The following is a 57,671-nucleotide window of genomic DNA, read 5'->3' on the forward strand; positions in this document are numbered from 1 at the left end:
CGGACAAGAACCCGCTGTTCCTGGACGAGACGCTGTCCCGCGCCGAGTTCCAGCGGATCACCTCCGACCTGCTCGAGCGCTGCCGCAAGCCGTTCAGCAACGCGATCCGCGACGCCGGGATCAAGGTGGGCGACATCAACCACGTCGTGCTGGTGGGCGGTGCGACGCGGATGCCCGCGGTGACCGACCTGGTCCGCGAGCTCACCGACGGCAAGGAGCCGAACAAGGGCGTGAACCCGGACGAGGTCGTCGCGGTCGGCGCGTGCCTGCAGGCCGGTGTGCTGCGCGGTGAGGTCAAGGACGTCCTGCTGCTCGACGTCACCCCGCTGTCCCTGGGCATCGAGACCAAGGGCGGCATCATGACCAAGCTGATCGAGCGCAACACCACGATCCCGACCAAGCGCTCCGAGACCTTCACCACCGCCGAGGACAACCAGCCGTCGGTGCAGATCCAGGTCTTCCAGGGCGAGCGCGAGATCGCCGCGCACAACAAGAAGCTCGGCTCGTTCGAGCTGACCGGGCTGCCCCCGGCGCCGCGCGGCATGCCGCAGATCGAGGTCACCTTCGACATCGACGCCAACGGCATCGTGCACGTCTCCGCCAAGGACCTCGGCACCGGGCGCGAGCAGTCCATCAAGATCAGCGGCGGTTCGGCGTTGCCGAAGGACGACATCGACCGGATGGTCAAGGACGCCGAGGCCCACGCGGAGGAGGACAAGAAGCGCCGCGAGGAGGCCGAGACCCGCAACCAGGCCGAGACCATGGTTTACCAGACCGAGAAGGTGCTCACCGACAACGCGGACAAGATCCCGGCCGACACCCGCACCCAGGTGCAGGAGGCGATCAAGGACGTCAACGAGGCGCTCAAGGGCGACGACGTGGAACGCATCCGAACGGCGGTCGACCACCTGGCGACCGCGTCGCAGGCCATCGGCCAAGCGATGTACAGCAGGGAGGCGCCGCCGGAAGCCGGTGCGGAGGGGGCGGGTTCCGCGGAGGACGACGTCGTGGACGCCGAGATCGTGGACGAGGACGACCAGAAGAAGGAGTGACCAGCGCGTTCGCACTTCCGGGCACAATTCTCGGAATATTCCGCGAGGAATTCGTGAGAATACTTCGCGGCGGCCGAACGGGGTACCAGCGAGTGGTGCTCCCGTCGTTCCCGGGAATCAACTTGGTCTACTGTGGACACGCTGGTCTGTTCCGGTGATTGCCCGCGAGTGGTCTGCCCCAGCGGTGCTGCCTGGCTAACCTCGAAGGTCCTCGAAAGATCCGTGCGTGCGGCATTGCGAGGTCTGGGGTGGAATGCAGCTACTGGGAATTCGGCGCGATCGTCCGGCACGAGAAGGCACGCCACGACGCCGGGGCGGCCACGGCTCCCGGCAGGTTCGACATCCCGGCGTTCCTCACCTCCCGCGACAGCGGGCTGGACCAGCCAGCGGACCCGAATGCGGTGCTGGAAGCCGCCGAGGACAGCGTGCGCGCCAAGGGCTGGATCGACCACGGCCGCCTGAACGACGAGTGGTACGAGATCGTCTCCGCCCTGGTCCACGGCCACTCCCTGACGTACCTGTACCTGACCGAGCCGGGTCAGCCGGAAACCCGCGCCATGGCGGCGGTCAGCAACCTGGCCTTCCGCATCATCATGCGGGGCGAGGAGGTGTGGATCGACGAAGTGGCGGCGAGCGCCGCGGAGCGCTCGGTGGTGGAGTGTCTCCCGGACGCCAACCCGGCCAACGGCCGAGGTGTCCTGGTGCCGGCGGAAGTCCTGGCAGCAGCAGCCCTGGAAGCGGAGAACCACAAGGCCGACCAAGGCGACTGGATAGCCTACGAACTGGGCCAGGCAGGCATTAGCCGAGATGACGCGCTCGAGGTGGGCGGACTCGTGAACCTGGCCGACCGCGTGATCGGCCAGTTCAACGTGGTGAGCAGGGGTGCCCACGGGCGGAACCGCGTCGCCCCCTGGGCGGTGACCGTGCATCACAATTCCACGGGAAGGGTCGCGCAAATCCCACAACCGCCGGACGGCGTAGAAGTTCTGGTGACTCCGGGGGAGGCGGACCTGATCGCAGATTCGTTGCGCTCCTACCACGATGAGTCCCGCGCGTGAGCAAAACGAGAATTTTACACCCGAACGCGGCAGATCTATCTGCTGCTATCGGAGGAATTGTGTTGCAGCTGGGTAAAAATATGCGTCAGCTCGCAGCATGACTTGGTATGACGATACCAGTTGTCGTCGGAGCCCATTCTTGGGGGGCGATCAGGTGTGAACGACCGGATGCCGCCGCAACCTCGAGCAGCAATGCTCGCTGCCGGAACGGCGCTGACCCCGTTCCACCCGCTCACAGGTGCGGCGTTGATCATGACCGGGCCGCAAACCTTCCACATCCAGCCGGATCAGTTGCCGAAGGTCCTTACCGGACTGGACGAGGTTCACGCCAAGTACCAATTCGCGCGAGACGAGGCGTTGCGGCTCTCGGGCGTGGCAGCCCCGTTCAAGGACGATGCCACGATCGACGTGATCAAGAGGATTTGCGCCAGGGCCCAGGGCGGCGAGGGCAACCTGTTCGAGTTCGCGCAAAGCCTGATGGACTGGGTCGATGCGTTCAAGGACGCGGTGCGGCGTGCCATCGAGGACTACCAGCGCATCGACGAAGAAAGCAGCATGGCGTGAACCCCCACGGTGAGCCTGGAGGTTTGCAGCCATCAACAACGCCGCCGCAGGTGCAGCCCTCCGGTGCCCGCTCTCGCGGCCCGCTTCTAGCGCTGGTCCTGATCATCGGAGCTGGCGCGCTCGGGGTGGCCACGTGGTTCGTCGTAGCTGCGTTGGGGGGCTCGGAGCGGACCATACCGGGACAACCGGCGCCGGTGGCGAATGATCCGTTCCGCATCGAGCGGCCGAAGAACCTCAGGGCCATCAGTGATCCTTGCCAGCTGTTGAGTCCGCAGCAGCGGGACCAGCTGGCTTCATTGCCTGCAGGGGTGCCCGAGCCGACGCCATGGGGACAGCAGGCGTGCCGCTGGAGGAACCAGCAGCTCACGGTCAGCATTTCTCCGGACACCGTGCAGGGGCAAGGGTTGAGGTACACGGCGAAGGTGGTTGCCGATGGTGAGCCAACGGCAGCGGTCGCCGGGTACCCAGCGCTGCACTACGGAATCAGCAGTGGTTCATGTGGCACCTTCGTTGGCACTTCGGACACCGAGCTCGTGCTGGTCAGCTTCCAAGCGGGCTCCGAGGGGCGGAACAACCCGGAGTACGCGAACCCGTGCGTGGTGTCCGACAAGATCGCGGAAATGGTGCTGGCGAACCTGCCTCCTGCGTGAGCAGGAGCAATCGCGGGAAACAGGAAACGGGGTTGCGATGGGGGCGTTCGACTGGGTTTTCGGCAAGCGCGAGGTAACTGGGCAGGCGCAGATGGCGTTCGACCACCCGAAGGTCTATGCCGAGGTCGAGGGCGGGCCGGGGGTCGAACCACTGTCGGCTGCGGCGAGCGAGTGGAAGGAGAAGGTGAAGAGCGCCTTCGACGACGCCAATTCGGCGCTGGAACGAGTTTTGAAGGACTCCGAGGTCTTGATGCAGGGAGGTGCGGCAGACCAGGCGCGAGACGCAGTCACCCCGCTGGCGCAAGCCACCCAGGAAGCGATCGAGATCGCTGCGCGAGGGGGTGATGCGCTCGATCTCCAGGCGCAGGCATCAGCGGATTTCAAGCACGCTTTTCCGGAGCCGTACCCGTTGCCGGCGAGCAACATTGGTTGGGCTGACTACGTCAACCCCGCTGCGTTCGCGGTGAAATCCGGAATTCGGGCCTCCCACGAGGATCGGCACGACGAGGTCGAGGCTCGCGCTCGACAGCTGTACGAGGACTACGTCCGGAGCAGCAATGAACGCATCGACGGGATGAAGCCCTTCCCGCCGCCGCCGACGTTCACCGCGGACGTGGCTCCGGCGGAGACGACTCCGGTGGGCAAGGTGGAGCCGCTGAGCAGCAAGACCGGTACTGGGGATGCCCAGGCCGTGCCCGAGGTGCCGCGTCCTGTGACACCGCCGCCTTCGGTCGAGCCCACCCCGCCGCCTCCGGTGGCGCCGACACCTCCGGGCGAGCAGGCTCCGGACGCTGAGGTGGCTCCGGAGTCCCCGGCTGAGTCTGACTCGGCGTGGGTGGCTCCTGCCGCGAGTGGCACTCCCGCCGTTGGCGGGACCGCGCCAGCTCCGACGCCCGGTGGTGCAGGTGGTGGGGTCGTCGGCGGCGTGGTCATGCCGCCGGGTGGTCGGTCCGGGGCGACGCCTCCGGGCGTGCCGGGGACTGGGCGCGGCGGTGGTCCCGGCACGGGTCGCAGCAGCCCGGGTACCCCCGGCGGTGGCGGGCGCACCGGCAGCGGGTTAGGCGCGCCAGGGCAGGGGTCGAGCTCCCCGCCCAGCCCGCCTGGGCGCGGGTCGACGTCCGGTCCCGGTGCGGCGGGGGCTCCCGCGGCCGGTGGGCGGCAGAAGGAGGAGGACAAGGAGCACGGTCGCAAGTTCGTCAAGGGCGGTCGGGACGCTTGGGAGGACTTGGAGATCCCCAAGGTCGCGCCGCCGGTGTTCGGGGACTGGGAGGCCGAGGCGCTGCGGGGCAAGCCGCCGCGACCACCGGAGGAGAGGTAGTCCGCGCCGTGCTGGCCCCGGGGTGATCACCGGTCAGTTAGCCTCTGGCGGTGCTCTTCCTCGTGATCGCCGCTGCGCTGCTCCTCGTCTTCGCGATCAGCTTCCTCCGCGACCGCCGCCGGGTGCGCAACGGTGTCTACCTGTTCTTCTGCTTGATGTTCGTGATCGCCGGGCTGCTGTTCGAGCTGGCCAGGGTGTCGGAGACCGCGGCTGTGCTGATCCTCGCGGCGATGGTGTTCCTGGTGCCGGTCTTCGTGCTGGTGCTGGCCGGGTTCCTGATCGCCAACGGGATCACCATGCTGCGCCGCGAGGGCAGGCGGGTGGCCAACCTGCTGTCGCTGGGCGCTGGGCTCGGGATCATCGGGATGATCGCGCTGACCTTCGTGGCCGCCTTCCACCCGTGGGAGCCGCTCGTGATGTTCGTGCGGTCCACCACCAGCGTGCTGTTCTACGTGTCGTTCGTGTTCGTGTGCTTCCTGCTCTACTCCTTCGTGTACGGCAGGTTCCCGCACCGGACCAACGTCGACTTCATCGTGGTGCTCGGTTCCGGCCTGATCGGTTCCCGGGTGCCGCCGCTGCTGGCCAGCCGCCTGGACCGGGGGCGCGCGGTGTTCGAGGCCCAGCGCGCGAAGGGGCGGCAGCCGCTGCTGGTGACCTCGGGTGGGCAGGGGCCGGGCGAGGACCTGCCCGAGGCGCGCGCCATGGCCGACTACTTGATCGAGAAGGGCGTGCCCGCTGAGCAGGTCCTGGTGGAGGACCAGTCGCGCACCACCGAGCAGAACCTGCGGTTCAGCAAGGCGGTCATGGCGCAGGTCAAGCCGGACCCCCGCTGCGTGGTGGTGACCAACAACTTCCACGTGATGCGCGCCGCGCGCATCGCCCGCGCGGAGAAGGTCAACGGCCAGGTGATCGGCTCGCCGACCGCTCGCTACTACTGGCCGAGCGCGACGATCCGCGAGTTCGTGGCGATCTTCCTGTCCCACAAGGTGATCAACGGTGGCATCTGCGTGCTGCTGTTCCTCGGTGGTCTCTCGGGCTGATCCGCGGGCCAGGAGCCGCGGGCGGTTAAGATCGCCGGGTCCGTTCGCGGGGGGCGTGCGGAGCTGCCGCCCCCGCGCTGTTCTTCCTTCGTGGAATAGGGGAGTTTTGAGCACGCGGTTGATCCCGGCCATGGTGGCGATCGTCCTAGGCGGACTGCTGGCGTTCGCCCTGTTCGTCCCGTACGTCGCGCGGCAGTACCGCAGACGCGGCGAACTCGGCATGGGCAACGCCGCGTTAGCCCTGGGCGGGCTCGTCTACAGCCTCGCGCTGGTCGCCTACGTGCTGCTGCCGATGCCCCAGCTGGGGCCGGACTTCTGCGCGGTCCACGGCACCAGTGGTCCACAGTGGACTCCGTTCGCCTTCCTCGCCGACATGGAGAAGGAGGCGATCGGCACCGGGATCGCGGCCACGCTGCGCAACCCGGCGCTGACCCAGGTGCTGATGAACGTCGCGCTGTTCGTGCCGCTGGGCATGTTCGTGCGGTACATGTTCCGGCGCGGTGTGCTGGCCACCACCGCGATCGGCGTGGGCGTCTCGCTGCTGATCGAGGTGACGCAGGGCACCGGCATCTGGTTCCTCTACCCGTGCGCGTACCGGCTGTTCGACGTCGACGACCTGATCGCCAACGGGCTGGGCGGGTTGCTGGGCGCGCTCGCCGCGCCGGTGCTGCGCGCCGTGCCAGGCCAGCGCCTCGTCGTCGACCCCGGTGAGCCGCGGCCGGTCACCAAGTCGCGGCGGCTGCTGGCGATGATCTGCGACCTGATGGCGCACCAGCTCTCGGGCGCGCTGTTCGTCACCGTCGGCAACTTGCTGCTCCTCCTGGTGCACGGCCAGTTGGTCATGGGCACCGTCGCGCCTGCCGAGCTGGCCGGCTACGCCGAGGTCAACGCGCTGGCACCGTTGTTGCCGTGGTTCCTGCTGGCGGTCGTCGTGCCGGTGGTGGGCAAGGCCCCCAGCCTCGGGCAGCGCATCGTCCGGTTGCAGGCGGTGGGGCGGGACGGGCGCCCGGCTGGGCCTGGGATGCGCGTGCTCCGCAGCCTGCTCGGTGTCGGTGGCTACGTGCTGCTGTCGCAGCTGGGCACGTTGCCCGAGCTCAGCGCGCTGTCGCTGCTCGCGTCCGTGCTGGGGCTGGCCTCGCTCATCGCCCTGTTCGCCACGGCCGGGCGCCGCGGGCTGTCCTACGCGATGACCGGGCTGCGGTTGACCGACTCCCGCGCCGTCGAGCGGACCGCGGTCCTCAGCTGAGGTCGCGGGGCTGGGCGGGCAGCGTCGCCGACACCTCGAAACCGCCGTCGGGCAGCTGGCCGGAGCTGATCTCACCACCGGCCAGCTGCACCCGCTCGGCCAGCCCGATCAGGCCCTGCCCGCCGCTGGGCAGGCTGCGCTGGAAGCCCGCGGCCGGGCGGCCGTTGCGGATCGAGACCGCGAGCTGCTTCGGCCCGTAGTCCAGCGCGACGGTGGCCCGCGCGCCCCCGGCGTGCTTGTGGACGTTGGTCAAAGCCTCCTGCACGACCCGGTAGGCGGCGCGCTCCACCTGGTCGGACAGGTCGCGGCGGTCGCCGGTGAGGGCCAGCTCGACGTCGAGCCCGGCCTCGCGGGAGGCCGACACGAGCGCTTCGAGGTCCTTGAGCTTCGGCTGCGGCGGTTCCGGCGTCTCGTCGCCGGGGTTGGCGCGCAGCACACCGATCATCTGCCGCAGCTCGTCCAGCGCGCCGCGGCCCACCTGCTGGATGGTCGCCGCCGCGCTGGCCGCCTTCTCCGGGTCGGCCTTCGCCACCATCTCCAGCGCCCCGGCGTGCACCACGACCAGGCTCACCTGGTGCGCAACGGAATCGTGCATCTCGCGGGCGATGCGGGCCCGCTCCTCGCTGCGCGTGCGCTCGGCGATCAGGGCCCGCTCGCGCTCGGCGCGCTCGGCCCGCTCCACCCAGTGCACCAGCCTCGCGCGGCGACCGGCCATGTAGCGGCCGACGACGACGGGGAAGAGCAGGATGAGCGCCCGGATCACGACCCCGGTGACGAGCACGTCCAGATCCGGGCGGAACTCGCCGATCGACCAGCCGACCTCCACCAGGACGGCCAGCGTCGCCACGCTCCAGACGTGCCAGCCCCGCCGCCCGTAAGCGCCCAGCGCGTACAGCGCGGGGAACAGCGCGAACGACATCGAGACCAGCACATGCGCGACAGTGACGGCGAGGAGCACGACAACCGGGTACCGGCGCATGCCGAACAGCGCGAGCGCGGCGAGGAGCGCCCCGGCCAGCAGCGGCAGCGCGTCCCCGAAGTCCGGGTTGTTCTGCACGATGCTCAGCGCGGAGAGCCCGAAGGTGACCGCGCTGACCACGGCCAGCAGCACCCACCGGGGCACGCCCGCGAGCCAGGACGGCCGCGTCCCGACGAAGGGGGCTTCGTCCGGTTCGGGGGTGCTCGGCGAGGACGTGCTCAGCTTCTCGGTTGCCACGCCGCGAGCCTATGGCAACGGGTGTCGCACCGGATTGACCCCGGGTTGTACGCCTGGGGTATGACGGGCTCGGGCGTGCGTGATCTCCCGTGCGCCTGGCGGATGATCGTCGAATCGGACCGCAGTGCGACGCCCGCGCAGCGCCGCCCGCCATACCGTCGCGGCATGGTTCACACGAGCGAAAGCCCGCCCACCGAACGGATTCCCGCAGCGCCCGCCCGCACCCGCCTCCACGGCGTCGACATCGCCAGGGGATTGGCGGTGCTGGGCATGTTCGTCGCGCACGCCGGTCCGGCGGTGCTCAGCATGAACGCCGGGGGTGCCGCGGAGGTCCTGGCGACGCTCTCCGACGGGCACGCCTCGATCCTGTTCGCCACCCTGGCCGGGGTGTCGCTGGCGCTGCTGACCGGGGGCAGCCGCCCGCACGAGGGCATGGCGCTGCGCCGGGACCGGGTGCGGATCGCGGTGCGCGCGGCCCTGCTCTTCGTGCTCGGCATGGCGCTGACCCAACTGGGCACCCCGATGATGGTGATCCTCTCCTTCTACGCGCTCTACTTCCTGCTGACCCTGCCGTTCCTGCGCCTGCGGCCCGCGGTGCTGCTGGTCCTCGCCGCGGTGTGGGCGGTCGCCGGGCCGGTCGCCTCCTTCCTGATCCGCGGCGCGATCAGCAGCGGGGACACCGCCGGTGGCGCGCTGGCGTTCAGCGACCTCACCTCGTGGGACGCGGCCGTCGCCGGTTTCCAGCGGCTGCTGCTCGACGGCGCCTACCCGGTGCTGACCTGGATGCCGTTCGTCCTGACCGGGCTGGCCGTCGGCCGGTTGGACCTGCGGGCCACCGCGGTGCGGGTGAAGCTGCTGGTCAGCGGTGTCGTGCTGGCCGTGCTCGGCACGGTCGGCTCGTGGCTGGCCCTGCACGTCTTCGGTGGTGTCCGGGCACTGGAGCCGGTGCTGGCCAACCTGGAGCCGATCGCCGCGGAGATCGGCAAGGAACCGCTCGAACTGCTGCAGATGTTCGGCTTCGGCGTCGTGCCCACGACCACCCCGGCGATGCTGCTGATCAACGGCCCGCACAGCGGGACGCCGTTCGAGGTCGTCGCTTCGACCGGCGCGGCCCTCGCGGTGCTGGCGCTGTGCCTGTTCGCCGGGGACTTCCTGCGCACGCTGCTGGCCCCGCTGGCGGCGGTCGGCGCACTGGCCCTGACCGTGTACTCGGTGCAGGGCCTGCTGCTGGAGCCGGTGGTGACCGGGCTCGGCGAGCAGCCGTGGCTGCCGCTGCTCGTCCTGGCGCTGGGCTCGCTGGTGCTCTGCGGGCTGTGGCGGCCGCTGCTCGGCCGCGGGCCGCTGGAGCGGGTTCTGCACTGGACCTCGACCAAGGCGGCCGACGTGGTCGCCCGCTGACCTGCGGTGGGGCGGGCCGGTGGGCGTCGGCGAGGTCGACGCCCACCGGCGGTGGTTGGATCGGCGCGTGGACTTGCTTCGCCATCTCCGGTTGTTCGTGGCGGTCGCCGAGGAGGGGCACTTCGGGCACGCGGCCGACCGCCTCGGCATGACCCAGCCGCCGGTCTCGCAGGGCGTGCAGCGGTTGGAGACCAAGCTCGGGGTCACCCTGCTCACCCGGGGTTCGCGGGGGGTGCGGCTGACCACCGCCGGGGCCGAGCTGCTGCCCCGGGCGCGGGCGCTGCTGGACGGCGCCGAGCAGTTCGAGGAGGAAGCGCGGCGGCAGCGGGAGAACCGCGGCGCGGTGCGCATCGGCGTCATCCCGGCGCTCAGCGACCGGCAGGTCGCGGCCAGCACGGCCGCGGTGCGCGCGGCAGCACCGGACCCGGCGGCCCGCACCGTGATCACCACGACGGCCTCGACCACCGACCTGGTCGAATCGGTCGCCGCCGGTCGGCTCGACTGCGCGGCGGTGCACCACCCGGCGCTGATCGGCGCGCTGACGTCCGGCCCGGTCCTGAAGATCCCGCGCTGGCTGCTGGTCCCGGCTGAGCACGCGGCCGACCGCAAGCCGTCGCTGCGTGCCCTGCGCGGCCTGGCCTGCGCGACAGCTCCGCGCAACCACGGCACGGCCGCGTTCGACCTGCTCGTGGACACCCTGCGGGCCAAGGGCCTGGACCCGGACTTCGTGCCCGCGCCCGGCGACCGCGACGCCATCACCGCGGTCGCCGCGGGGCGGGCGTTCGCCCTGACCACCGATCCGGACCTGGACGGACCGGGCGTGGTCCGCGCACCGGCCGGGGACGACCTCGCGCTGCGGGTGCGGCTGGTCTGGCAGGAGTCGGCGGCCGACGACGTGGTCGCCGCGTTCGAGGCGTCCCTGCGGGGTGCCCGGTGAGCCCGGTGGAGCGGCGCATCCGCGAGGTGCTGGCCGACGCCGGTGCGGAGGGTTGGGTGCACGCGACGCAGTTCGGCGGCGGGCGGGAGATCTGCGTCGGCGCGGACGAGCTGGTGGTCCCCGCCTCGGTCTACAAGCTGCCGCTGCTGGTGGCGCTGTGCCGGGCGTTCGACGCCGGTCGGATCGACCCGCGCGCCGCGGTGCGGATCGACCCGACGTCCTGCACCCCCGGGCCGAGCGGCTTCTCCACGTTCCTCGACCCGGTGACGGTGTCCTGGCGCGACCTGGCCGCCTCGATGATGGCGGTGTCCGACAACGCCGCCGCCGACGTCATCCTCGGTGCCGTGGGCCTGGACGCCGTCGCCGAGGTGCTCGAGGACCTGGGGCTCTCGCGCACCCGGGTCGTCGGGGGCGTCGTCGACCAGCACGCCTCGCTGGTCCGCGACCTGGGTGCCACCACCGCGGCTGAAGCCTTCGAGCTGCTCAGCAACAACGACGCCGCGCGCACCGTCAGCGAGTACGACCCGGCCTACGCGAGCGCCACCACGCCGCGCGACATGACCCGGCTGCTCGAGCTGATCTGGTCCGACGCCGTCGCCTCGCCGCAGCAGTGCGCGCTCATCCGGCGGTTGATGGGCCACCAGGTCTGGATGCACCGGGTGCGGTCCGGGTTCCCGTTCCAGGGCGTGCGGGTGGCGGGCAAGACCGGCACCGTCGGCGCGGTGCGCAACGAGGTGTCGGTGGTGCAGTTCGAGGGCGAGGAGCCGGTCGCGGTGGCGGTGTTCACCCTCGCCGCGCGAGCCGACTCGGCGCTGCCGCGCGTGGACTCGGCGATCGGGGAGTGCGCCTGGCTCGCCGTCAACGACCTGCGCTCCGGGCGGCTGTGAGGAAAACTTTCTCCGCTCGGAACCGGACATGTGGGACCGGCCGGGCGCTGCGGTCATATCGAACCGCTATCGCCGTGCCGTCGGCTGCGGATTGGCGCGATCGCACGAGTGCTGCTTGATTGGTCCCGACCGGACCTCCGGTCGTGGGATTGGAACGGAGAAGTACTTGCGGCACAACGACATCCGACTTGGGCGACGCGCTGTCCTGGGGGCGCTGCTGGCTGTTCCGGCGCTGGTGGCGTGCGGCACCAGCCAGGGGGCTCCGCCGCCCGCCCCCGCCTCGCCCGGCCCCGACCTGGCCGAGCTGGAGCGCCGCCACGACGCCCGCCTGGGCCTGTACGCGATCAACGTCCGCACCGGCCGGACGCTGGTGAACCGCCCCGACGAGCGGTTCGCGCTGTGCTCCACCTTCAAGACCTACGCGGTCGCGGCCCTGCTGCGCGACCACGGTGCCTCCAGCGACTACTTCGACAAGATCATCCGCTACACGCGGGACGACCTGGTGAGCTACTCCCCGGTGACCGAGCAGCACGTGGACACCGGCATGACGGTCCGCGCCCTGTGCGAGGCGACCATGACGGTCAGCGACAACACCGCGGCAAACCTGCTGCTGCGCGAACGCGGCGGCCCGGCGTCGATCGCACCGTTCGCCCGCTCCATCGGCGACCCGACCACCCGGCTGGACCGGTGGGAAGCCGAGCTGGGCACCGCGATCCCGGGTGACGAGCGGGACACCTCCACCCCGGCCGGACTCGCCACGGGCTACCGGGCGCTGGTGGTCGGTGACGCGCTCGCGGCACCGGAGCGGGAGCAGCTGACCGCCTGGCTCGTCGCCAACACGACCGGTGACAAGGCCCTGCGCGCCGGGCTGCCGCCGACCTGGCGCACCGGGGAGAAAACCGGCTCGGGCGAGTACGGCACCCGCAACGACGTCGGTGCCACCTGGACCGAGGACGGCACCCCGATCGTCATCGCGGCCCTGAGCAGCAGGCCGCGGCAGGACGACGAGGGCCGCGACGAGCTGATCGCTGACGCGGCCCGGGTGGTCGCCGCGCACCTGCGCTGAGCCAGCTGTGGACGGAGTGCTCGCCGTGGTGCTGCCACGGCGAGCCCTGCCCGCGCATCGATCGAACGGTTGATCCTGTGGTGCGGCTTCCGGTGCGCGGCAACCGATCCTCGGAGCGATGTGCGCGCCCGCGCCCGCGGGAACAGTGGGACCTGGAGACGGTGACCGCAGGGAAGGAAGCACATCGGCGATGAAGAAGCTCTACTGGGCGGCGTTGGTCTACATGGTCCTCGGGCTGGCGGCCGGGATGTACTACCGCGAGCTGACCAAGGTCCAGGAGTTCACCGGCGACACCCAGCTGGCGGGGCTGCACACCCACCTGCTCGCGCTGGGCATGCTGTTCTTCCTGGTGGTGCTGGCGCTGGACAAGGCGTTCGGGCTGTCCGGGAACCGGCTGTTCACGTTGTTCTTCTGGTTCTACAACGCGGGCCTGGCGCTGACCGCTGCGATGATGGCGGTCCACGGGACGATGACGGTGTTCGGCGTGGCGAGCTCGGCGGCGATCTCGGGCATCGCCGGACTCGGCCACATCCTGGTGACGCTCGGCCTGGTGCACCTGTTCCTCGGGTTGCGCAAGGTGCTGCCGGGGCGGCGCGACGTGGCGGCGGGCTAGTCCCGCTTGGCGCGGCTGGGTGCGACGCGCGGTGGTTCGTTGGGCTGCTTCGGGTAGACCGGCGGCCACGGCGCGTCCTGCAGCCCGGCTGCCATGTCCCGCGCCGACTGCTCCAGCAGCGGTTCGATCGACTGCGGCTGCCGGTCGGCCCACGGGTCGCCGCGCTCGGCGAGCCGACCCGGGACCGTGGCGATGGTCAGCGAGTCGGGTTCGACGGTGGCCACCTCGTCCCACGAGATCGGCGCGGACACCTGGGCGCCCACCCGCGGGCGCACGCACCACGCGCCGAAGACGGTTTTGTGCGGGGCGTTCTGGTTGTAGTCGACGAACACCCGCGCCCCCCGCTCCTCCTTCCACCACTTGGCGGTGACCAGGTCGGGGTGGCGGCGCTCCAGCTCGCGGGCCAGCGCCACGGCGGCGGCCCGCACCTCGTAGCTGTTCCACCGCGGCAGCAGCAGGGCGTAGATGTGCAGGCCCCGCGAGCCGGAGGTCTTCACCTGCGCCTCGATGCCGTGCTCGCCGAGCAGCTCCCCGGTCAGCTGGGCGGCCTCGACGACCTGCGCGAACGTCACGCCGGGGGAGGGGTCGAGGTCGATGCGCAGCTCGTCGGCGACCTCCGGGGTGTCGGCGTGGTAGGGCCAGACGTGGAAGCCCAGGCAACCGAGGTTGACCGCCCAGGCGATGTGCGCCAGGTCGGCGGCCACCAGCGCGTCGCTGGTGGTCCCGTTGGGCGTGGACACCAGGGTGGTCCGCAGCCAGGGTGGCGCGGACCCGGGCACCCGCTTCTGGAAGAACGACTTCCCACCGGCCCCGTCCGGGTACCGATCCAGCAGCAGCGGCCGCCCCTGCAGGGTGCTCAGCAGCGGCTCGGCCACGGCCTGGTAGTACCGGATCAGGTCGAGCTTGGTCTCCCCGCGCTCGGGGAAGAACACCTTGTCCGGGTGCGAGACCTTGACCTCGGTCCCACCGAACTCCAGCACCACCGATTCACCCACGACCGACCTCCACCGCAGTTCCCGGGCCAGCCTAGAACCCCAGCAGCCTCCACGCAGCGAGTTCGGCGGCGCGCTCTGCGGGCGGTCAGGCCGTTGTTTCGTGCACGTGGTGCCAGCGGAGGCCGGTGGGGGTGCGGCGGAGGACCGCAGTGGTGCGGCGGGTCGTGGTGGCGCCGTCTTGGCGGTGGGTCTCGCGGAAGCGGACGACGGTGAGGTCGGTGGTCTCGGCGACCGTCGTGACCTCGTCCACCTCGATCGCCAGGCCAGGTGCCGAGCCGCCCGCCCCGGACAGCGCCTCGAAGAGCTGGTCCGCGCCCAGCACCGCGCCGTCGGTGGTGATCAGCGTGAAGTCGTCCGCGTGCGCGGCGCGGAGCTCGGCCAGGACCGCGGGGTCGCAGCGCTGGCCGAGCCAGTTCGCCAGCAGCCGGTGCAGCCGCTGGACCTCGGTGCGGACCTCGGTCACCAGCCGCGCTCGCGCCACTCGGCGAGGTGCGGGCGCTGCTCGCCCAGGGTCGAGTCGTCACCGTGGCCCGGGTAGAACCAGGTGTCGTCCGGGAGCTCGGCGAAGACGCGGTTCTCCACGTCGTCGACCAGCGACCGGAAGTCCTCCGGGGAGGTCGTCCTGCCCACCCCGCCCGGGAACAGCGAGTCGCCGGTGAACAGGTGCGGGTGGCCCGCCGGGTCGCGGTAGAGCAGGGCGATCGAGCCGGGCGTGTGGCCGCGCAGGTGGATCACCGACAGCTGCGAGTCCCCTACGTCGATGGTGTCGCCGTGCTCGACCAGGCGGTCCGGCGGCACCGGCAGCGCCTGGGCGTCGGCCGGGTGCGCCACCGTGAAGCACCCGGTCTGGCCCGCCACCGCACCCAGCGCCTGCCAGTGGTCGGCGTGCTGGTGGGTGGTGACGATGGTGCGCAGCCGGGGGCGCTGGTCGTCGTGGCCGAGTAGGTCGGCCAGCCGCTCGGAGTCGTTGGCGGCGTCGACCAGCAGCGCGTCCCCGGTGGTGCGGCACACCAGCAGGTACGCGTTGTTGTCCATCGGGCCGACCGAGATCTTGGTGATGGTCAGCGCGGGCAGTTCCCGGCGGGCCGGGTTCCCGCCGGGCTCGACGTGTCCCGTGTACTCAGCTTCGTACTCCACGCACCGAGCTTAGGGCCTGCCCCTCCGCAGTGGATCAGCGCGGCGGTCAGGCCGCGGTGTGCTTGGCGGTGTGCTTGCCCGGGACCACCAGCCCGTAGATCACCAGCACCGACAGCGCGATCACCAGCAGCGACCACAGCGGGAACGCGGCCAGGAAGGCCAGGTGCCCGATCGCGCACAGCGCGGCCAGCACGATGCCGGTGGTGCGGGCCCACGTCATCTCGTACAGGCAGCCCACCCCGGTGGCCACCTGCAGCACGCCCAGCACCAGCCAGATCACGCCCCACGCGGTGAAGTTGAAGACCAGCAGCTGGCCCTCGCCGACGATGAAGTAGTCGGTGCGGAACAGCGCGGCCAACCCGTCGATGACGTTGAAGATCCCGACCAGCAGGATCAGCGACCCGGCGAAGGCCAACCACCCCGACATCGAGGTGCCCTCCGGCGCGGAGGTCATCGCCCACTGCTTCGACTGCTCGGGTGCCTGCGCCTGCTGCTCGGCCTGCTGGGTCTCGGCCCGCTGCTGCTCGGAACCGGGACCGGTCTGCGGAGTGGACATCGTGAGCGCCCCCCTCTTGCGAACTCGCCGACTTCCGCTGCAAGCGTCGCGCGATCGGGCGAATCACGCAGCCCGGACGGGCGACATTCCGCATGCCGGAAGTTCGGCCGCTGGTCAGAGCCAGTCGGGGAGGTCGGGTGCGGTGCCGTGGAGGTCCCGGGCGTCCGTGCGGCCGAGGAGCCAGCCGAGCATCGGGCCCGGTTCGCCGCGGACGCGGCTCGGTGGGGCCGTCGTGCCGCGGAGGTCCCAGGTGCGCAGGTGGTCGCCGAAGTCGACCTCCACCGCCAGCGCCGGGACGTCCGGGCGGCCGCCGAACTGCTGGGCGACGTCCTCCAGCAGCTGCTCGGCCTCGCGCGCCGGGATGTCGGCGAAGTCCACGTCGTGGTCCAGGTCGACCAGGTGCACCCACACCTCCAGCAGGCGCAGCCGCAGCATGTGGTGGGCGGGCATCGGGTCCCCGACCGCGTCGGCGATCTCGGCGGCCCACGCGTTCTCCGGCAGCTCCCGCGCGGCGTGCGCGAAGCGGTCGCAGGAGGCGGTCAGGTCCTCCAGCAGCAGCCGATGGCTGTGCTGGGCACCCTCGGCGATGGCCTCGTCCCGGTCGTCACCGCTGGCGTACATCGCGTGCTCGATCCCGGTGCGCGCCCAGATCAGCAGGTTTGCGAACCCGTCGGCGTTGCGCGCCAGGTGCGAGATGACGTGCGCGCGGCTCCAGCCGGGCAGCAGGCTGGGTTGCCGCACGGAGACCTCGTCCAGGTCGTCGACCGTGCGCAGCAGGCGCTCGGTGGCGCGGTTCACCGCGGCCAGCTGGGTGGTGACCTCGAGCGCGAGCGGCGCGCCGGTGCCGAGGACGATGTCGACCATGGTCCACCTCGCGGGGAACGGGAGGGGTGGGCGGGTGCACGCGTGAAACACCGAGCCTAATTGCGCAGGCCACAAGGGCGACAGTGCCCATTACGGGGGAATTTGCGTATCGTCGGGGGTATCGGTGCCCCACCGCTTCGGATGTCACACGGTCGGGTGTGACGCGGGGGTTGCGCCGGGTGCGGGGCGCAGGCGATCCGGGACTGTCGGTGGCCCCGAATAGCATGGACGACGCGACGTCGCGACCTGCCGATGACCGGGTCCTCACGCCCGGCCCGCAGCGGCGCGCGTCGGCCTCAACGCCAGAACTTCCGAAGGGATCACTGTGGCTGACCGCCTCGTCGTCCGCGGCGCCCGTGAGCACAACCTGCGCGGGATCGACCTCGATCTGCCCCGGGACAGCCTGATCGTGTTCACCGGGCTGTCCGGCTCCGGCAAGTCGAGCCTGGCCTTCGACACCATCTTCGCCGAGGGGCAGCGCCGCTACGTCGAGTCGCTGTCCGCCTACGCCCGGCAGTTCCTCGGCCAGATGGACAAGCCCGACGTGGACTTCATCGAAGGCCTGTCCCCGGCGGTGTCGATCGACCAGAAGTCCACCAGCCGCAACCCGCGGTCCACGGTGGGCACCATCACCGAGGTCTACGACTACCTGCGCCTGCTGTACGCGCGGGCCGGCAAACCGCACTGCCCGACCTGCGGGGAGGCGATCAGCAAGCAGACCCCGCAGCAGATCGTCGACCAGGTGCTGGAGATGCCCGAGCGGGCCAAGTTCCAGGTGCTGGCGCCGGTGGTGCGCGGCCGCAAGGGCGAGTACGTCGACCTGTTCGAGCAGCTGCAGTCGCAGGGCTACGCGCGCGTCCGCGTCGACGGCGTGGTGCACCCGCTGGACGCGCCGCCGAAGTTGAAGAAGCAGGAGAAGCACGACATCGCGGTGGTCGTCGACCGGCTCACCGTGAAGTCCAGCGCCAAGCAGCGGCTGACCGACTCGGTGGAGACCGCGCTGCGGCTGGCCGACGGGCTGGTGCTGGTCGAGTTCATCGACCTCGACGAGGACGACCCGCAGCGGGAGCGCAAGTTCTCCGAGAACCTGGCCTGCCCGAACGGCCACCCGCTGGGCGTCGACGAGCTCGAACCGCGCTCCTTCTCGTTCAACTCGCCCTACGGCGCGTGCCCGGAGTGCGCCGGGCTCGGCATCCGCAAGGAGGTCGACCCCGAGCTGGTGGTGCCCGACGAGGACCTCTCGCTGGCCGAGGGCGCGATCGCCCCGTGGGCCGGTGGGCACACCGCCGAGTACTTCACCCGGCTGCTCACCTCGCTGTCGGAGTCCATCGGGTTCCGGATGGACACCCCGTGGCGGCAGCTGACCACCAAGGTCAAGAAGGCCGTGCTACACGGCAGCAACGACCAGGTGCACGTCCGGTACAAGAACCGCTACGGGCGCACCCGCTCCTACTACGCCAACTACGAGGGCGTCATCCCGTTCCTGGAGCGGCGGCTGGAGCAGACCGAGTCCGACTACGCCCGCGAGAAGTACGAGGGCTACATGCGGGACGTGCCGTGCCCGGCCTGCGACGGCACCCGCCTCAAGCCCGAGATCCTGGCCGTGACGATGGCCAACGAGGAGATCGGCGAGCTGTCCATCGCCGAGGTCAGCGCGCTGAGCGTGCGGGAGTGCTCGACGTTCCTCAACGGGCTGGTGCTCGGGCCGCGCGAGCAGATGATCGCCGGTGCGGTGCTCAAGGAGGTGCAGGCGCGGCTGGGCTTCCTGCTCGACGTGGGCTTGGACTACCTGTCCCTGGACCGCGCGGCCGGGACGCTCTCCGGCGGGGAGGCGCAGCGCATCCGGCTGGCCACCCAGATCGGCTCGGGCCTGGTCGGCGTGCTCTACGTGCTGGACGAGCCGTCCATCGGCCTGCACCAGCGGGACAACCACCGGCTGCTGGAGACGCTGAGCCGGCTGCGGGACCTGGGCAACACGCTGATCGTCGTGGAGCACGACGAGGACACCGTGCGCAGCGCGGACTGGGTCGTCGACATCGGCCCGGGTGCCGGTGAGCACGGCGGTGCGGTGGTGCACAGCGGCACCTACAAGAAGCTGCTGGACAACAAGAAGTCGCTGACCGGTGACTACCTGTCCCGCCGCAAGCAGATCCCGGTGCCGGAGCTGCGCCGCCCCCGCGACCGCAAGCGGCAGCTGACCGTGGTCGGCGCCCGCGAGCACAACCTGCGCAAGATCGACGTGTCGTTCCCGCTGGGCTGCCTGGTCGCGGTCACCGGGGTGTCCGGTTCCGGCAAGTCCACGCTGGTCAACGACATCCTCGCGTCGGTGCTGGCAAACAAGCTCAACGGCGCCCGCCAGGTGCCCGGCAGGCACACCCGGGTCCGGGGCCTGGAGCACGTGGACAAGCTGGTGCAGGTCGACCAGTCGCCGATCGGCCGCACCCCGCGGTCGAACCCGGCCACCTACACCGGTGTGTTCGACCACATCCGCAAGCTGTTCGCGGCGACCACCGAGGCGAAGGTGCGCGGCTACCAGCCGGGCCGGTTCTCCTTCAACATCAAGGGCGGTCGGTGCGAGGCGTGCGCGGGCGACGGCACGCTGAAGATCGAGATGAACTTCCTGCCCGACGTGTACGTGCCGTGCGAGGTGTGCAAGGGCGCCCGGTACAACCGGGAGACCCTGGAGGTGCACTACAAGGGCAAGACGATCTCCGAGGTCCTGGACATGCCGATCGAGGAGGCCGCGGCGTTCTTCGAGCCGATCAACGCCATCCACCGGCACCTCAGGACGCTGGTGGACGTCGGGTTGGGCTACGTGCGGCTGGGCCAGCCGGCGCCGACGCTGTCCGGCGGTGAGGCGCAGCGCGTGAAGCTGGCCAGCGAGCTGCAGAAGCGCTCCACCGGCAAGACGGTCTACATCCTCGACGAGCCGACCACCGGGCTGCACTTCGAGGACATCCGCAAGCTGCTCGGTGTGATCAACGGCCTGGTGGACAAGGGCAACACGGTGATCGTGATCGAGCACAACCTGGACGTGATCAAGACCGCGGACTGGGTGCTGGACATGGGGCCGGAGGGCGGCTCCGGCGGCGGCACCCTGGTCGCCGAGGGCACCCCGGAGGACCTGGCGGCCCTCGACGACAGCCACACCGGCCGGTTCCTGGCCCCAGTGCTGGCCGAGGGCTGAGCTGCGGAGGACGGGGCCCGCACCGGGTGGTGCGGGCCCCGTTTTGTAACCTTTCCGCCACGGCACCGGCCCCTGGGTCCGTGATCGGACACACTGTGCCGACCGAACGAAGCGGTGAGCTGTCGGCGGGCGCGTCCACCTGATGCGCGCAGGACGCCGACGCTCCGCGCACATCCTGCGGAAAGGTTCCACGTGGAAGCGCTCAACGACGCGATCGTCGCGCTGAACGACACGTTCTGGCTCTACCTCCTCATCCCGGTCCTGGCCGTGCTGAGCCTGTACTTCACGGTCCGCTCCGGTGCGGTGCAGATCCGGATGATCCCGGAGATGGTCCGCGCGATGGTCGGCAAGGCGGAGACCGCGGAGGACGGCAAGAAGGCGATCTCGTCGTTCCAGGCGTTCGCGATCTCCGCCGCCGCCCGGATCGGCACCGGCAACATCGCCGGTGTGGCCACCGCGATCGCGCTGGGCGGGCCCGGTGCGGTGTTCTGGATGTGGATGATGGGCCTGGTCGTCGGCGCGGCCAGCTTCGTCGAGTCCACCCTCGCCCAGCTGTACAAGGTGCGGGACAAGGCCGGTTTCCGCGGTGGTCCGGCCTACTACATGCTGCACGGCCTGCGCGCCCGCTGGATGGGCGTGATCTTCGCGGTGGTCATCACGGTCACCTTCGGCTTCGTGTTCAACGCGGTGCAGAGCAACACCATCGTCGGCGCGGTCATGACCTCGGTCGAGGCGACCGGTGTGACCGGCTTCGGCTGGCTGGAGCCGGTGCTCGGCCTGGCCCTGGTGGCGCTGACCGCGGCGGTCATCTTCGGCGGGGTGCGGCGCATCGCGCACGTCGCGCAGCTGCTGGTGCCGTTCATGGCCGCGCTGTACATGGTCCTGGGCCTGGTCATCGTGGTGCTCAACATCGACGCGCTGCCCGGCGTGCTCGCCCAGATCTTCAGCAACGCCTTCGGCATCGAGGAGATCACCGCCGGTGGTCTGGGTGCGGCGATCGTGCAGGGTGTGCGGCGCGGCATGTTCTCCAACGAGGCCGGCCTGGGTTCGGCCCCGAACGCTGGCGCCACCGCCTCGGTGAGCCACCCGGTCAAGCAGGGTTTGGTGCAGACCCTCGGCGTCTACGTCGACACCCTGCTGGTGTGCTCCACCACGGCGTTCATCGTGCTGCTCTCCAACCCGACCTACGGCGAGAACCGCGGCCCGACGATGACCCAGGAGGCGCTGCAGTTCAACCTGGGCAACTGGTCGCTGCACCTGCTGACGCTGATCATCCTGCTGGTCGCGTTCACCTCGGTGCTGGGCAACTACTTCTACGGCGAGTCCAACGTCGGCTTCCTCACCCAGAACCGCGCGGTGCTGACCGGCTACCGGTGGATCGCGCTGGTGGTGACCTTCCTGGGCGCGATCGGCTCCTCGGATCTGGTGTGGAACCTGGCCGACACCACGATGGGCGTGATGGCGCTGGTGAACCTGGCGGCGATCGCGCCGCTGAGCGCGGTCGCCTTCAAGCTCCTCAAGGACTACAACGAGCAGCGCAAGCAGGGCCTGGACCCGGTCTTCACCCGGGACCGCCTGCCGGAGCTGACCGGCGTGGAGTGCTGGGACCCGAAGACCCCGGACGTGGCGAAGACCACGGCGAGCTGAGCCCCACCGCTGCGGACGGGACGCCCACGACGGGCGACCGTCCGCAGCGGCGTTTTCCGGGCTAGGGCGGGCACTGGCCGATCTGCTCCCGGGGATCCCCGCAGTACATCAGGACCTGGGTGTTGCTTGCGCGGGCCGGGTCGTCCGGCGCGGTCCCGACCACCCGCAGCACCGAGATCGCCTTGCGGTGCGGGACCTGCTGGAGCTGCCCGGTCGGGGACCGGAAGTCCAGCGGACCGCTGATCGCGCCGACGCCACCCGGGTTCTGGCTGAGCTGGACGATGCCGTACCAGATGGCCTGGCCGTTGAGCTGCGTCCCGTCCGGGGCCTGGCCCGCGAGGGTCCGGTTCACCGCCTGCCGGACCAGGCCGACCGCGTCGTAGGCGAGCATCCCGCGCCCCGTCACGCCATCGGCCTCGCCCGCCACCCGGTGCCCGGTGAAGTCGACGTAGTCGAGGGCGAAGCCGACCGGCAGGTCGTTGTCGAACAGGTACTTCGTCGTGTCGTCCCCGGCCATGATGCGGGGCATGCTGCCGGGGGTGGTGCACGTCTCCTGCACCGTGGTGCGGAAGGAGCCGAACTTGTCCGCCCGCCCGGCGAAGAACACCAGCGAGTCGGGGGAGCAGCGCACAGTCTCGGCGGAGACGGTGTCGGACAGCTGCACCGCGATGCCCGGTTGGGCCTCGATGTCGGCCGCCAGGTTCCGGCTGTAGAGGTCGGCTTCCGGCGCGTAGACGGTGGCCTGGTCGACGCCCAGGTTCCGGATGTGCTGGGCGATGATCTCGGCCTGCCAGCTGTTCGTCGGCCCCACCTGGTAGTAGAGCCTGCTCAGGCTGGGAAGCTCGTCGGCCGACGGCACCGTGGCCACCATGCTCAGCCCGTTGCCGCCGAGCGTCCGGATCGCCTCCTTGGTCCCCTCCCAGCTGCCGCCGAGCCCCACCACCGACACCACGGGCGGGTTCTGGGCCAGCGCGCGCTCGTCGGTGGGGTCCTCCGGCACCGACTGGGCGGCGAAGTCGACGATGTGCTGGGCCACCTCGGGGGCGTGCCCCATCCGGGCCCCGCCGTTGGCGATCACGATCCGGATCGCGGCCTGGTTGTTGCGGCGGGAGAACTCCTGGGCCTTCGCCAGCCCCTCCAGCTCCGCCGCGACGCCGTCCAGCGTGGTGGAGTCGGCGTCCACCCCGGTGAGGGTGCTGAAGTAGACGATTGTGAGGTGCGGGAGCCCGGTCTTCGCCGCGGCTTCCGCGTTCTGCGCGTTGATCGCCTCCTGCGCCTGGTCGAGCCGGGCGCGCAGACCCGCGTCGGAGACACCGCTGGAGAAGCGGTAGTCGGCGTCGGCGATCCCGACGCACTCGCCGTCGGCCAGCCACAGGTCGCTGTTGGTCCACGGCCACAGGCTGCGCCCGCAGTGCTGCTCCCACTGCTGGTAGTAGGCGGCGCTGCCGCCGAGCAGCAGCAGCACGGCGAGCGCGATGGGGACGCGGCGCAGCAGCTTGGAGTGCTTGAGCGGCAGGCTCGTCTGGCCCAGGAACACACCGGGTTCGTCGTCGGTGACGGGCGGGTCGTCGGCCACCCGCACCGTCACGTACCAGGCGGTGTTCGAGCGCTTGCGGCGGGCTTCCTGCAGCGTTTCGTGCCAGGTCTCCAGCGTGACCGGTGCGCTGGGCGCCTCGTTGTCGGACAGCGGTTCGGAGCCGCTGCCGATCACCAGCAGCGGGTCCGGGACGCCGGTCTCGTTGCGCACGTCGTTGATCAGCCGCACCAGCATCTTGCCGACGCTCTCGTCGCGCAGGTTGCGCAGCAGCAGCACCGGGTAGCAGTCCTTGGGCACCCACTTCCAGCGCCACAGCCGCCGGTTGTAGGAGTCCGCGAGGTCGGCGAGGAACGCGTGCACCAGCAGCTTGCGCACCTGCTCGGCGTTCTCCCAGCGCGACGGGGTGGTGATCAGGCGCTGGGCGAAGCTCGGGAAGTCGGCCGACTCCCGCGGCGACAGGTAGCGCTGCCGCATGAACCACCGGGCGACGCGCCCCTTGCGCACCCACCAGCCGTAGTAGACCGGGAAGAACACCAGCGACAGCAGGTACAGGTACCAGGGCAGGTTCTGTGCGGCCAGCTCCCAGCCCTGGGCCTCCAGCTGCTCCTCCTGCTGGGTGCGCTGCGGCCGCCGACTGCTGAGGTACTCGCGCAGCAGGTGGCGGGTGTCCGAGTGCGGTGCCCGGGAGAGGTTGGTCGGCTGCATGTTCTTCTTGAGCAGCCAGCTCAGCAACGCGTAGCGGCGGAAGCGCAGGCGGCCGATCCGCGGCCACGAGTCGGCGTCGCGCAGCCCCAGCGCCGCGCGGTCCAGCAGCCTGCGGATCTGTACCGACCCGCCCCGCTGGGACTCGGCCGGGGCGCCGCCGACGTCCAGGACGACGTGCGGCACCACCGAGCCGAGGTGGTCGGACAGCTGGTCCACCAGCCGACCGGGGTCGTCCTCGCGCAGCAGGTGCACCACCGGCTGGTCCGGGATCTTCTCCACCCGGCTGCGCCGGACCCACCGCCGACCGAGGCGGGAGGGAAGCCGGGCGACCGGAATCCCTTGGCCCGTGGCCGCTTCCGTCATGCACACCCCCGGGTTCGGATGATCACCAGCGACCGTACAGCCGAGCTGTGACGTGGTGCACCGCTTTCGCCGGATCTGCTGGTCAGCGCGGTCGGCCGGGCACCCCGGGGCGGGTCTGCCAGGGGTGCGGGCCGCCGAGCGGGCGGTACTCGACGCCGCAGGCGTCCAGCCGGGGGAGGTGGTGGTCGACCAGCCTGCGCTGGAAGTCGGCGAGGTCGTGCTGCTGGCTCCAGGACACCTCGGCGAAGGCCGACAGGCGCGGGAAGACCGCGTAGTCCACCCGGCGCGGGGTGTCCAGGTGCTCGGTCCACACCTGCGCCTGGATGCCGAGCACGTCCGGTCGCGGCTGGTAGCCGTAGACCTTCTCCAACGTGGTCAGGAAGCCCACCGGGACCGGTTCGGCGGGGTGGTCGGCCTGGCGGTGGTCGAGGTAGAAGTGGCTCTCCGGGCACAGGACGACGTCGTGGCCGCGGTCGACGGCGCGCTGCGCCGCCTGCTCGTCGCGCCACGCCGCGATGATGGTCCCCGCGGGCAGCGGGTCCACGGTCTCCATCACCTCGTCCCAGCCGGAGGCGCGGCGGCCGCGCGCGTGGACGTGCTCGATGAGCTCGCGCAGGAAGGTGCCGTGCTCCGGGGTGATGCCGGGGACCTCGTCGCCGCCGATGCAGATCACCGGGGACGGGAACACCTCCATCACGTGGTCGAGGACCGCGCGGTAGAAGTCGGTGGTCGCCGGGTCGGTGTTGAGCAGGTCGGGGTTCACCCCCCAGGACTCCCAGACGTCGGGGCGCTGCCCGCCGCCCAGCTCCGGGTAGGCGGCGATGGCGGCCTGGCTGTGGCCGGGCACGTCGACCTCCGGCACCACCGTGATGTGGTGGCGGGCCGCGTGGGCGACGATCTCGCGCAGGTCGTCGGTGGTGTAGAAGCCGCCGTGCGGCCTTGAGTCGAACTCCGGCTCCGGGCCGCGGCCGACCATGGACCGCTTCCGCCAGGCGCCGACCCGGGTGAGCTCGGGGTAGCGCGGCACCTCGATCCGCCAGCCCTGGTCGTCGGTCAGGTGCAGGTGCAGCACGTTGAGCTTGTGCATCGCCAGCAGCTCGATGAACCGCAGCACCTCCCGCTTGGGCAGGAAGTGGCGCGCCACGTCGAGGTGGCAGCCGCGCCAGGCGAACCGCGGCCGGTCCTCGACCTCGCCGCACGGCAGCACGAACCGCCCGTAGTGGATCAGCGCGGCCCGGTAGGCCGACGGGTCCAGCAGCTGCCGCAGAGTTTGCGCGGCGTGGTGCGCACCGGCCGCGTCGTGCGCGACGACCGCGACGCCGTCCGGGCGGACCTGCGCGCGGTAGCCGCCCGGCACGGATTCGGTCGCGTCGACGCGGAACTCGATGGTCGGCCGCTCGGCGTCGGCCAGCCGCAGCCCGGTGGCCGCCCCGACGTGGTGGCGGAACCAGTCGGCGGTGGTGGGTTCCCCACCGACCGTGGTGTTCTGGTCCAGCTCCAGCACCCCGGCCGCGGGCCGGACCAGCACCGGGCGCGGCAGCAGCGAGTCCCAGGTCATCCCTTCACCGCCCCGGCCAGCCCGGACACCAGCTTGCGCTGCACCACCACGAAGAAGATGAGCACTGGAATCGTCATGAGCGTGGAACCCGCCATGATGGCGCCCCAATCGTTGCCCTCGGGTTTGAAGAACACCAGGATCGCCATGGGCAGCGTCTGGTTCTCGGTGGCCGAGATGATGAACGTCTTGGCGAACAGGAAGTCGTTCCAGGCGTGGATGAACGACAGCACGCTGATGGCCACCAGGCCCGGTGCCACCAGCGGGAACAGCACCTGCCAGACGAACCGGGCGCGGCTGGCGCCGTCCAGGGTGGCCGCCTCCTCCAGCTCGTCGGGGACCGCGGCCACGAACCCGCGCAGCATCCAGATGGTCAGCGGCAGGCTGAACGCCAGGTGCACCAGCACCAGCGACCCCAGGTGGTTGAGACCGAACGCCGGGGCCACCCCGCCGACCTCGCGCATCAGGAAGAACAGCGGGATGGTCAGCGCCTCCACCGGCACCATCTGCGCCACCAGGATGATCAGCAGCAGCACGGTGCGGCCGCGGAACCGGAAGCGGGTCAGCGCGACCGCCGCCAGGAACGACATGACCAGCGACAGCACCACCACCACCCCGGCCACCAGCAGGCTGTTCAGGAAGTATCCGCCGAGACCGTCCACTGTGAACACCCGGCGGAAGCTGTCCAGGCTGGGCGCGGCGGTCCACGGTCGCGGATCGGTGGACAGCAGCTCCCGCTCCGGCTTGAACGCCGAGAGCACCATCCAGTACAGCGGGAACGCCACCACGGCGGCGATCAGCACCGCCACCGCGTTGGCGATCCGGCGCGGCAACCGCTTCGACGCACTCATACGATCGCCCCGTCCTTCCGCTGCGCTCGCAGGTAGGCCAACGTGATCAGCATCAGCAGCACGGTCATCACCACGCCGATGGCCGAGCCGAGCCCGTAGTTGGACCCGGCGAAGGCCTCCTGGTAGGCGTAGACGTTGAGCACCATGTTCTGCCCGGCCACCCCGCCGCCGTTGGTCATCACGTAGATCTGGGTGAAGATCTTGAAGTCCCAGATGATCGACTGGATGGTGGCGACCACCAGCACCGGCTTGAGCATCGGCAGCAGCACGCTGCGCGCGGTCCGCCAGGCCGACGCCCCGTCCAGGGCCGCGGCCTCCACCACCTCGCCGGGGATCCCGGTGAGCCCGGCGTAGGTGGTGACCAGCACGAACGGGAACGAGCACCAGATCACCTCAGCGGCCACCAGGCCGAAGGCGACGAACTTGTCGTAGGTCCAGGAGAACCCGGCCGCGCCGTCCACGCCGATCCCGGTGAGCACCTCGTTGACCAGGCCGAAGTCCTGGTCGAACAGGAACAGCCAGACCGTGGACCCGGCCATCGCCGGGGTGGCCCAGGCGCCGATCGCGGCCAGGAACAGCAGCAGCCGCGGCACCCGGCCGATGCTGGTGGCCAGCACCGCCAGCGCGATGCCGACCGCCAGGCTGCCCACCACGCACACCGCGGCGAACAGGCAGGTCTGCACCAGGATCGTCCAGAACTGCGGATCGCTGAGCAGCGACAGGTAGTTGCCCGCGCCGAGGAACTCCAGCGGCGCGCCACCGGAGGCCTGCGCCTGGCCGTACTCGTAGAGGGAAATCTGCACCAGCTGGTAGAGCGGGTAGCCCATCATCACGACGAGCAGCAGCCCGGCTGGTGCCAGGTAGAGCAGTGCGCCCATCAGCGGCCTTCGAAGACGTCGTTCATCCGCGCGGCCGCGTCGTCGGTGGCCCGCTCGACGGGGGTGCCGTTGACGACCTGCTGCACCATGGTGGGCAGCACGCCCTGCGCGTCGATCTTCGACCAGCCCGCGGTGGTCGGCACGAACCGGGTCCCGGCCTGCAGGGTCTGCACGAACGGCGCCACGGCCGGGTCGTTGGCGGCGAGCTCCTGCTGGACGTCGGTGAAGGTCGGCAGGTTGCCCATCGCCTCGTACATCTTGCGCTGGTACTCCTTGCTCGCCAGCAGCTGCACGAACTCCTTGGCCAGGGTGGCGTGCTTGGAGGACTTGAGCACGCCGAGCATGTTGCCGCCGGCGAAGGCCGGGGCGACCGAACCGGCGGTCGGGCCGGGCAGCGGGACCACGGCGTACTTGCCCGCGGCCTCACCGGCGTCCACCGCGGCGCGGTTGAAGTCGCCGCCGATGGTCATCGCCGCCTTGCCGGAGGCGAAGGCCTGCACGGCCTGGCTGCCGGTCATGTCCGCGCACTGCTCGCGCGGGCACGCGCCACTGCTGATCAGCGAGGCGTAGGTGGCCACGCCCTCCCGGGCAGCCGGGTCGTTCACGGTGGACACCCACTGGTCGCCGTCCTGGCGGGCCAGGTCGCCGCCCGCCGCCCAGATGAACGGCATCAGCGCGTAGTGGTACTTGCCGCCGACGGAGATGCCGTAGAGGTCGGGCCGGGCTTCGCGGATCCGCTTCGCGGTGTCGACCAGCTCGGCGGTGGTGCGGGGCGGCTGCAGACCCAGGTCGGTGAAGACGTCGGTGCGGTAGTACAGCGCGCGGATGCCGGTGTACCAGGGCATCCCGTAGACCTTGTCGTCGACCTTCGCGGTCTCCAGCACCGATTCGTCGATGTCCGCGGCCTCCGGGCCGAGCTGCCCGGTCAGGTCGGCCAAGCCGCCCGCGGCGACGTACCCGGCCAGGTCGGTGTTGCCGTACTCGGCGACGTCGGGGGCGCTGGCCGGGTCGTTGAACGCGCCGGTGAACCGTTCCGAGCGGGTGTCCACGGGGATGTACTGCACGTCCACCTCGACGCCCTGGTGCTCGGCTTCGAAGCGGGCCACGGCTTCGTCCACAGTGGCCTGCTTGGGGCCGCGGCTCGCCTCGTCGAACAGCCAGACCCGCAGGGTCCCGGTGCGTTCGTCCTCGGCGGGCGCGTCCTGCTGGACCTGCGGTGGCCCGCAGGCGGCGAGCAACGCGCCGATGGCGGTGATGGTGATGGCTTTCCAGGCGCGCATGGCAGTCTCCGTTGCACTGTCTGCAATTCCCGTTTTGCGCTGAGCAATCGGATGCTATGGATCACGCCCGGGAATGGCAAGGTCTGAACCAATCTTGGTCTGGTCCGGATCGAGCCGTCCGCGGTCGGCGATCGCCGGTCACCTGACCCCTGAGTGGTGAACAACGGCAAAAGTGGTGAATTCCCAGGGAATCCGGCCCGGCGATCCCTGCGAGGATGAACAACCCGCCGCCGATCCGCGATTCGTCCGAGGGGGCGCGCATGATCGCCGGGCTGCTCACCACCGTCCTCACCGCTGCGCTGGTGCAACCGCCACCGCCCGCCGTGCCGGACCTGGCCGCGACGTGGGAAGCGCCGCTGCACACCGAAGGGCGCCACATCGTCGACGCCAACGGGGTCCGCTTCAAGCTGGAGTCCGGGAACTGGCACGGCGCCAGCGGCACCTACGACGGCAGCGGGGACATCACCGACCCCGCCAACCACCACGCCGGGGAGAACAGCAGCGGCATCCCACTGGGCCTGGACCGGGCTCCCATGGCGGAGGTCGTGGACAGCTTCGCCGAACTCGGGCTCAACAGCATCCGGCTGCCCTTCGCCAACGACATGATCCGCGACGAGTCGATCGTGCCGGACCAGGCGGTGGCCGCGAACCCGCAGCTGCGCGGGAAGACCCGCCTGCAGGTCTACGACGCCGCGGTGTCCGCGCTCACCGACCGCGGGTTCGCCGTCATCCTGAACAACCACACCAACACCACCCGCTGGTGCTGCGGGATCGACGGCAACGAGCGCTGGAACAGCAGCCAGAGCGACCAGCAGTGGGAGGAGGACTGGCTGTTCATGGCCCGCCGCTACCGGGACAACCCGCGGGTGGTCGGCGCCGACCTCTACAACGAGGTCCGGCGCGACGTCCTCGACGACCCGAACTGGGGGTTGGGCGACGAGCACGACTGGTTCGCCGCCTCGCAGCGCGCCGGGAACCGGATCCTCACCGAGGCCAACCCGGACCTGCTGATCATTATCGAGGGCATCAACTGGGTCGGCCTCCCGATCGACGGCTTCCCGCACGGCCGACCGACCCTGGAACCGGTCCGCACCCTGTCGCACGAGCTGGCCGAGCCCGACAAGCTGGTGTACTCGGCGCACTTCTACGGCTACACCGGCCCGAACCACTCCGGCGCGACCGGGGTGGGGGAGACCAGCGATCCGCGCTACCAGGACCTCTCCCGCGAGCAGCTGCACGAGGTCCTGCGGCGGCAGGCCTTCTTCGTGACCGAGGAGGGCAAGCCTTACACCGCCCCGCTGTGGATCAGCGAGTTCGGCGTGGGCGGCCGGGACGAGCAGGACCCGCGGGCGCGGGCCTGGTTCGAGGACTTCGTGGACTTCCTCGTCGCCAACGACACCGACTTCGCCTACTGGCCGCTGGTCGGCTGGCACGAGGACCGCGCCGGGAACGGTTGGGCGCTGGCCCACTGGGACAGCGCCGGCAACCGCATGTTCCTCGACGACGGCGACGACTGGCGCGCCGACGCCTGGCACCGCCTGGTGGGCGGGCCGCCGCAGCCGATCAGCCGTGGAAGGTGATGGCCGCGACCGACGGGCACTCGTAGACGTCCTCGGTGGGAGTGAGCGCACCCGAGCCCGAGTCGCGGGTAAGCCGGGTGATGGTGCCGGAGCGCTGGTTGGCCACGTACAGCGAGGTCTGCTCCGGGTCGAGGGCGAAGTGCCGGGGCCAGTCGCCGGTCGGGGCGGTGCCCCGGAACTTCAGGCCCTCGCCGGTGATGGCGAAGGTGGCGATGTTGTTGTCCCCGCGGTTGGAGGCGTAGGCGAACTTGGCGTCGCGGGTGACCGCGATCTCCGCCGGGAAGTTCTCGCCGCTCGCGTCGGGTTCCCGGGTGCCGATGACCTGGCCGGGGGTGAACTGCCCGGCCTCCAGGTCCCAGTCCAGCACGGTGATCTCGGACTTCAGCTCGGCCAGCAGGTAGGCGCGCTCGTAGTTGAACGCCAGGTGGCGCGGACCGGTCCCGGTGGGCAGCTCCAGGTGCTGGTGTTGGGTGAGCTTGCCGGTGGCGGTGTCGAAGGCGTAGACGAACACCGCGTCGGCGCCCAGGTCCACCGCGACCACCCACTGCTTGCTCGGGTCGACCAGGACCTGGTGGGCGTGCGGCTGGGCGCCGGGGTGCTGGACGAGGTCGGTGCGCTCGCCGATGCTGCCGTCGGCGTTGCGGCGGTGCACCGCGACCGTGCCGTCGGTGTAGTGGGCGGTGAAGATGAACTCGCCGCTCGGGTGCACCGAGATGTGCGTCGGACCGGCGCCGCCGCTGGGCTGGTTGCCCAGCACCACCGGCTGGTGCTGGGAGAGGTCCACCGCGGTGATGGTGCCGTTCGGCACGACCTCGTTGGTGACGTAGAGGTACTTGTGGTCCGGCGACCAGGCGAAGAACGACGCGTCAGGCACCCCGTCGACCACCCCGGAGGGTTCGAGCACCCCCGAGTCGTTGCGGGTGGCGACCTCCAGGCCGCGACCGGCCGGGCTCGCCGAGGTGTAGCTGCCGATCAGCGTCATCAGCCCGGCCGCGTGGTGCGGCGCCGGGCCGGGCTGGGGCGCTGCGGACGAGGTGGTCGCGCACGCGGTGCTGGTGGCGACCACCCCGGCCGCGCCGGCGAGGCCGAGCGCGCCCGCGGCGGTGAGGAACCGGCGACGCGGCATTGCGTTGTCCCGCACGATGTTCTCCCTGCTCACTCGATGATCGCGGGACAGTCTGCCGCATCCCCGGTCATTGGACTAGACCAAAAAGCCTTAAACCTTCCTCAAAGCCGGGCTTCCCACATTTCCCGCTACGGCAGCGCGGCGGCGCGCTTCGCGGGCTTGGCCGGTGGCGCCACGCCGACGCCGGGGCTGCCCCCGCAGGGGCCGGACATGCTCCAGTCCGGGTCGACGTCGCCGCACGCCCCCGCGGACTTCTGCGCCCGCACCATGTCGGCCACGTCGGCGAGCAGCCGCTTGGCGTCGTAGACGACCCCGTTGCGGATCGTCCACTGCACGCCGCCGACGCGGGTGATGTCACCGGTCTCCGGGTCCAGCCGCGGGGTTCCGGTGCCGTAGAGGGTCTTCAGGTCCTGCAGCGGGTTCTGCCCGGTGATCGCCAGGTCGGCGATGAAGCCCTCCCTGACCGCGCCGTACTCCGGTGCCGCGCCGGTGGGTTCGGCGATGGTGCGCGCGGTCGCCGAGCTCATCGCCTCCACCGCCTCGACCGCTGACAACCCCGCCTCGCGCAGCATCTCCAGCTCGTTGATGTTGGCGAAGCCGTACAGGTTGTAGATGTAGCCCGGATCGGTGCCGCCCACGATCCGCCCACCCATCGCCTTGTAGTCGTGGACGAGCTGGAAGTACTGCGCGTAGAAGCGCTTCCAGCTCGCCTCGTCCTCGCTGTTCCAGTCGTAGTAGAACGAGCCGTGCGCCTCCGGGCTGGGTTCCCAGAAGTTCCACAGCGTCGGCAGCACGAACCGCGGGTGCCACTCCAGGCCGCGCGCCCGCAGCAGGTCGCGCCCGGCGAGGTAGACACCGAAGGTGGGGCCGAACGCCACGCCGTTGTCCAGCTGCCGCGACAGGTAGGAGCGCCACTGCGGGGACCCGGGTGGGAACGTGTGGTCGATGACCTTCGAGACCGCGCGCCAGCGCGAGGCCTCGTTGGAGTAGTCGTAGTCGGGCGGTTTCGGGTGCTCGCGGCCCTCCTTGAGCAGCGCCTCGAAGTGGCCGTAGAAGTGCGTGACGGTGCCCAACCCGAGCTGGCCGGTCTCCAACGCGTTGAGCTGCGGGTAGATCGGCGGCGAGTGGTGCATGGTGGTGCCCAGCCCGGCCTGCTGGGCGGCCCGGATCGCGGCCTCGACCTCGGGGCGGCCGTAGGGGCCCTCGCCGAAGAACTTGATGCCGTCCACGCCGTTGCGGGCCGCCCACGCCACCCACCGGCGGGCCTTGCCCGGCGAGTCCACCGGGCCGTCCTCCCAGCCGCTGCCCGGGGTCTGGTAGTTGACGATGCGCGGGGCCACGATCTCGTTGCGCTCGCTGCGCTCCTGGTCGGCGACCGCGTCGGCGTTCCGGGCCAGCGACACCCCGCGCACGGTGGTGACCCCGTGACCCAGCCACAGCTTGTAGGCGTAGGTCCGCGGCGTGCTGCCGGTCCCGGAGTGCGCGTGCTCGTCCACCAGGCCCGGCAGCATCCACATGCCGGTCGCGTCGATCTCGTGCTCGGCGTCGTGCGGCGGCCGACCGGCGGGCAGCGCCCGGGACGGCTCACCCGCGGGGATGATCTGGTCGATGCGGTTGCCTCGGACCACCACGTCGACCGGGCCGCGCACCTCGCCGCCCTCGCCGACGACCAGGTTGACGCCGCGGACCACCAGCTTACGGAACGGCCCCGCGCCCTCGTCCGGTCCGCGCGGTGGGGTCGGCGCATCCGCCGGGACCACCGCGCTGGCCAACCCCGGTGCCAACCCCACCAAACCCGCGGCGGCACCAGCCGACAGCAGCAACGACCGTCTGCTCACGTCCATTCGGGCACTCCTCGCCTCGGCGTCGGAACCCGGCGAACACTACGGGCGATTCCGCCGCCGCAGCAAGGGTTTCCAGGCTAGGGGAGCAGCGCGGACAGTAGTGCCGCCATCCCGAAGCCGACCACCGACAGGATCGTCTCCAGCACCGTCCAGGACTTCAGCATGTCCTTGACCGGGATGCCGAAGTAGCGGCTGATGATCCAGAACCCGCCGTCGTTGACGTGCGAGGCGATGATCGAGCCCGCCGCGATCGCCACCGCGATCAGCGCCAGCTGCGCCTGCGAGTGGTCCCCGGCGTGCAGCAGCGGTGCGACGATGCCGCCGGTGGTCACGATCGCCACCGTCGCCGAGCCCTGCGCGATGCGCAGCCCGGAGCTGATCACGTAGGCCGACACCAGCAGCGGCAGCCCGGTGGCCTGCAGCGACCCGGCCAGCGCCTCGCCGACACCGGTCTCGGCCAGCACCTTGCCGAAGAACCCGCCCGCGCCGACGACCAGCAGGATCATGCCCAGCGGGCGCAGCGAGCGGCCAGTCAGCTCGGAAAGCTCCTTGCCGGTCATCCCGCGCCGGGTGCCCAGCAGCCAGAACGCCAGCAGCACCGCGATGGTCAGGGCCACCGTCGGGTTGCCGAGGAAGGTCAGCACCGGCAGCAGCCCGCTGCCCTTCGGCAGCGTGATGCTGCCGAAGGTGGCGCCGAGGATCAGCACCATCGGCAGGCCGGTGACCAGCGCGACGGTGGCCAGCCGCGGCGCGGGGCGGCCCTCCGCCTCGTTCTCGTGCGCCAGTTCGTCGGAGGTGGCCAGCATGTCCGCCGGCACCGGCAGCTCGATGCGCTTGCCGATCCACAGCGGGAACAGCAGGCCGCTGACCGCGAACGCCGGGAGCCCGCAGGCCAGGCCCATCAGGATGATCCAGCCCAGGTCCACGCCGAGCAGCCCGGCGGCGACCACCGGACCGGGGTGCGGCGGCAGGAACGCGTGCGTCATGGACAGCCCGGCCACCAGCGGCAGGCAGTACAGCAGGATCGATTTGCCGCCCTGCCGCGCCACCGCGTACACCAGCGGGGCCAGCACGAAGATGCCGATGTCGAAGAACACCGGGATGCCGAAGACCAGCCCGGACAGGCCCATCGCCAGCGGCGCCCGCCGCTCGCCGAAGGCCCGCAGCAGCGTGCGGGTCAGCAGCTGGGCGCCGCCGGAGGCCTCCAGCACCGAGCCGAGGATGGTGCCCAGCCCGACGATGGCGGTGATGTGCCCGAGGATCCCGGCGAAGCCGCTCTCCAGCAGCGATTCGCTGCTCTTCTGCGCGGTGCCGACGATGTCCTCGACGGACAGCCCGGCGGCCAGCGCGATCAGCAGCCCGGAGACGATCAGCGCGATGAACGGTTCCACCCGGAACCGGATGATCATGAGCAGCAGCACTGCGATCCCGGCCGCGCACAGCACGAGCAGGCCGGAGGTCTCGTGCTGGAGCCAGTGGAGGAACGTGCCCACGTCGGGACTCCTATGTGACTGTGTCAACTCATCAACTGGGACGGGGTGGGCGGGGTCACCGCGGCTTGCGCAGCGCCCGGCCCGGCAGGGCGTCGGTGCGGTGGCCGTCCTCGACCACCGGCACCCCGTTGACCAGCACGTGCGGGATTCCTGCGGCCTGCTGGCGGGGTTCGTCGAAGGTGGCGGTGTCCGCGACGGTCCCCGGGTCGAACAGCACCAGGTCGGCGGCGAACCCGGGGCGGATCCGGCCGCGGTCGGCCAGCCCGAGCCGGTCGGCGGCGCGGGAGGTCATGTGCTGCACGCACTCCTCCAGCCCCAGCACCCCGAGCTCGCGCACGTAGTGGCCCAGGTAGCGGGGGAAGGTGCCCCACGCGCGCGGGTGCGGGCGCGCGCCGACCAGCAGGCCGTCGCTGCCCGCGGTGTGCACCCGGTGGCGCATGATGGCCCGCACGTTGTCCTCGTGGCCGACGTGCATCAGGCAGGAACTGCCCAGCTCCTCGGACACCAGGACGTCGAAGTAGTGCTCGGCGGGCGGTTTCCCGGCGGCGCGGGCGGAGTCGGCGACGCTGCGGCCCACCAGGTGGCCGTTGGACCCGCGCCGGACGCCGTTTATTTCGATGGTGTCCCACTCGACCGGCACCCCGTGGCAGCCGTCCGAGCCCTCCTCCTCCAGCGCGACGCGGATCCGCTCGCGCTGCTCGGGGTCGCGCAGCCGCGCCAGGGTGGCCTCGACCCCGCCGACCATCGCCCAGCTGGGCAGCAGCGCGTGCAGCGAGGTGCTGCCCGGCAGGTAGGGGTAGGTGTCCAGGGTGATGTCGCAGCCCTCGTCCAACGCGCTGTCCAACATGGACAGCAGGTCGGCCGCCCGGCCGCGGTTCACGCTGAAGTTCATGGTGGCGTGCGCCAGGTGCAACGGGCACCCGGAGCGCTTGCTGACCTCGATCATCTCCGCGTACGCGGCCAGCGCGCCCGCGCCGTAGCTGCGGTGGTGCGGGCTGTAGTACCCGCCGCGCGCCGCGACCACCTCGCACAGCGCGGCGAGCTCCCCGGTGTCGGCGTACATGCCGGGCGTGTAGGTCAGGCCGGAGGACATGCCGAACGCGCCCTCGTCCAGCGACCGCGCCAGCACCTCGCGCATCCGGTCGAGCTCGGCCCCGGTAGCCGCGCGGTCGTCGTAGCCCACGCACATCAGCCGGAGGGTCCCCTGCGGCACCAGGTAGGCCGCGTTGCAGGCGATCCCGGCATCGAGGCGGTCGAGGTACTCGGCGACGCTGCGCCAGTTCCAGTCGAAGCCGGGCGGATCGTCGTTCCACCCGGCGATCTGGGTGCGCAGCGTCGCCAGCGTGGCGTCGTCGACCGGCGCGTAGGACAACCCGTCCTGGCCGATGACCTCCAGCGTGACGCCCTGCGACACCTTCGCGGTGTGGTCGGGGTTGGCCAGCAGCTGCAGGTCGGAGTGGGCGTGCATGTCGATGAAGCCGGGGGAGAGCACCAGCCCGTCGGCGTCGATCGCGCGGGTGCCGCGCAACTGGCCGGGTTCGGTGATCTCGGCGATCACACCGCGTTCGACGCCGACGTCGGCGAGGTAGCTCGGGCCGCCGTCGCCGTCGACGACCCGAGCTCCGCGGACCACGATGTCCATTGTGGAGCCCTCCGGTGGGGTGCTGCGGTCAGAAGAAGGTGCGGACCAGGTCGACCACCTCGTCGCCGTCCACCACCGGGATCAGCGACCACTTGTCGAAGACCGTGCACGGGTGCGACAGGCCGAACCCGACCCAGTCGCCGACCTGCGGGTCGGCGCCGGACAACTCGAGGAAGGTGTGCTGGTCGGCCAGCCCCCGGACCCGGCAGGAACCCGCGGGCAGCTCGCGGACCACGCCGTCGGCGCCGCGGACCACCTGCGGTTCCGGCAGGTCCTGGTCGAAGGAGGCGTCGCGGCGGCCCATGGTCAGCAGCGCCAAGCCCGGCTCCGGCCGGGACATGACCTGCGCCCACGCCCGCATCGCGGGCTGGAACGGCCGCTCCGCCCCGGCCAGCCGGTGCTCCCGGCTGAACGGCGAGCGGACCCGGTAGAAGCCGTCGTCGTGCAGCAGGTAGCCGCCGCTGCGGATCACCGGCACCACCGGCAGCCCGGTGGGCCACGGTCCGATCAGCGCCTCGGCGACCTGGTCGAAGTAGGCGCTGCCGCCCGAGGTGACGATCACCTCGTCCAGGCCGGAGAAGTGCCCGGCCCCGGCCAGCTCGGCCACCAGCTCGCGCACCCCCACCAGGTAACCGTCCACAGCGGACAGCGAGGCGTCGCTGACGTCGTGCGCGACCTCGCCCTCGTAGCCCGCGACGCCGACCAGGCGCAGCACCGGGTTCTCCAGCACGGCGTCGGCGATCTCGCGGGCCTCGGCCTTGGTGCGCGCACCGGTGCGGGCACCGGGGGCGCCCAGCTCGACCAGCACGTCGACCGGGCGGGACGCGCCGTGCGCGGCCAGCGCCTCGGCCATCAGGTGCACGCCGCGCAGCGAGTCGACGTAGCAGCAGAACTGGAACTGCGGGTCGCGGTCGAGCTCGTCGGCCAGCCAGGCCAGGCCGTTGCGGTCGACCAGCTCGTTGGCGAACAGGATCCGCTCGACGCCGAAGGCCCGGTACACGCGCAGCTGGCTGGTGCTGGCGGCGGTGATGCCCCACGCCCCGTGCGCCAGCTGCTGCTCGAACAGCTGCGGCGCCATGGTCGTCTTGCCGTGCGGGGCGAGCTGCACCCCGTGCTCGGCGCACCAGTCGGCCATGGTCCGCAGGTTGTGCTCCAGGGCGGTGCGGTCGAGCGTCAGGAGTGGTCCGACGAAACCGCCTTCGAAGACCGTGGGGCGAGTGGCCAGGAACTCGCCCACCGTGGTGCCGAACGCCGCTGAGGGCATGCCCTTGAAGCGCCAGTCGATGCGCTCGTCGTGCAGGGCGCGGACCGCCTCGATGTTGATACCCCGTGCTGACACCAAGGTCTCCTATTGCGTAGAATGCAACGCTGATTGCGCAAAATGATGGATAGGTGTGTACCATCGCGCCGCGCAGCGCGTCAACGGAGTGGAGTGGTCGGTGAGCCAGAGCTTGGAACGCGGACTGACCGTGCTGACGTCGCTGGCCGCCGGCCCGCAGACCCTCGACCAGCTCGCCCAGCGCCTCGGCGTGCACAAGTCCACCGCGATGCGCCTGCTGCGCACCCTCGAAGCCGGGCGCTTCGTCCGCCGCGAGGACGTGCACCACTACCGCCTCGGCAGCGCCCTGTTCGACCTGGCGCACCAGGCCCTGGAGGACCTCGACGTCCGCGACGTCGCCCGTCCGCACCTGCTGGAGCTGGGCGGCATCAGCGGGCACACCGTGCACCTGGCGACGCTGGAGGACGACCACGTCATCTACATCGACAAGGTCGACAGCAAGCACCCGGTGCGGATGTACTCCCGCATCGGCCGCCGCGCCCCGGTGCACTGCACCGCGGTCGGCAAGGCGCTGGTCGCGGACTGGGCGTCGGCGCAGCGCGCGCAGTTCGCCGAGCAGCTGGACTACCCGAAGCTCACCGCGAACACCATCGACTCCCCGGCCCGCTTCCTGGCCGAGCTCGACCGGGTCCGCGCGCAGGGCTACGCGGTCGACCGCAGCGAGCACGAGGACTTCATCCACTGCGTCGGCGCGCCGATCCGCAACCACCGCGGCGAGACCATCGCGGCCGTCTCGCTGTCGGCGCCGAAGGTGCTGCTGGACTTCGACGGGCTGCTGGGGCTCGTCGACGACGTGCTGCGCGCAGCCGGCGGGGTCTCCGCCGAGCTGGGTTGGCAGCCAACCGAGAAGAGGAAGGAACCCTGATGGCCAGGACCGTCGTCAGCACCGACAACGCCCCCAAGCCGCCGGCGAGCATCCCGCTGTCGCAAGGCGTGCGCAAGGGCAACATCCTGCAGGTCTCCGGGCAGACCGCGGTCGACCCGGCCACCGGGAAGGTGGTCGAGGGCGGTGTCGCCGAGCAGACCGAGCAGTGCCTGCGCAACGTCATCGCGATCCTGGAGGCCGAGGGCGGTTCCCTCGAGGACGTCCTGATGCTGCGCGTGTACCTCACCGACACCTCGCAGTTCGCCGAGATGAACGAGACCTACGCGCGCGTGGTCGGCGAGCCCTTCCCGGCCCGCACCACGGTCTACGTGGGCCTCCCGGCCGGTCTCCTCGTCGAGATCGACGCCCTCGCCGTCCTCGGCTGAGCGGGTCGGAGGGCACCTCGCGCGAGGTGCCCTCCGCTCACGCCCGGCGCCGCCCGGCGAACAGCAGCAGGACCGGGCCGACGAGGGTGATCGCACCGGCGACCACGAACACCCCGCCCCAGCCCCAGGACGAGTCGGCCAGGTAGCCGGTGACCAGCGGCGCGAAGATCGACGCCGAGGTGGCGAACATCTGCACCGCCCCCGACACCGCGCCGTAGCGGGCGGCGGGCACCGCCTCGCCCACGATGATCCAGTACTGCGCCCCCGTCAGGTACAGCAGGAACACCACCGCGGTCATCACCGCGACCGCGGCGACCGTGCTGGTCACCATGGACACCAGCGCGAACAGCACGGCGGTGGCGGCCAGGCAGGTGATCACCAGCCAGCGGCGCGGCGCCTCGGGGTCGCCGATCCGGCGCACCAGCCAGTCGGTGAGCGCGCCTCCGGCGATCAGCCCGACGCAGCCGCCGACCCACGGGATCGCCCCGGAGACCGCCAGCCCGTCCAGGTCGATGCCGCGCTCCTGCACCAGGTAGCTCGGGAACCAGGACACGAAGGTCCACAGGATCCAGGCGTAGCCGAAGTAGGCGATCGCGGTCGCCCACACCGCGGGCCTGGCCACGCAGCTCCAGAACCCGGGCGCGTCCTGCTGCGCCGCCTCGGTCGCCTCGGCCTGGTCCTGCCGGATGACCCGGACCTCGGCGTCGTTGACCCGCGGGTGCTGCTCCGGGGTGTCGCGCACGACCCAGAACCAGCCAACCGCGGCCAGCAACCCCAGCCCGCCGAAGATCAGGAACGGCAGCCGCCAGTTGCCCTGGGTGGCGTGCATGATGGCGACCACCACCGGGGTGGCGACCGCGCCGCCCAGCGGGGTGGCGGCGTTGGCGATGCCCAGCGCGGTGCCCAGCTCCCGCTTCGGGAACCAGTTGTGCATCAGCTTCGCGGTGACCGTCGCCTGCGGGCCCTCCCCGGCGCCGAACAGGAACCGGATCACCAGCAGGCTGACGAACCCGATCCCGGCGGCGGTCAGCGCGGTGAACGCCGACCAGGCCAGCACCGCCCAGCCCATCACGTTGCGCGGGCCGAACCGGTCGGCCAGCCAGCCGCCGATGAACCCGAACGGCGAGTAGGCCAGGGCGAAGATGCTGGCCAGCCAGCCGAACGCGGCGTTGGAGAAGCCGAACTCGGCGATGATCAGCGGCCCGGCGATGCCGAACGCGGCGCGGTCGGCGTAGTTCAGGCCCAGCACCGCGAAGTCGGCGGCGAGCACCCCGAACCGGCGCCGGGTGGCGGTGGCGGTCCGCGTGGTCGTCATGCCGGGACACCTCCGGTGCGCAGGGCCCGCTCGACGACGTCGACCGCGGTGTGGACCTGGTCGAGCGGGACGGATTCGTCGGCGGTGTGCGCGTCGGTGATCGAACCGGGCCCGAACACCACGGCGGGCACCCCGTCCAGGGCGATCTTGCTGGCGTCGGTGCCGTAGCCGACGCCGAGCGGGTCGGCGTCCAGCCCGGACGCCCGCAGGCTCGCGGTCACGCTCCGCACGAACGGGTCGGCCGGGTCGGTCTCCAGCGAGTAGTCGACGATGTGCGGCTCGTGCACCCGGACCGGCCAGCGCGCCTCCAGCTCGTCGCGCAGCTGCGCCCACACCTCGTGCGGGTCCTCGCCGCCGACGGTGCGCCGGTCGATGGTCACCACGCAGCTGTCCGGCAGCACGTTCGGCCCCTGCCCGCCCTCGACCATGGTCACCGCCAGCGACGGCGGGCCGACCAGCGGGCGGGCCAGCGCCGCCAGCCGCGGCGCGTGCTCCTGCTGGAGGTGGCACACCACCTCGGCGGCGACCTCGATGGCGTTGGTCCGGCCCCACGGCTGCGAGCTGTGCCCGGCGTCGCCGCGCGCCTCGATGCGGCAGCGCATGCAGCCCTTGTGCGCCACGACCACCCGCAGCTCCGTCGGTTCGCCGACGATCGCCCCGGCCGGGGTGGGCAGGTCGCTGCCGCGCAGCGCCGTCACCCCGCGGTACAGGTGCTCCTCGTCGACGACCCCGGCGAGCACCACGGTCCGGGGGCGCGGGCCGCGCTCGGCCAGGCGGGCCATCGCGGTCAGGAACACCGCCAGCGACGCCTTCGCGTCGCACGACCCGCGCCCGTGCAGCCGCCCGCCGCGGACCTCCGGTTCGAACGGGGCGACGGTCATGCCGTCGGTCTCCACGGTGTCCAGGTGGGATTCCAGCAGCAGCGGGCGCTCGTCGTCACCGGGCAACTCGACGAGGACGTTGCGGCGCCCGTCGAGCACCTCCTCGGTGCGGGCCGCCATGCCGTGCGCGGTCGCCCACTCGGCGATGTGCTCGGCCAGCGCGGTCTCGGCGGGTTCGGCGCGGTCGCGCGGGTTGATGCTGGGGATGCGAACCAAGTTCGCGATGAGTTCGACCGGATCGACCATGCGCCCACCTCTGCTCCGTTGCTGAGATCAGCGCGGAAGCTATGCCACCGGTCGAACGGCGGTCAACATCTCCCGGCGGCGCAAGGGTTTTCGATATCAACCGTCCACATTGCATTGCGCGTGGCGCAATCCGGGGCGGGTGTCGTTGCGCGGGATGCCACGGGAGTCGGTCGGGCGCGGAGCGTGCTCGGGGAGGTCGCCGCGCCGTCGCGGGCGCGCGCAGCCGCGGGCGCGCGCGGCTGCGCGCGGAACGGTCAGTAGACCGGGCCGGTGTACTTCTCGCCGGGCCCCTGGCCGGGGGCGTCCGGGATGGCCGAGGCCTCGCGGAAGGCGCGCTGCAGCGTCTGCAGCCCGTCGCGGATCGGGCCCGCGTGCGCGCCGAGGTACTCCACCGACGCCGTCACCAGCCCGGCCAGGGCGGTGATCAGGCGGCGCGCCTCGTCCAGGTCGCGACCGGCGGCGGCGTCCGGGTCCTCGGCGGCCAGGCCGAGCTTCTCCGCGGCGGCGGACATCAGCATGACCGCCGCGCGGCTGATCACCTCGACGCTGGGAACATCGGCGAGGTCGCGGACGTTGTCCAAGTCGTCCGCGTCGTGTGCTGGCTCACCAGTCGGATCGGCACTGGTCAGGGGTGTTGGGTGCGGTTCGGTCACGCCTGCTACCCTGACACGCACGACCAGCCCCTGCGCAGGCGGGGGCGGCAAAGTGGAGTCCCGCTCCCACCCGAGTAGCCGCGACAGGCTTCCGGGTCCGGTCCTACCGGCGGTGCAGAGCTGTCGGTGGTGCGAACGGTACCTCGGGTACCGGTTCGATCGGTTGGAGTCAGGATCCCGCGGTCCGCACAGGCGGAGTGGCGGGATCCTCGCATTCCGGGGTGAGCTCTACGCGCCGCGGTGCAGAAGAACAGCCATCGAACCGAGGAGGGCCCATCAGCTCCGAGACGCGCATCAACGACCGCATCCGGGTTCCGGAGGTCCGACTTGTCGGGCCGAACGGGGAGCAGGTCGGGATCGTCCGCATCGAGGACGCGCTCCGGCTGGCCCAGGAAGCGGATCTGGACCTTGTCGAGGTCGCCCCGCAGGCGCGCCCGCCGGTCTGCAAGCTCATGGACTACGGCAAGTTCAAGTACGAGAGCGCGCAGAAGGCTCGCGAGTCGCGTCGCAACCAGCAGCAGACCGTCATCAAGGAGCAGAAGCTCCGGCCGAAGATCGACCCGCACGACTACGAGACGAAGAAGGGCCACGTGTCCCGCTTCCTCAACCAGGGTCACAAGGTCAAGGTGACGATCATGTTCCGCGGTCGTGAGCAATCGCGTCCCGAGCTGGGTTTCCGCCTGCTGCAGCGACTGGCCGATGACGTCTCCGACCTCGGGTTCATCGAAGCGAACCCGAAGCAGGACGGTCGGAACATGATCATGGTTCTTGCGCCGCACAAGACGAACAAGACCAAGTCCAAGGCGAACGCGTCGTAACGGCGCACGTCAGGGCTCGTGATTGTGACGCCGGGCCGGGACGCCAACCGCGCCCCAGCCCGGCATCAGTACGAAACGAGGACGAGAACATGCCGAAGAACAAGACCCACAAGGGCACCTCGAAGCGCTTCAGGGTGACCGGTTCGGGCAAGCTGCGGCGCGAGCAGGCCGGTCGCCGGCACATCCTGGAGAAGAAGTCCAGCCGCGTGACCCGCCGCCTCGAGGGCACCGAAGAGGTGGCCAAGGCCGACGTCAAGCGCATCAACAAGCTGCTGGGTCGCTGAGGACCGCACCGCCGCCCGCACCAGGGCAGCAGCAGGTCAGCAAGACATCCAGCCACCCGCACGGGCGGTCATCCCGCCCCCGATGAGATAACAGGACGGACCCCGTGGCACGCGTCAAGCGGGCAGTCAACGCCCAGAAGAAGCGCCGCACCATTCTCGAGTCGGCCCGCGGCTACCGCGGTCAGCGCTCCCGGCTGTACCGCAAGGCCAAGGAGCAGATGCTCCACTCGATGACCTACTCCTACCGCGACCGGCGCGCCCGCAAGGGTGACTTCCGGAAGCTGTGGATCACCCGCATCAACGCCGCGACCCGGCAGCACGGCCTGAGCTACAACAAGTTCGTGCAGGGCCTGAAGGCCGCCGAGGTCGAGGTCGACCGCAAGATCCTGGCCGAGCTCGCGGTCAACGACCCGGCGGCGTTCGAGGCGCTGGTCGAGGTCGCCCGCAAGAACCTGCCGGAGGGTGCGGCCTGATCGCCGACGGCACCTCTGCTGCACCGCGACCCGGGACGGCCCTCCTCACGGAGCGGTCGTCCCGGGTCGCGGTCGCTCGCAAGCTCACCCGCCGCGCCGGTCGGGAGAAGGCCGGGGCCTTCCTCGCCGAAGGCGCCCAGGCGGTGGGTGAGGCGTTGATCGCGCACGCCGCCGGGTCGCTGCGGGTGCGGGAGCTGTTCGCCACCGAGCACGCCCGCCACGAGGAGCAGCTGGACCGCGCCCGCGCCGCCGGGGTGCCGGTGCACCTGGTCACCGAGAAGGCCGCGGCGTCGCTGTCGGAGACGGTCACCCCGCAGGGCCTGGTGGCGGTGTGTGACCTGCCCGCAGTCGAGCTGGACGCCGCGCTCGCCGAGCGCCCAGCGCTGGTCGCGGTGCTGGTCGGGGTGGCCGACCCGGGCAACGCGGGCACCGTGGTGCGGGTCGCCGACGCGGCCGGTGCCGGGGCGGTGCTGTTCGCCGGGGACACCGTCGACGCCTACAACGGCAAGGCCGTGCGCGCCTCCACCGGCAGCCTCTTCCACCTCCCGGTGGCCCGCGACCGGGACGTGCGCGCGGTGCTGGCCGCCTGCCGCGCGGCTGGCCTGCGGCTGGTCGGCGCCGACGGCCACGCCACCGACGACCTCGACACCGCCGACCGCGCCGGGGAGCTGGACGGGCCCACCGCGTGGGTGTTCGGCAGCGAGGCCCACGGATTGCCCGATGAGGTGAAATCGCAGCTGGACACGACGCTGCGCGTCCCGCTGCACGGCCGGGCGGAGAGCCTCAACCTGGCCACCGCCGCAGCCGTCTGCCTCTACGCCTCGGCCCGCGCCCAGCACCGCCCCTGACGCGCGGAGGAGCGGATCTCCGCGAAATCCGGTTGGGGCCGTCGCATAGACTCTGGGGGCTAGCTTGCGGGTCGGAGTCCGCATGCCGACGAGCAGGTTCGTCAGCCCGGGAGGCTCGGGCGCTGATGCCTGTCGGATCAACGGGAGTCACACGCACACGATGTCTGGAGCCAACGACCAGTACGACCCGAAGGAGGTCGCCGCGCTGTCGCCGGAGACGCTGGACCGCGCGGTGGTCGAGGCCAGCAAGGCCTTCGCGGCGGCCGCCGACCTCGACGAACTGGCCGCCGCCAAGCCCGCGCACCTCGGGGACCGCTCACCGCTGCTGACCGCGCGCCGCGAGATCGGCGCCCTGCCGCCCAAGGCGCGGTCGGACGCGGGCAAGCGCGTCAACCAGGCCCGCGAGGCGATCCAGAGCGCGTTCGACGACCGCCGCGCCGTCCTCGAGGCCGAGCGCGACCAGCGGGTCCTGCGCGAGGAGACCGTCGACGTCACGCTGCCCTGGGACCGCGTCCCGGCCGGTGCGCGGCACCCGAACACCCAGCTCGCGGAGGAGATCGAGGACACCTTCCTGGCCATGGGCTGGGAGGTGGCCGAGGGCCACGAGATGGAAACCGAGTGGTTCAACTTCGACGCGCTGAACTTCGGCAAGGACCACCCGGCGCGCACCATGCAGGACACCTTCTACGTGGCCCCGGAGAACTCCGGCCTGGTGCTGCGCACGCACACCTCGCCGTCGCAGATCCGGGCGCTGCTGGGCCGCGAGCTGCCGGTGTACGTGGTGTGCCCCGGGCGCACCTTCCGCACCGACGAGCTCGACGCCACCCACACCCCGGTGTTCTCGCAGGTCGAGGGCCTGGCGGTGGACAAGGGCCTGACCATGGCGCACCTGAAGGGCACCCTGGACGCCTTCGCCCGGTCGATGTTCGGGCCGGAGTCCACGACCCGGCTGCGCCCGTCGTACTTCCCGTTCACCGAGCCGTCCGCCGAGATGGACATCTGGTTCCCGGAGAAGAAGGGCGGGGCCGGCTGGGTCGAGTGGGGCGGCTGCGGCATGGTCAACCCGAACGTGCTGCGCGCCTGCGGCGTGGACCCCGAGGTCTACACCGGCTTCGCCTTCGGCATGGGCCTGGAGCGCACCCTGATGTTCCGCAACGGCATCCCGGACATGCGCGACATGGTCGAGGGCGACGTCCGCTTCACCCAGCCGTTCGGCATCTGAAGGTCTGCCGATGGTCGATCTGAGTAGCGCGACACCCACCGACATGACCCACCTGAACGAGAGAAAGGCCTGACCAAGTGCGGATTCCGGTTTCCTGGTTGGCCGAGCACCTTGAGCTGCCCGAGGAGACGACCGCGGAGACGCTGGCCGAAGCGTTCGTCCGGATCGGGTTGGAGGTCGAGGAGGTCACCCACCTGACCCAGGTGCGGGGGCCGCTCGTGGTCGGCCGCGTCGCCGAGGTCGAGGAGCTCACCGAGTTCAAGAAGCCCATCCGGTACTGCCAGGTCGAGGTGGGCGCGGACGAGGCTGGCGAGCAGCGGGTGCAGGGCATCATCTGCGGTGCCCGCAACTTCCAGGAGGGCGACCTCGTGGTGGTCGCGCTGCCCGGCACGGTGCTGCCCGGCGACTTCGAGATCACCGCGCGCAAGACCTACGGCAAGCTCAGCGAGGGCATGATCTGCTCGACCGCCGAGCTGGGCATCGGCGAGGACGCCGACGGCATCCTGGTGCTGCCACCCGGTTCGGCCGACCCGGGTGACGACGCGGTCGAGCTGGTCGGGCTCAACGACTCGATCATCGAGCTGGCCATCACCCCGGACCGCGGCTACTGCTTCTCGGTGCGCGGCCTGGCCCGCGAGCTGTCCAACGCGCTGGACGTGCCGTTCGGCGACCCGGGCACCCGCCCGGTCCCGGAGGATGACCGGCCCTCGCGCGGGGTGCAGCTGAGCGACCCGACCGCGTGCTCCCGGTTCGTGCTGCGCCGCGTGACCGGGGTGGACCCGACCGCGCCGAGCCCGTGGTGGCTCCGCCGCCGCCTGGCGCTGGCCGGGATGCGCTCGATCTCGCTGGCCGTGGACGTCACCAACTACGTGATGCTCGAGCTCGGCCAGCCGCTGCACGCGTTCGACGCCACCAAGGTGACCGGTGACCTGGTGGTGCGCCGCGCCGAGGCGGGCGAGAAGCTGACCACGCTGGACGGCGTGAGCCGCGAGCTGGACCCGGACGACATCGTCATCTGCGACGAGACCGGTCCGGTGTCGCTGGCCGGAGTGATGGGCGGCGAGTCCACCGAGATCGGGCACAACACCCACGACGTGCTGCTGGAGGGCGCGAACTGGGACCCGGCGAGCATCGCCCGGGCCATCCGCCGCCACAAGCTGCCCAGCGAGGCGGGCAAGCGCTTCGAGCGGCAGGTGGACCCGGCGGTCGCGCCGGTGGCCGTGGAGCTGGCCGCGCAGCTGCTGGTCCGCTACGGCGACGGCACCATCGCGCCGGGCCGCACCGATGTGGGCGAGCCCAAGCCGCCCGCCCCGGTGACCATGCCGCTGGCGCTGCCGGACAAGATCGCCGGGGTGTCCTACGAGCGCGGGGTGACCGCACGCCGGCTGAGCCAGATCGGCTGCCGCATCGAGGTCAGCACCTCCGACGAGGGCGTTGGTCTGGTCACCGCGACGCCGCCGAGCTGGCGCCCTGACCTGACGCAGCCCTACGACCTGGTCGAGGAGGTGCTGCGGCTGGAGGGCTACCACACCATCCCGTCGGTGCTGCCCGCCGCGCCGCCCGGCCGCGGGTTGACCGGCGAGCAGCGCCGCCAGCGGGCGGTGTCCCGCGCGCTGGCCGGTGAGGGCTACGTCGAGGTGCTGCCGTTCCCGTTCGTCGGCACGGCGGTGCTCGACGCGTTCGGCTTGCCCGAGGACGACGAGCGGCGCCGCACGATGTCGGTGCTCAACGCGCTGGAGAGCGACCGGTCGCTGCTGACCACCACGCTGCTGACCGGCCTGGCCGAGGTCATGCAGCGCAACGTCTCCCGCGGCCAGCGCGACCTGGCGCTGTTCCACATCGGACAGGTCGTGCAGCCCGCCGCGGAGCAGCCGCCGGTGCCGGAGGTCGGTGTCGCGCAGCGCCCGACCGACGAGCAGATCGCCGCGCTGGAGGCGGCGCTGCCCGCGCAGCCGACGCACGTCGCGGTGATGCTGGGTGGCCAGCGGGAGCAGGCCGGCTGGTGGGGCAAGGGCCGCGCGGCGAGCTGGGCGGACGCCATCCAGGCCGCCCGCGTCGTCGCCGCCGCGGCTGGCGTGGAACTGGAGGTCAGCGCCGGTGAGCTGGCGCCGTGGCACCCGGGTCGCTGCGCGCAGCTGAAGGTCGGCGAGACCGTGGTGGGCCACGCGGGTGAGCTGCACCCGAAGGTTGTCGAGGCCCTCGGCCTGCCCAAGCGCACCTGCGCGATGGAGCTGGACCTGGACGCCCTGCCGCTGGTGGACCACCGCCCGGCCCCGCGGATCTCGCCGTACCCGCCGGTCCTGATGGACATCGCCCTGGTGGTGGACTCCGGGGTCGCGTCGGCGGACCTGGTCGACGCGGTCCGCCAGGGCGGCGGCGAGCTGCTGGAGGACGTCCGGCTGTTCGACGTCTACGCGGGCGAGCAGCTCGGCGAGGGCAAGAAGTCGCTGGCCCTGGCCCTGCGCTTCCGGGCCCCGGACCGCACCCTCAAGCAGGAGGAGGCCACCGAGGCCCGCGACGCGGCGGTCAAGTCCGCCGCGGACCGGCTCGGCGCCACCCTCCGCGCCTGACGATCGACCCAGCGGCCCCGTCTCCACACCGGGACGGGGCCGCTGGCTTTTCGCGGCGGACAATGGGCCCGCGCAGTCGGCGGCCGAGCTTCGGGGGAGCGGCGTGGTAAAGCTGGACCGGTTGATCAACGTGCTCGGCGGGTTCGGGGCCCGGTTGGTCAGCGCGCCGCGGAGCAGGTCCGCCGACCTGCGCTCGGTGGCGCTGCACGATCCGGACGACCCCGAGGCCACCGGTGACGTGCTGCTCGCCGTCGGCGTCGACACCGACGACGCGGGGCTGGTCGAGCGGACCTCCGCCGAGGTGGTGGTGTTCCGGGCCAGCTCGGTGGGGGAGCAGGTGGTCGCCGCTGCCCGGGGGCGCGGGTTGGCCGTCGTGCTGGTCGATCCCGCCGTGTCGTGGGGGCAGCTGGCCGGGGTCGTCTACGGGTTGGTGCTCGAGGGGCGGGAGACCGAAGCCGGGCGGGGGCCGACCGACCTGTTCGCGTTGGCCGACGCGCTCGCCGATTCGGTCGGCGGGCCCGTCACCATCGAGGACCACCGGTCCGGGGTGCTCGCCTACTCGCGGCGGCAGCTCACCGCCGACCGCGCGCGGCTGGCCACGATCCTGGGGCGGCAGGTCCCGGAGGAGATCCGCCGGACCCTCACCGAGCGGGGCGTGTTCCGGCACCTGGAGACCTCGGACGAGCCGATGTACGTGGCGCCGCTGGAACCGCAGGACTCGCACGGGCGCGTCGTGGTGGCGATCCGCGCGGGCCGGGAGCTGCTGGGCTCGATCTGGGTGGAGACCCAGCAGCCGCTCGCCGCGTCGCACGAGGCGGCGCTGGTCGGTGGTGCGCGCACCGCCGCGGTGCACCTGCTGCGCACGCGGGCCAGCGCGGACCTGGAGCGGCAGGTCGAATCCGACCTGGTCATCGGCCTGCTGGAGGGGCACGGGGATCCGTCGTCGGCGTTGAGTCGGCTCGGGCTGCGCAGCGAGCAGTTCCGGGTGGTGGCGGTTCAGGTGCACAGCGGCACCGCTCGGGACGAGACCGCGCTGCTGGCCTTCGAGCGGGCGACCATCGGTTTCGGCTGGTCCCGGCCGGGGCGCAGCGCGCTGTTCGCCAACACCGTCTACACCGTGCTGCCCCACGACGACGCCGGGCGCGCCCGCGAGTGGGTGCGCGCGCTGGTGCGGGACCTGCCGCCGGGGACCACGATCCTGGCCGGGGTCGGGGGAGCGGCCGGGCCGAACCAGCTGGTCGACAGCAGGCGGGAGGCCGACGAGAGCCTCGCGGTGCACTCGACCCGGACCGGCCAGGACGCCGTGGTCTACGACGAGGCGTGGCACGAGATCCTGCTGCGCCGCCTGCGGCACGCCGCGTCGACCGGTCGGCTGCCGGACCGCGGCCCGGTGGTGGACCTCCGGCGCCACGACCGCGAGCAGGGCACCCGGTACGTCGAGACGCTGCGGGCCTGGCTGGAGTGCCAGGGCGACCTCGGGGCGGCCGCGGCGCGGCTGGAGGTGCACCCGAACACCGTGCGGTACCGGATGCGCAAGATGGCCGAGCTGACCCCGCTGGACCTGGACGACCCGGACGCCCGGTTGGCGATGATCATCGCGCTCGCGGTCGGGTAGTGGGTTTCGACCAAACGAGGCGCCGACGATTGTTCGGATCGGACACTGGCTGCGCGTGGTCGCCGAGGCATCCTCCAGTCCAGGAGCATTGAGGAGGCAGCATGCGCGAGGACGGGATCGACGGGGTTCCGAAGCGAGCAGTGGTGGTCGGGGCCGGTGTGGTCGGGCTGTCCACCGCGTGGTTCCTGCAGGACCACGGCGTCGAGGTCACGGTGGTCGACAAGCAGGACGTGGCGGCGGGTTCGTCGTGGGGCAACGCCGGGTACCTCTCGCCCGCCTTCTCCATCCCGCTGCCGGAACCGGGTGTGCTGCGCTACGGGCTGCGCACGCTGTTCTCCCCCGATGCCCCGCTGCACGTGCCCGCCTCGCCCGACCCCGCGCTGTGGTCGTTCTTGACGCGCTTCGCCGCGCACTGCACCCCGTGGGCGTGGCGCAAGTCGATGCAGGCGTTCGTGCCGATGAACACCGAGTGCCTGGACGCGTTCGATGCGCTGCTGGCGGGCGGGGTCCCGGCCACCACCGAGCCCGCGCCGATCACCGCCGCGTTCGAGAAACCCGAGCAGGTGGCCGACCTGCGGCACGAGTTCGACCAGGTCCGCCGCAGCGGCCAGCGGGTCGACACAGCCGAGCTGGCCCCGGCCGACGCGGGGGTCCCGCAGCTGTCCGACCGGATCTCGGCGGTGCTGCGGGTCGAGGGCCAGCGTTTCGTCGACCCCGGCGAGTTCACCCGCGCCTTGGCGAAGTCCTTCGTGGAGCGCGGCGGCACGCTGCGCACCGGGTTCGCCGTGCGGCAGCTGGTGCGCACCAGCGGGCAGGTGATCGTCAAGTCCGAGCAGGACGAGCGGGTGTCGGCCGAGGTGGTCGTGCTGGCCACCGGCGCGTGGCTGAGCAAGCTCGCCAAGCCGCTGGGCGTGCGCACCCCGGTGCGCGCCGGCCGCGGCTACTCCTTCACCGTCCCGACCGACGAACCGGTCCCGGGCCCGATCTACCTCCCGGCCGCGCGGGTGGCGTGCACGCCGTACCAGGGCGGCCTGCGGGTGGCGGGCACCATGGAGTTCCGCCCGGTCGACGCCCCGCTGGACCGCGGCCGCGTCGAGGCGATCGTGCGCTCGGCCCGCCCGCTGCTGAAGGGGGTCCGCTGGGAGGAGCGCCGCGACGAGTGGGTGGGTGGCCGCCCGGTCACGCCCGACGGCCTGGCCCTCATCGGCGCGACCAAGCTGCCCGGCACCTACGTTGCGGGCGGGCACGGCATGTGGGGCCTGACGCTCGGCCCGCTCACCGGCCGTCTGCTCGCGGAGCAGATCACCACCGGCAAGCGCCCCGCGCTGCTGCGCCCGTTCGACCCGCTGCGATGAGCGAGCTGACCTCGGCGGAGCGCGCGGAACTCGACCGCCTCCGCCGCGAGAACCACCTGCTCCGCGTGGAGAAGGAGATGCTCCTCCGCATAGCCACCGAGTACGCCCTGGACCGGCGCGCGTCAACGAAGCCGCGCGCCACCTCCCGCTGAGGTGCCGGGGTGGCGCTCTCGCGCGAGAGCGCCACCAACCCGGTGCGGCTGGATCGTGATCTTCTCCGAAAACCGCAGCCGCGTGCGCGCTGGCACCACGACCCGGTGGTTGGTGCCGGGGAGCGAGGCACTTCGCCCAGCGCTTCGCCGAGTACGAAGCATCAGCGGGAGCGGAGGGTGAACTCCTCCGCTGTCATGCCCATCACCACGAGGTCCTGGGCGCCGCCGCAGAGGAACTCCGGGTCGCGGAGGCGGTTCTCCTCGCGGAAGCCGAGCTTGGCGTGCAGGGCCAGCGACGCCGTGTTGCTGCCGTAGATGCCGACCTCGCACTTGGTGAAGCGGCGGTGGCCGAACATGTAGCCGAGCAGCGTGCTGATCGCGTCGTCGGCGTAGCCGCAGCGGCGGTGCTGCGGGCCGATCCCGACGCCGTAGCTGAAGGTCCCGGGTTTCGGCTGGCTGGTCGACAGCGAACCGACGAGGATCCGGTCGTGCCGGGTCTCGATCGCCAGGTGCAGGTCCTCGCCCGGGTCGAGGTGGTCGGCGCGGTGCGCCGCCCAGTGCCGGTAGCCGTCGAACTGCGGCGGACCTTTCCGCGCGGACTCCCGGTCGAAGCCGATCAGCGTGCGCCGGTCCGCCGGGTCGATGCCGCGCAGCAGTACCCGCCGCCCCACCCAGCCCGCGGTCGGCCGCGAAGCTCGGTGGTCGACCGCGCTCGGCCGGGGCGGGATCATCGTCATCAGCCACGATGATCCCGCGCCGCCCCGCCGATCTCGCAAGGGGGTGGGGGTGATCCACCGCACTCCGCGCGGAGGTCGTGGCGGTGTGAACGCTTCCCGAACTCGGCTCGGCGTAGGTGATGCACATCGGCTGTTGGCCGCGTACCTCGGGCTCGTCGCCCTGGGCGGAACCACCAGCCACCTCAGGCACATCGGTGCGGTCGCCGACCTGCTGGTAGGGCGCGAGAAGCTCAGCTCCGCGGGCAGTGGCGGCCGTCCCGCGACCGCTGCCATGCTGAAGTTCTGCGCCCAGCACGACGTTACCGCCGACATCGAACTCCTCCCGTCCGCGCGCGTCAGCGAAGCCCTCGACCGCTTGGTGGAGCGCAGCGACGTCCGCTACCGCTTCATGCTGGACATGCCCGACCTGCCGCAGAACGGCTGACGGTCTCGGCACCCTCTCCGACCTGCCCGGCACGGGGTGTGACGCACAGCTGTTTGATTAATGTTGCATAGACGTGCATAATCATCCGCATGACGGTGAGAGCGGCTGTGGCCGGTGCCAGTGGTTACGCGGGTGGGGAGCTGCTCCGCCTGCTGCTGTCGCACCCCGAGGTGGAGATCGGTGCGTTGACCGCGGGCGGCAACGCCGGGAGCGAGCTCGGGCAGCACCACCCGAACCTGCTGCCGCTGGCCAACCGGGTGCTGGCCGAGACCACGGCGGCCGAGCTCGCCGGGCACGACGTCGTCTTCCTCGCCCTGCCGCACGGGCACTCCGCCGCGATCGCCGCCGAGCTCGGCGACGACACCGTGGTGATCGACTGCGGCGCCGACCACCGGCTCAACGACCCCGACGACTGGGCCCGCTGGTACGGCGGCGAGCACTCCGGCACCTGGCCCTACGGCGTCCCCGAGCTGCCCGGCGCGCGCGAGCGGCTGCGCGGCGCCAAGCGGGTGGCCGTTGCCGGGTGCTTCCCGACGGTGTCCTCGCTGGCGCTCGCGCCCGCGCTGGCCGCCGGGCTGGTCGAGCCCGAGGCGGTCGTCGTCGCGGTCACCGGCACCTCCGGCGCCGGGCGCGCGCTCAAGCCGCACCTGCTGTCCGCCGAGGTCATGGGATCGGCCAGCGTCTACGGCGTCGGCGGCGCGCACCGGCACACCCCGGAGTTCATCCAGAACCTCAGCGCCGCCGCCGGTGAGCCCGTCAAGGTCTCCTTCACGCCGGTCCTCGCGCCGATGGCGCGCGGCATCCTCGCGACCTGCAGCGCAGCGCTGCGCGAGGGCGTCGACGCCGCTGCGGCGCGCGAGGTCTACCTCAAGGCCTACGGCGACGAGCCATTCGTCCACGTGCTCCAGGAGGGGCAGTGGCCGCAGACCTCGGCCACGCTCGGCGCGAACACCGTCCACCTCCAGCTGGCGGTGGACCCCGACGCCGGTCGGCTGGTCGTCGTCGCTGCCGAGGACAACCTGACCAAGGGCACCGCGGGTGGTGCGGTGCAGTGCATGAACCTCGCGCTCGGCCTGCCCGAGACCACCGGGCTGCCGACGGTGGGAGTGGCCCCGTGACCGCCCTGAACCTGTGGCTGCACGACGAGCTGCTGGCCGTCGGCGTGGTGCCCGCGCACGCCAACCTGGCGCTGACCGGCGGCAACGCGCCGATCCACGGCAGCCTGACCACCAGCGCGGGCCGCACCATCGTCTTCCCGCACTCGCTGGCCGCCGAGGCCGGGCGCGACGTGCGGGTGGAGGGCCCGTTCCGGGCGCTGGAGGTGCAGGGGCCGCTGGACTTCGCGCTGACCGGCATCCTGGCCGCCCTGCTGGTGCCGCTGGCCGACGCCGGGATCAGCGTCTTCACCCTGTCCACGTTCGACACCGACTGGATCCTGGTCCCGGCCGACGCCGCCGAGAAGGCCGCGGACGTGCTCACCGCGGCCGGGCACACCGTGGAAGCGCGATGACCACCGAGGAGAAGCAGATGAGCGTGACCGGACCTGCCGGTTTCCGGGCGGCCGGGGTGGCCGCCGGGATCAAGGCCGGGGGCGAGCGCGACCTCGCGCTCGTCGTCAACGACGGGCCGCAGCAGGCCGCGGCCGGGGTCTTCACCACCAACAAGGTCAAGGCCGCGCCCGTCCTGTGGTCGCAGCAGGTGCTCAAGGAGCGCAAGCTGCGCGCGGTGGTGCTCAACTCCGGTGGCGCCAACGCCTGCACCGGTCCGGAGGGCTTCCAGGACACCCACGCCACCGCGGAGAAGGTCGCCGACGTGCTCGGCGTCGGTGCCGTCGAGGTGGCGGTCTGCTCGACCGGCCTGATCGGCGAGCGGCTGCCGATGGACGCGCTGCTGCCCGGCGTCGACTCCGCCGCCGGTGCGCTCGCCGCCGACGAGCAGGCCGGTCTCGACGCGGCCACCGCGGTGCTCACCACCGACAGCAAGCCCAAGCAGGCCTTCGCGCGGCACGACGCGGGTTGGTCGATCGGCGGCTTCGCCAAGGGCGCCGGGATGCTGGCGCCGAACCTGGCCACCATGCTCAGCGTCCTCACCACCGACGCGGTGATCAGCGGCGACGACCTGGACGAGGCGCTGCGCGCGGCCACCCGGGTCACCTTCGACCGGCTCGACGTCGACGGCGGCACCTCCACCAACGACACCGTGCTGGTGCTGGCCTCCGGCGCCTCCGGCGTCGAGGTGTCCAAGGAGGACTTCACCGCGCTGCTCACCACCGTGTGCACCGACCTGGTCCGCCAGCTGCAGGGCGACGCCGAGGGCGCCACCAAGGTCATCGACATCACCGTGCGCGGCGCGGCCAGCGAAGCCGACGCGGTCGCCATCGGCCGCACCATCGCCGAGGACAACCTGGTCGGGACCGCGATCTTCGGCTCCGACCCGAACTGGGGCCGGATCGCGATGGCGCTCGGCCGGGTGGACGCCGAGATCGACCCGGCCAAGCTGGAGATCGCCACCAACGGCGTCACCCTCTACGCCGGTGGCACCAAGGCCCGCGACCGCAGCGAGGCCGACCTGTCCGGCCGCGAGGTCGAGATCGTCGTGGACCTGCACCTCGGCGAGCACACCGCGACGATCCTGACCACCGACCTGTCCCACGCCTACGTCGAAGAGAACAGCGCCTACTCGTCATGACCCCAGAAACCACCGACCGGCTGGCCACCGCCGCGGAGAAGGCCAGCGTGCTCGTCGAGGCGCTCCCGTGGCTGCAGCGCTTCCACGGCGCCACCGTCGTGGTCAAGTACGGCGGCAACGCGATGGTCGACGACGAGCTCAAGCAGGCCTTCGCCACCGACATGGTGTTCCTGCGCCTGGCCGGGCTGCACCCGGTGGTGGTGCACGGCGGCGGTCCGCAGATCACCTCGATGCTCGACCGCCTCGGCATGCGGGGCGAGTTCCGCGGCGGCCTGCGGGTGACCTCCCCGGAAACCATGGACGTGGTGCGGATGGTGCTGGTCGGCCAGGTCGGGCGCGAGCTCGTCGGGCTGATCAACCAGCACGGCCCGCACGCCGTGGGCATGTCCGGCGAGGACGCCCGGCTGTTCACCGCCGAGCGCCGCACCGCCACCGTCGACGGCGAGGCGGTGGACGTCGGCCTGGTCGGCGACGTGGTCTCGGTCAACCCCGACGCGGTGCTGGACCTGATCAGGGCCGGGCGCATCCCGGTGGTGTCCACCGTCGCGCCCGACGCCGACGGCGTGGTGCACAACGTCAACGCCGACACCGCCGCCGGGGCGCTGGCCGTGGCTCTCGGCGCCGAGAAGCTGGTGGTGCTCACCGACGTCGAGGGCCTCTACACGAACTGGCCGGACCGCTCGTCGCTGGTGTCCCGGCTCGACGCCGACCAGCTCGAGGAACTGCTGCCGAACCTGGCCTCCGGCATGGTCCCCAAGATGGAGGCGTGCCTGCGCGCGGTGCGCGGCGGGGTCCCGCGGGCGCACGTCATCGACGGCCGCCTCGCGCACTCCGTGCTGCTGGAGGTCTTCACCCGCGCAGGCATCGGCACCATGGTCCTGCCCAAGCAGAACACCGAGGAGAGCTCATGACCGGCAACGCAGCGGGTGCGCAGCGCTGGCAGGCGTCCATGATGGACAACTACGGCACCCCGAAGCTGACGCTGGTCAGCGGCTCGGGCGCCGAGGTCACCGACGCCGACGGCACGACCTACCTGGACTTCCTCAGCGGGATCGCGGTCAACGCGCTCGGCCACGCCCACCCGGCCGTGGTGCGCGCGGTGTCCGAGCAGGTCGGCAAGCTCGGACACGTCTCCAACCTCTACGTGCACGAGCAGGGCCTGGCGCTCGCCGAGCGGCTGCTGGACCTGGCCGGGGCCACCGGGCAGGGCCGCGTGCTGTTCTGCAACTCCGGCGCCGAGGCCAACGAGGCCGCGTTCAAGATCGCGCGGCTCACCGGCCGGGCCAAGGTGGTGGCCACCCAGGGCGGCTTCCACGGCCGCACCATGGGCGCCCTCGCGCTCACCGGCCAGCCCGCCAAGCAGCAGCCCTTCGAACCGCTGCCGCCCGGCGTGGTGCACGTGCCCTACGGTGACGCATCCGCGCTGGAGTCCGAAGTGGACGACAACACCGCCGCGGTGTTCCTGGAACCGGTCCAGGGCGAGAACGGCGTGGTCCTGCCGCCCGAGGGCTACCTGCAGGCGGCCCGCGAGATCACCGCCCGCAACGGCGCGCTGCTGGTGCTCGACGAGGTGCAGACCGGCATCGGCCGCACCGGCTCCTGGTTCGCCTTCCAGCGCACCGGCGTCGTGCCGGACGTGATCACCCTGGCCAAGGGCCTCGGCGGCGGCCTGCCCATCGGCGCCTGCATCGGCATTGGTGCCGCGGGCGACCTGCTGCACCCCGGCCAGCACGGCACCACCTTCGGCGGCAACCCGGTGGTCTGCGCGGCCGCGCTCGCGGTGCTTGACACCATCGCCGCCGACGGGCTGCTCAAGCACGTCGAGCAGGTCGGCGAGGAGCTGGTCACCGGCCTGCAGAAGCTCGGCCACCCGCTGGTCGGCGAGGTGCGCGGCGCGGGCCTGCTGATCGGCATCGGCCTGACCGCGCCGGTCTCGGCGAAGATCGCCGCCGCCGGGCAGGACGCCGGGTTCCTGCTCAACCCCATCCAGCCCGACGCGATCCGGCTGGCCCCACCGCTGATCGTGCGGTCCGAGCAGGTGCAGCGGCTGCTCGCCGCCCTGCCCGCGCTGCTCGACGCTGCCAAGGAGAACGACTGATGCCCCGCCACTTCCTCCGCGACGACGACCTCAGCCCAGCGGAGCAGGCCGAGGTCCTCGACCTCGCCGACCAGTTCAAGGCCGACCCGCTCGGCTCCGACGCGCTCGCCGGGCCCAAGTCCGTCGCGGTGCTGTTCGAGAAGAACTCCACCCGCACCCGGCTGTCTTTCGAGGTCGGCATCGCCCAGCTCGGCGGCCACCCGGTCGTGGTGGACGGCCGGATGATGCAGCTCGGCCGCGAGGAGACCATCGAGGACACCTCCCGGGTGCTGTCCCGCTACGTCGACGCCGTGGTCTGGCGGACCTTCGCGCAGGCCCGCATCGACGCGATGGCCTCGGTCTCCAACGTCCCGGTGATCAACGCGCTGACCGACGAGTTCCATCCCTGCCAGGTGCTCGCCGACCTGCAGACCATCC

Annotated in this window: 53 protein-coding genes (1 of these 53 running past the window's edge); 33 read left to right on the top strand and 20 right to left on the bottom strand. The window is 71.5% G+C overall.

Annotated features, from left to right (window positions below):
- From ABT324_RS25175 to ABT324_RS25205, 7 genes are all read left to right on the top strand, one after another.
- Positions 1-1,052, top strand: a 1,052-nt coding sequence (locus tag ABT324_RS25175) for an Hsp70 family protein (RefSeq protein WP_351182438.1), incomplete at its 5' end; no start/stop codon positions are given.
- A 248-nt stretch (positions 1,053-1,300) separates the two neighbouring features.
- Positions 1,301-2,110 (top strand): ESX secretion-associated protein EspG, encoded by an 810-nt coding sequence (locus ABT324_RS25180; RefSeq protein ID WP_351182441.1) that lies wholly within the window; start codon positions 1,301-1,303, stop codon positions 2,108-2,110.
- 156 nt (positions 2,111-2,266) lie between these two features.
- Positions 2,267-2,674, top strand: a complete 408-nt coding sequence (locus ABT324_RS25185) for a hypothetical protein (protein ID WP_351182444.1) — start codon at positions 2,267-2,269, stop codon at positions 2,672-2,674.
- 125 nt (positions 2,675-2,799) lie between these two features.
- On the top strand, positions 2,800-3,324 hold the full coding sequence (locus tag ABT324_RS25190; protein WP_351182447.1) for a DUF3558 domain-containing protein: 525 nt from the start codon (positions 2,800-2,802) through the stop codon (positions 3,322-3,324).
- A 37-nt stretch (positions 3,325-3,361) separates the two neighbouring features.
- Positions 3,362-4,642, top strand: coding sequence for a PPE domain-containing protein (locus tag ABT324_RS25195; RefSeq protein ID WP_351182450.1), 1,281 nt, complete (start codon positions 3,362-3,364; stop codon positions 4,640-4,642).
- A 50-nt stretch (positions 4,643-4,692) separates the two neighbouring features.
- Positions 4,693-5,682: a YdcF family protein gene (locus tag ABT324_RS25200; protein ID WP_351182453.1), complete on the top strand. Its 990-nt coding sequence runs from the start codon at positions 4,693-4,695 to the stop codon at positions 5,680-5,682.
- 106 nt (positions 5,683-5,788) lie between these two features.
- Entirely contained in the window at positions 5,789-6,928 is a 1,140-nt protein-coding gene (locus tag ABT324_RS25205; RefSeq protein WP_351182456.1) for a VanZ family protein, read from the top strand.
- Here ABT324_RS25205 and ABT324_RS25210 read toward each other — a convergent pair.
- On the bottom strand, positions 6,921-8,144 hold the full coding sequence (locus ABT324_RS25210; protein WP_351182459.1) for a sensor histidine kinase: 1,224 nt from the start codon (positions 8,142-8,144) through the stop codon (positions 6,921-6,923). The two genes, ABT324_RS25205 and ABT324_RS25210, sit on opposite strands and share 8 nt — an antisense overlap.
- Before the next feature lie 165 nt (positions 8,145-8,309).
- On the opposite strand from ABT324_RS25210, the gene ABT324_RS25215 reads away from it, so the two are divergent.
- From ABT324_RS25215 to ABT324_RS25235, 5 genes are all read left to right on the top strand, one after another.
- Positions 8,310-9,542 (top strand): heparan-alpha-glucosaminide N-acetyltransferase domain-containing protein, encoded by a 1,233-nt coding sequence (locus ABT324_RS25215; RefSeq protein WP_351182462.1) that lies wholly within the window; start codon positions 8,310-8,312, stop codon positions 9,540-9,542.
- A gap of 67 nt (positions 9,543-9,609) precedes the next feature.
- Complete coding sequence (locus ABT324_RS25220) at positions 9,610-10,479, top strand: LysR family transcriptional regulator (protein WP_351182465.1); 870 nt, start codon at positions 9,610-9,612, stop codon at positions 10,477-10,479.
- Positions 10,476-11,366 carry a serine hydrolase gene (locus ABT324_RS25225; protein ID WP_351182468.1) on the top strand — a complete coding sequence of 297 codons (891 nt, stop codon included), beginning with the start codon at positions 10,476-10,478 and terminating at the stop codon, positions 11,364-11,366. The genes ABT324_RS25220 and ABT324_RS25225 overlap by 4 nt, the downstream gene beginning before the upstream one ends.
- A 181-nt stretch (positions 11,367-11,547) precedes the next feature.
- Complete coding sequence (gene bla, locus ABT324_RS25230; RefSeq protein WP_502949791.1) at positions 11,548-12,432, top strand: class A beta-lactamase; 885 nt, start codon at positions 11,548-11,550, stop codon at positions 12,430-12,432.
- Between the two features lie 190 nt (positions 12,433-12,622).
- Positions 12,623-13,045 (top strand): DUF2871 domain-containing protein, encoded by a 423-nt coding sequence (locus ABT324_RS25235; RefSeq protein WP_351182473.1) that lies wholly within the window; start codon positions 12,623-12,625, stop codon positions 13,043-13,045.
- Here ABT324_RS25235 and ligD read toward each other — a convergent pair.
- The 5 genes from ligD to ABT324_RS25260 all read right to left on the bottom strand — a co-directional run bounded on the left by ligD (position 13,042) and on the right by ABT324_RS25260 (position 16,597).
- On the bottom strand, positions 13,042-14,040 hold the full coding sequence (gene ligD / locus ABT324_RS25240) for a non-homologous end-joining DNA ligase (protein WP_351182476.1): 999 nt from the start codon (positions 14,038-14,040) through the stop codon (positions 13,042-13,044). The two genes, ABT324_RS25235 and ligD, sit on opposite strands and share 4 nt — an antisense overlap.
- 85 nt (positions 14,041-14,125) lie before the next feature.
- A complete protein-coding gene (locus ABT324_RS25245; protein ID WP_351182479.1) occupies positions 14,126-14,503 on the bottom strand; it encodes a DUF4440 domain-containing protein in 378 nt (125 codons plus the stop codon).
- Entirely contained in the window at positions 14,500-15,177 is a 678-nt protein-coding gene (locus ABT324_RS25250; protein ID WP_351182482.1) for an MBL fold metallo-hydrolase, read from the bottom strand. The genes ABT324_RS25245 and ABT324_RS25250 overlap by 4 nt, the downstream gene beginning before the upstream one ends.
- A gap of 46 nt (positions 15,178-15,223) precedes the next feature.
- Entirely contained in the window at positions 15,224-15,733 is a 510-nt protein-coding gene (locus tag ABT324_RS25255; RefSeq protein WP_351182485.1) for a DUF7144 family membrane protein, read from the bottom strand.
- 114 nt (positions 15,734-15,847) lie between these two features.
- Complete coding sequence (locus ABT324_RS25260) at positions 15,848-16,597, bottom strand: maleylpyruvate isomerase N-terminal domain-containing protein (protein ID WP_351182488.1); 750 nt, start codon at positions 16,595-16,597, stop codon at positions 15,848-15,850.
- Between the two features lie 325 nt (positions 16,598-16,922).
- On the opposite strand from ABT324_RS25260, the gene uvrA reads away from it, so the two are divergent.
- Both uvrA and ABT324_RS25270 read left to right on the top strand, forming a co-directional pair.
- On the top strand, positions 16,923-19,784 hold the full coding sequence (uvrA, locus tag ABT324_RS25265) for an excinuclease ABC subunit UvrA (protein WP_351182491.1): 2,862 nt from the start codon (positions 16,923-16,925) through the stop codon (positions 19,782-19,784).
- A gap of 192 nt (positions 19,785-19,976) precedes the next feature.
- On the top strand, positions 19,977-21,431 hold the full coding sequence (locus ABT324_RS25270) for an alanine/glycine:cation symporter family protein (RefSeq protein ID WP_351182494.1): 1,455 nt from the start codon (positions 19,977-19,979) through the stop codon (positions 21,429-21,431).
- 61 nt (positions 21,432-21,492) lie between these two features.
- Here ABT324_RS25270 and ABT324_RS25275 read toward each other — a convergent pair whose 3' ends face one another.
- From ABT324_RS25275 to ABT324_RS25295, 5 genes are all read right to left on the bottom strand, one after another.
- Complete coding sequence (locus ABT324_RS25275) at positions 21,493-24,036, bottom strand: type 1 periplasmic-binding domain-containing protein (protein WP_351182497.1); 2,544 nt, start codon at positions 24,034-24,036, stop codon at positions 21,493-21,495.
- 82 nt (positions 24,037-24,118) lie between these two features.
- Positions 24,119-25,594 (bottom strand): beta-N-acetylhexosaminidase, encoded by a 1,476-nt coding sequence (locus tag ABT324_RS25280; RefSeq protein ID WP_351182500.1) that lies wholly within the window; start codon positions 25,592-25,594, stop codon positions 24,119-24,121.
- Positions 25,591-26,442 (bottom strand): carbohydrate ABC transporter permease, encoded by an 852-nt coding sequence (locus tag ABT324_RS25285; protein WP_351182503.1) that lies wholly within the window; start codon positions 26,440-26,442, stop codon positions 25,591-25,593. The genes ABT324_RS25280 and ABT324_RS25285 overlap by 4 nt, the downstream gene beginning before the upstream one ends.
- Entirely contained in the window at positions 26,439-27,320 is an 882-nt protein-coding gene (locus ABT324_RS25290) for a carbohydrate ABC transporter permease (RefSeq protein WP_351182506.1), read from the bottom strand. Before ABT324_RS25290 ends, ABT324_RS25285 begins: the two co-directional genes overlap by 4 nt.
- Positions 27,320-28,600: an extracellular solute-binding protein gene (locus tag ABT324_RS25295; protein ID WP_351182509.1), complete on the bottom strand. Its 1,281-nt coding sequence runs from the start codon at positions 28,598-28,600 to the stop codon at positions 27,320-27,322. Before ABT324_RS25295 ends, ABT324_RS25290 begins: the two co-directional genes overlap by 1 nt.
- 215 nt (positions 28,601-28,815) lie before the next feature.
- Here ABT324_RS25295 and ABT324_RS25300 point away from each other — a divergent pair, with 215 nt between their 5' ends.
- Positions 28,816-30,180 carry a glycoside hydrolase family 5 protein gene (locus ABT324_RS25300; protein ID WP_351182512.1) on the top strand — a complete coding sequence of 455 codons (1,365 nt, stop codon included), beginning with the start codon at positions 28,816-28,818 and terminating at the stop codon, positions 30,178-30,180.
- On the opposite strand, the gene ABT324_RS25305 is transcribed toward ABT324_RS25300, so the two are convergent.
- From ABT324_RS25305 to ABT324_RS25325, 5 genes are all read right to left on the bottom strand, one after another.
- On the bottom strand, positions 30,164-31,321 hold the full coding sequence (locus ABT324_RS25305) for a lactonase family protein (protein WP_351182515.1): 1,158 nt from the start codon (positions 31,319-31,321) through the stop codon (positions 30,164-30,166). The two genes, ABT324_RS25300 and ABT324_RS25305, sit on opposite strands and share 17 nt — an antisense overlap.
- Positions 31,322-31,434: 113 nt before the next feature.
- Positions 31,435-33,150 carry an amidohydrolase family protein gene (locus tag ABT324_RS25310; protein WP_351182518.1) on the bottom strand — a complete coding sequence of 572 codons (1,716 nt, stop codon included), beginning with the start codon at positions 33,148-33,150 and terminating at the stop codon, positions 31,435-31,437.
- A gap of 77 nt (positions 33,151-33,227) precedes the next feature.
- The gene (locus ABT324_RS25315) at positions 33,228-34,643 is read right to left on the bottom strand and encodes a GntP family permease (RefSeq protein ID WP_351182521.1); all 1,416 of its coding nucleotides are present in this window, start codon (positions 34,641-34,643) and stop codon (positions 33,228-33,230) included.
- A gap of 55 nt (positions 34,644-34,698) precedes the next feature.
- Positions 34,699-36,285, bottom strand: coding sequence for an N-acyl-D-amino-acid deacylase family protein (locus ABT324_RS25320; protein WP_351182524.1), 1,587 nt, complete (start codon positions 36,283-36,285; stop codon positions 34,699-34,701).
- Positions 36,286-36,313: 28 nt separating this feature from the next.
- Positions 36,314-37,624, bottom strand: a complete 1,311-nt coding sequence (locus tag ABT324_RS25325; protein WP_351182527.1) for an amino acid deaminase — start codon at positions 37,622-37,624, stop codon at positions 36,314-36,316.
- A 100-nt stretch (positions 37,625-37,724) separates the two neighbouring features.
- On the opposite strand from ABT324_RS25325, the gene ABT324_RS25330 reads away from it, so the two are divergent.
- Positions 37,725-38,489, top strand: coding sequence for an IclR family transcriptional regulator (locus ABT324_RS25330; RefSeq protein ID WP_351182530.1), 765 nt, complete (start codon positions 37,725-37,727; stop codon positions 38,487-38,489).
- Positions 38,489-38,875 carry a RidA family protein gene (locus ABT324_RS25335; RefSeq protein WP_351182533.1) on the top strand — a complete coding sequence of 129 codons (387 nt, stop codon included), beginning with the start codon at positions 38,489-38,491 and terminating at the stop codon, positions 38,873-38,875. The genes ABT324_RS25330 and ABT324_RS25335 overlap by 1 nt, the downstream gene beginning before the upstream one ends.
- 37 nt (positions 38,876-38,912) lie before the next feature.
- Here the strand turns inward: ABT324_RS25335 and ABT324_RS25340 are convergent, their stop codons facing one another.
- From ABT324_RS25340 to ABT324_RS25350, 3 genes are all read right to left on the bottom strand, one after another.
- Positions 38,913-40,190, bottom strand: coding sequence for an MFS transporter (locus ABT324_RS25340; RefSeq protein WP_351182535.1), 1,278 nt, complete (start codon positions 40,188-40,190; stop codon positions 38,913-38,915).
- Complete coding sequence (locus ABT324_RS25345) at positions 40,187-41,317, bottom strand: M20 family metallopeptidase (protein WP_351182537.1); 1,131 nt, start codon at positions 41,315-41,317, stop codon at positions 40,187-40,189. The genes ABT324_RS25340 and ABT324_RS25345 overlap by 4 nt, the downstream gene beginning before the upstream one ends.
- Before the next feature lie 254 nt (positions 41,318-41,571).
- Positions 41,572-41,946 (bottom strand): DUF1844 domain-containing protein, encoded by a 375-nt coding sequence (locus tag ABT324_RS25350; protein WP_351182577.1) that lies wholly within the window; start codon positions 41,944-41,946, stop codon positions 41,572-41,574.
- Positions 41,947-42,191: 245 nt separating this feature from the next.
- Between ABT324_RS25350 and infC the strand changes: the two genes are divergently transcribed.
- The 9 genes from infC to ABT324_RS25395 all read left to right on the top strand — a co-directional run bounded on the left by infC (position 42,192) and on the right by ABT324_RS25395 (position 51,307).
- Complete coding sequence (gene infC, locus ABT324_RS25355) at positions 42,192-42,788, top strand: translation initiation factor IF-3 (RefSeq protein WP_351182539.1); 597 nt, start codon at positions 42,192-42,194, stop codon at positions 42,786-42,788.
- An 89-nt stretch (positions 42,789-42,877) separates the two neighbouring features.
- Positions 42,878-43,072, top strand: a complete 195-nt coding sequence (rpmI, locus tag ABT324_RS25360; RefSeq protein ID WP_150070635.1) for a 50S ribosomal protein L35 — start codon at positions 42,878-42,880, stop codon at positions 43,070-43,072.
- Positions 43,073-43,176: 104 nt separating this feature from the next.
- Entirely contained in the window at positions 43,177-43,545 is a 369-nt protein-coding gene (gene rplT / locus ABT324_RS25365) for a 50S ribosomal protein L20 (protein WP_351182541.1), read from the top strand.
- Positions 43,542-44,393 (top strand): TrmH family RNA methyltransferase, encoded by an 852-nt coding sequence (locus ABT324_RS25370; protein WP_502949792.1) that lies wholly within the window; start codon positions 43,542-43,544, stop codon positions 44,391-44,393. Before rplT ends, ABT324_RS25370 begins: the two co-directional genes overlap by 4 nt.
- A 160-nt stretch (positions 44,394-44,553) precedes the next feature.
- A complete protein-coding gene (gene pheS, locus ABT324_RS25375) occupies positions 44,554-45,615 on the top strand; it encodes a phenylalanine--tRNA ligase subunit alpha (protein ID WP_351182543.1) in 1,062 nt (353 codons plus the stop codon).
- A gap of 77 nt (positions 45,616-45,692) precedes the next feature.
- On the top strand, positions 45,693-48,185 hold the full coding sequence (gene pheT / locus ABT324_RS25380; RefSeq protein ID WP_351182545.1) for a phenylalanine--tRNA ligase subunit beta: 2,493 nt from the start codon (positions 45,693-45,695) through the stop codon (positions 48,183-48,185).
- 103 nt (positions 48,186-48,288) lie between these two features.
- Positions 48,289-49,800, top strand: a complete 1,512-nt coding sequence (locus ABT324_RS25385) for a PucR family transcriptional regulator (protein ID WP_351182547.1) — start codon at positions 48,289-48,291, stop codon at positions 49,798-49,800.
- 101 nt (positions 49,801-49,901) lie between these two features.
- The gene (locus ABT324_RS25390) at positions 49,902-51,155 is read left to right on the top strand and encodes an NAD(P)/FAD-dependent oxidoreductase (RefSeq protein ID WP_351182549.1); all 1,254 of its coding nucleotides are present in this window, start codon (positions 49,902-49,904) and stop codon (positions 51,153-51,155) included.
- Positions 51,152-51,307, top strand: coding sequence for a hypothetical protein (locus ABT324_RS25395; RefSeq protein ID WP_351182551.1), 156 nt, complete (start codon positions 51,152-51,154; stop codon positions 51,305-51,307). Before ABT324_RS25390 ends, ABT324_RS25395 begins: the two co-directional genes overlap by 4 nt.
- Positions 51,308-51,468: 161 nt before the next feature.
- Here ABT324_RS25395 and ABT324_RS25400 read toward each other — a convergent pair whose 3' ends face one another.
- Entirely contained in the window at positions 51,469-52,044 is a 576-nt protein-coding gene (locus ABT324_RS25400) for a GNAT family N-acetyltransferase (protein ID WP_351182553.1), read from the bottom strand.
- Between the two features lie 133 nt (positions 52,045-52,177).
- On the opposite strand from ABT324_RS25400, the gene ABT324_RS25405 reads away from it, so the two are divergent.
- The 7 genes from ABT324_RS25405 to argF all read left to right on the top strand — a co-directional run.
- The gene (locus ABT324_RS25405; protein WP_351182555.1) at positions 52,178-52,468 is read left to right on the top strand and encodes an MDR/zinc-dependent alcohol dehydrogenase-like family protein; all 291 of its coding nucleotides are present in this window, start codon (positions 52,178-52,180) and stop codon (positions 52,466-52,468) included.
- Between the two features lie 89 nt (positions 52,469-52,557).
- Complete coding sequence (gene argC / locus ABT324_RS25410) at positions 52,558-53,586, top strand: N-acetyl-gamma-glutamyl-phosphate reductase (RefSeq protein WP_351182557.1); 1,029 nt, start codon at positions 52,558-52,560, stop codon at positions 53,584-53,586.
- Positions 53,583-53,978, top strand: a complete 396-nt coding sequence (locus ABT324_RS25415) for an ACT domain-containing protein (RefSeq protein ID WP_351182559.1) — start codon at positions 53,583-53,585, stop codon at positions 53,976-53,978. The genes argC and ABT324_RS25415 overlap by 4 nt, the downstream gene beginning before the upstream one ends.
- A 17-nt stretch (positions 53,979-53,995) precedes the next feature.
- Positions 53,996-55,156: a bifunctional glutamate N-acetyltransferase/amino-acid acetyltransferase ArgJ gene (gene argJ / locus ABT324_RS25420; protein WP_351182581.1), complete on the top strand. Its 1,161-nt coding sequence runs from the start codon at positions 53,996-53,998 to the stop codon at positions 55,154-55,156.
- Positions 55,153-56,067, top strand: a complete 915-nt coding sequence (gene argB, locus ABT324_RS25425; protein ID WP_351182561.1) for an acetylglutamate kinase — start codon at positions 55,153-55,155, stop codon at positions 56,065-56,067. The genes argJ and argB overlap by 4 nt, the downstream gene beginning before the upstream one ends.
- Positions 56,064-57,254: an acetylornithine transaminase gene (locus ABT324_RS25430; RefSeq protein ID WP_351182563.1), complete on the top strand. Its 1,191-nt coding sequence runs from the start codon at positions 56,064-56,066 to the stop codon at positions 57,252-57,254. Before argB ends, ABT324_RS25430 begins: the two co-directional genes overlap by 4 nt.
- A protein-coding gene (gene argF / locus ABT324_RS25435) for an ornithine carbamoyltransferase (protein WP_351182565.1) crosses the window boundary here: on the top strand, positions 57,254-57,671 show its 5' end (the start). It continues 509 nt past the right edge of the window; 418 of the gene's 927 nt are visible here — the first part of the coding sequence; its start codon is at positions 57,254-57,256; its stop codon lies off the right edge, out of view. The genes ABT324_RS25430 and argF overlap by 1 nt, the downstream gene beginning before the upstream one ends.

Origin of the sequence: Saccharopolyspora sp. NPDC000359 (assembly GCF_040300525.1) — a bacterium.
Lineage (GTDB): Bacteria > Actinomycetota > Actinomycetes > Mycobacteriales > Pseudonocardiaceae > Saccharopolyspora.

What these genes read in the sequence shown, in the direction of transcription:
- ABT324_RS25215 (WP_351182462.1), top strand. Translation starts at nt 8,310, where the DNA reads ATGGTTCACACGAGCGAAAGCCCGCCCACCGAACGGATTCCCGCAGCG.
- argJ (WP_351182581.1), top strand. Translation starts at nt 53,996, where the DNA reads ATGAGCGTGACCGGACCTGCCGGTTTCCGGGCGGCCGGGGTGGCCGCC.
- ABT324_RS25390 (WP_351182549.1), top strand. Translation starts at nt 49,902, where the DNA reads ATGCGCGAGGACGGGATCGACGGGGTTCCGAAGCGAGCAGTGGTGGTC.
- ABT324_RS25290 (WP_351182506.1), bottom strand. Translation starts at nt 27,320, where the DNA reads ATGGGCGCACTGCTCTACCTGGCACCAGCCGGGCTGCTGCTCGTCGTG.
- argC (WP_351182557.1), top strand. Translation starts at nt 52,558, where the DNA reads ATGACGGTGAGAGCGGCTGTGGCCGGTGCCAGTGGTTACGCGGGTGGG.
- rpmI (WP_150070635.1), top strand. Translation starts at nt 42,878, where the DNA reads ATGCCGAAGAACAAGACCCACAAGGGCACCTCGAAGCGCTTCAGGGTG.
- argB (WP_351182561.1), top strand. Translation starts at nt 55,153, where the DNA reads ATGACCCCAGAAACCACCGACCGGCTGGCCACCGCCGCGGAGAAGGCC.
- ABT324_RS25195 (WP_351182450.1), top strand. Translation starts at nt 3,362, where the DNA reads ATGGGGGCGTTCGACTGGGTTTTCGGCAAGCGCGAGGTAACTGGGCAG.
- ABT324_RS25280 (WP_351182500.1), bottom strand. Translation starts at nt 25,594, where the DNA reads ATGACCTGGGACTCGCTGCTGCCGCGCCCGGTGCTGGTCCGGCCCGCG.
- ABT324_RS25335 (WP_351182533.1), top strand. Translation starts at nt 38,489, where the DNA reads ATGGCCAGGACCGTCGTCAGCACCGACAACGCCCCCAAGCCGCCGGCG.
- ABT324_RS25285 (WP_351182503.1), bottom strand. Translation starts at nt 26,442, where the DNA reads ATGAGTGCGTCGAAGCGGTTGCCGCGCCGGATCGCCAACGCGGTGGCG.
- ABT324_RS25400 (WP_351182553.1), bottom strand. Translation starts at nt 52,044, where the DNA reads ATGACGATGATCCCGCCCCGGCCGAGCGCGGTCGACCACCGAGCTTCG.
- pheS (WP_351182543.1), top strand. Translation starts at nt 44,554, where the DNA reads ATGTCTGGAGCCAACGACCAGTACGACCCGAAGGAGGTCGCCGCGCTG.
- ABT324_RS25260 (WP_351182488.1), bottom strand. Translation starts at nt 16,597, where the DNA reads ATGGTCGACATCGTCCTCGGCACCGGCGCGCCGCTCGCGCTCGAGGTC.
- ABT324_RS25255 (WP_351182485.1), bottom strand. Translation starts at nt 15,733, where the DNA reads ATGTCCACTCCGCAGACCGGTCCCGGTTCCGAGCAGCAGCGGGCCGAG.
- ABT324_RS25300 (WP_351182512.1), top strand. Translation starts at nt 28,816, where the DNA reads ATGAACAACCCGCCGCCGATCCGCGATTCGTCCGAGGGGGCGCGCATG.
- ABT324_RS25295 (WP_351182509.1), bottom strand. Translation starts at nt 28,600, where the DNA reads ATGCGCGCCTGGAAAGCCATCACCATCACCGCCATCGGCGCGTTGCTC.
- ABT324_RS25395 (WP_351182551.1), top strand. Translation starts at nt 51,152, where the DNA reads ATGAGCGAGCTGACCTCGGCGGAGCGCGCGGAACTCGACCGCCTCCGC.
- ABT324_RS25235 (WP_351182473.1), top strand. Translation starts at nt 12,623, where the DNA reads ATGAAGAAGCTCTACTGGGCGGCGTTGGTCTACATGGTCCTCGGGCTG.
- ABT324_RS25430 (WP_351182563.1), top strand. Translation starts at nt 56,064, where the DNA reads ATGACCGGCAACGCAGCGGGTGCGCAGCGCTGGCAGGCGTCCATGATG.
- ABT324_RS25310 (WP_351182518.1), bottom strand. Translation starts at nt 33,150, where the DNA reads ATGGACGTGAGCAGACGGTCGTTGCTGCTGTCGGCTGGTGCCGCCGCG.
- ABT324_RS25340 (WP_351182535.1), bottom strand. Translation starts at nt 40,190, where the DNA reads ATGACGACCACGCGGACCGCCACCGCCACCCGGCGCCGGTTCGGGGTG.
- ABT324_RS25320 (WP_351182524.1), bottom strand. Translation starts at nt 36,285, where the DNA reads ATGGACATCGTGGTCCGCGGAGCTCGGGTCGTCGACGGCGACGGCGGC.
- ABT324_RS25345 (WP_351182537.1), bottom strand. Translation starts at nt 41,317, where the DNA reads ATGGTCGATCCGGTCGAACTCATCGCGAACTTGGTTCGCATCCCCAGC.
- ABT324_RS25275 (WP_351182497.1), bottom strand. Translation starts at nt 24,036, where the DNA reads ATGACGGAAGCGGCCACGGGCCAAGGGATTCCGGTCGCCCGGCTTCCC.